This is a genomic window from Amycolatopsis sp. CA-126428, assembly GCF_002904335.1.
Classification (GTDB): Bacteria; Actinomycetota; Actinomycetes; order Mycobacteriales; family Pseudonocardiaceae; genus Amycolatopsis.
The window spans coordinates 1-55,294 of the sequence record NZ_PPHF01000180.1 but is presented as its reverse complement, the minus strand read 5'-3'; the positions used below and the strand labels follow the sequence as shown (position 1 = coordinate 55,294).

The window sequence follows — 55,294 nt, the reverse complement described above, 5'->3', positions numbered from 1 at the left end:
CCACCGCGTATCCTGACCTTGGAAGCGCTCCCAGTCTTCGACGCACGCAACCCAATGAAGGGACTGACGTGACCAGGAGACGAAGTACCATCCTCGCCGCCGTCACCGTGCTGCTGGCGAGCCTGACCGCGATCCTGCTGAACACCGGGACGGCCGAGGCGCACGGTGCCATGATGAAACCGGGCAGCCGGACCTTCCTGTGCTGGCAGGACGGGCTCAGCTCGACGGGCGAGATCAAGCCCCAGAACCCGGCCTGCGCGGCCGCGGTGGCGGTCAGCAGCGCCAATTCGCTGTACAACTGGTTCGGCGTGCTGCGCTCCGACGGCGCCGGGCGCACCCGCGGGTTCATCCCCGACGGGAAGCTGTGCTCGGGCGGGAACCCGAACTACGCGGGCTTCGACGGGGTCGGCAACTGGCCGCTGACCCACCTCACCGCCGGTGCGCAGTTCGACTTCTCCTACAACGCGTGGGCGGCCCACCCGGGCTGGTTCTACACCTACGTGACCAAGGACGGGTGGAACCCGAACCAGCCGCTCACCTGGGACTCGCTGGAGGACCAGCCGTTCCTGACGGTGGACCACCCGCCGGTGACCGGCCAGGTCGGCACGGTGGACGGCCAGTACAAGTGGAGCGGCGCGCTGCCGTCGAACAAGTCGGGCCGGCACATCATCTACTCGGTGTGGAAGCGCTCGGACAGCGCCGAGACCTTCTACGGCTGCTCGGACGTCACCTTCGACGGCGGGCACGGCGAGGTCACCGGTGTGAAGGACCCGGGCACCGGCACGACGACCACACCCACGACCCCGACGACCCCCACCACCCCGACCACACCCACCACCCCGACGACGCCCACCACGCCGACGACCCCGACCACCCCGACGACTCCGGCGAGCTCGTGCATGGCGATGTTCGAGGTCACCAACACCTGGAGCGGCGGCTACCAGGCCACGGTGACGGTGATGAACCACGGCACGCGGGCGTTCACGAGCTGGCAGGCCGGGTGGACCCTGCCGGCGGGCCAGACGGTCGCCAGCGTGTGGAACGGCACGCTGAGCCAGTCCGGTTCGGCGGTCACGGTCCGCAACGCCAACTGGAACGGCACCGTCGCGGCCGACGGCACGACCACCTTCGGGCTGGTCGTCAACACCACGGGAGGCAGCGCGGCACCGTCGCCGACGTGCCAGGGCACCTGAATCGTCCTGAGTGGACAGTCCGGGACGGCCACCTCGAGGGACTCCGGGTCCCCCGAGGTGGCCTTCACGGATTCGCCGGGCCGGTGCTGCCGCGGGTGATCAGCCGCGGCCGGGAGGCGCAGACGTCGCCGGGGCGCTCCCCCGCCAGCACGTCGTGCAGCACGGAGGCCGCGAGCGCGCCGAGTTCGGCCAGCGGCCGCCGGATCGCGGTGAGCGCGGGGCGGACCAGCCGGCAGAGCGGGGTGTCGTCCCACGACACCACCGAGAGGTCCTTCGGCACCGCCAGGCCGAGTTCGCGCGCGGCCGCGAGCGCGGCCACCGCCAGGTCGTCGGTGTCGCACAGCAGCGCCGTGGGCCGCGGGCGCGCGGCCAGCACCCGGCGGACCGCGTCGGCCGACGGTTCGGGGTGGACGGTGCCCGGGTACGGGAGGCCGGTCGCCGCCGTGGTGAACGCCCGCCGCCGCGCCGCGGGGTCGGCGAACACCGCCGCACCCGCGATGCGGACCACGTGCCGGTGCCCCAGTGCCGCCAGGTACGCCAGCGCTTCGGCGGCCCCGGTGACGTCGTCCACGAGCACCGAAGGCACCCCCGGCACGCCGCCCGGGCCGCCGAGCACGACCGCCGGCAGGCCGATCCGCACCAGCTCGGCCGCGCAGCCCGGCGTGGTGAGCAGCACGCCGTCGACCTTCCGCTCGGCCCGCCACCGGCGGTAGACGGCCAGCGCGGCGTCGCGCCCGGCGGCGACCTGCACCAGCAGCTCGCCCTCGAACCCGTCGAGCAGGGCCGGGACGAACACCTCCGGGGGCCGGTCGAGCACCAGGCCGAGCGCCCCGGACCGGCCGCCGGACAGCGCCCGGGCGGTGCTGCTGGGTGCCCACCCGAGCTCCCGGGCGATCTCGGTGATCCGCCGCCGGGTGGCCTCCGAGACGCCCGGGCGGCCGTTGAGGGCGTAGGAGACCGCGCCCTTGGAGACGCCGGCCTCCTTCGCGATGTCGGTGATCGTCGGACGCTTCATCGCAGCCTTCCTTCACACCACGAGTCCGGGCTCCACGAGCCTCGAAACCGCCGGGGCCGGAGCCCGCGGTCCGTGTCCGCGCGGACACCCGCTGTCGCGCACCTTGACACCCGCCGCACCGGGAAACAAGACTCGCCCCGGGAGCGCTCCCAGCCAATGGGGGCCGGGAGCGTGCCGCGGATGGGGAGTGCGCGCGCATGAGGCAGATCCGAAGACAACCGGCTTTCGCCGCCGTCGTCGTCCTGCTCTTCCTGATCGGGGGATGCGGACCGGGCACGCCGGAGCGGATCACGCTCACGGTGTCGACGTTCGGCCAGTTCGGCTACGAGGACCTCATCCCCGGTTACGAGTTCACCCACCCCGGCCTCACCATCCGCCAGGTCCGGACCGAGCAGGGCGGACCGTACCACCAGGACCTGCTGGACAAGCTGCAGAAGGGCCAGGAGCTCGCCGACATCCAGGCCGTCGAGGAGGGCCACCTCGCCGACGTGCTCGCGTTCGCGGACAAGTTCGCCAACCTGGCCCAGGTCGGCCCGCCCGACGTGAAACCCGGCCGGTGGCTGGAGTGGAAGTACGAGGCGGGCCGCAGCAAGGACGGCAAGCTCGTCGGCTACGGCACGGACATCGGCCCGCTGGCCATGTGCTACCGCAAGGACCTGCTCGAAGCGGCCAACCTGCCCACCGACCCGGGCTCGGTGAAGACGATGTTCGCGACCTGGGACAGCTTCTTCAAGGCCGGCGAGAAGTACGTCCAGCGCTCGCACGGCAAGCCGTGGTTCGACTCGTCGGCGCAGATCTTCAACGCCAAGGTCAACCAGCTCCCGGTCGGCTACCTCGACCGCGAAAACCATCCGACGCTGGAGACGAACACCGCGCTGAGGGACGCCTGGAACCAGGTCACCGCCGCGGTGAAGCAAGGGCAGTCGGCCGGGCTCACCGCCTTCGAGGACGACGGCAACAACGGCCTGCGCACCGGCGCCTTCGCGACGAAGGTCTGTCCGTCGTGGATGCTCGGCATCATCGAACAGCAGGCCGGGGTCGGCAACGCGGGCAAGTGGGCGATCACCGACGCCTTCCCGGACGGCGGCGGCAACTGGGGTGGTTCCTACCTCACCGTGCCGGCCTCGAGCCCGCACCAGAAGGAAGCCGCCGCGCTCGCCGCCTGGCTGACCGCGCCGGAGCAGCAGCTGCACGCGTTCCGGGTGAGCGGGAACTTCCCCAGCCAGGTCGACGCCTTCACCTCCCCGGACCTGCTCAGCGAGATGAACGCCTACTTCGGCGGGGCGCTGAGCGGCCAGGTCTTCGTCGCCCAGGCCCGCAAGGTCGGGAAGCCGCAGTACAAGGGGCCGGGCGACGGCAAGATCCAGGAGACGGTGATCGCGCCGGCGCTCAAGTCGGTCGAGCAGGGCGCCGATCCGGCCGCCGTCTGGCAGCAGGTGCTGATCGGGGTGCACCGGCTCGTCCCCTGACCGGAAACCCGCTCGTCGGCGCGGGCGGGACCGGGCAAGGTGCCGGGCATGGTCACTCCCCTGCCCGCCCCCTGGCGGCACCACGCGATCCGGCACCCCGGGCCCGGCGACCACCTCCCGGTGCTGGCCGTCCTCGACCGCTGGTGGGGCGGCCTGGGCGGCGAGGCGGGCTCCCGCCAGCGCGCGCTGCTGCTGCCGAAGCTGATGTTCCAGCACTTCGCCGGCAGCAGCTTCCTGGTCACCGCGGACGACCGGATCGTGGCGTTCCTGATCGGCTTCCTCTCGCCGTCGCGGCCGGCCGAGAGCTACATCCACTTCGTCGGCGTCGAGCCCGCCGAACGCGGCCGCGGGCTCGGCGCGGCGCTGTACGAGCGCTTCTTCGCCGACAGCGCCGCGCACGGGCGCTCGGTGGTCCGGGCGATCACGTCGCCGGAAAACAAGGGTTCGCACGCGTTCCACACCCGGATGGGGTTCGTCACCGAACCAGGGCCGAAGGACATCGATGGGGTGCCGGTCCAGCCCGACCACGACGGGCCGGGCCTGGACCGGCTGAGCTTCCGCAAGGACCTCGGCTGAAACCGCCGGAGGTGCGCGCCGCGGGATCCGGCCCGGGGTCACCCCCGGCCGGATCCCGCTGTCCCGCTCGGACGCCTCAGGCGTCCGGGCGGGACCACGGCGGCGGGCCCGGCGGGACGGGCCGCGGCCGCCGTGGTGGAGGCCGGGCCGGGCGGCGGCTGCGCGGCACCGCCCGGCCCGGGGTCTTTACCGCACTACTACTGCACCGCCGGGTAGGCGTTCTGGACCAGCTCTTCGAACTGGGCCTCGAACCACTTGCCGGACAGCGGGGCGTTCGGCAGGGCACCGGTCAGGTTGCCGCCGTTGGCCTGCTGCGTCCCGTGGAACGTCGGGTCGCACATCGGGTCCGCGCCCTTGCCTTCGTCGTTCGGGATCTGCTGGCTCGCGCCGTCGGACTCACCCGGCGGCTTGATCCAGACGTAGGCGTCGAAGTGCGCCGCCGGGGACGCCGTCGGCCGGACACCCAGGCCCGCGCCGCTCTGGTTGCACCAGTTGCCGCGGTGCAGCCGCCGGTCGATCCGGCCCGAGTTCACGTAGGCGTCCACAGTGGACCCCGACGCCCCGCTCGGCCGGGCCGCGCCGCCCCAGCCGTTGCGGGAGGTGTCGACCAGCATGCCGATGCCGCTGGGCAGGCCCGCCGACACGAACGCGTTGTACATCGCCGTGGCGAAGGGGATCTCGGCGAAGTACGGGTTCCACTGGTAGAACGTCGCCGACTTCAGCTGCTGCCCGCCGACGTTCAGGTTCGGGTCGGGCAGGTTCGGCTCGGTCAGCGGCGTGTAGTTGGCCGTGGAGCTGATGAAGCCGTCGACGCTGTTCACGCCGGCCGTGGTGCCCTGCAGCACCTGCTTGACCAGGTTGACGAACGGCTGGAAGTTGCTGTCCCAGCCGAGCCACGCCGAGTGCGCGATGTCCAGGTAGTTGTAGACGTTGGAGATCGCGTGCAGCTTGTTCAGCGCGTACTGGATGCCCTGCGTGTACACCCCGCTGGACTGCGCTTCCGCACAGGTCGCCATCGAGGTGTTCGTGATCAGGTTCGGCAGCGAGTCCGGCTCGACGACCGCCACGATCCGCAGGGACGAGTACTTCGGGTCGGACATGATCGACGCGATCGGGTCGATGTACTCGCTCTTGTACCGGGCCAGGCCGTTCTGGGCGGCCTTCAGCTCACCGTTGGACGCCAGCGCCGCGCAGTCGCGGTTCGGCAGGTCGTAGACGACGATCTGGATCGTCACCGGCGTCCCGCCGCTCGCCTGGGCCAGCGCCGCGTCGAGGTGCCCGCGCAGGCCGCGCGAGTCCGCCGTACCGGCGATCGCCGCGATCCGGTCCAGCCAGACCGCGGTCGAGGTGTTGGCCACCTTGGCCATCTGCGCGCCGAGCGTGCCGCCCTTGGCCGCGGCCGCCGCGCTCACCTCGCCGGACCAGTCCGGGTTCACGTACCCCTTGGCCCCGGCGTACGGGTTGTCCACGTGGGTCCCGGGCTGCGGCGTCGTGGTGACCGTCGTCGGGGTCGTGGGCGTCGTCGGCGTGGTGGGCGTGGTCGGGGTCGTCGGGGTGGTCGTCACGGTCGGCGTCGTCGGCGTGGTCGTCGTGGGCGTGCCGTCGCAGTGCGCGCCGTTGAGCGAGAACGACGTCGGGATCGCGTTCGTCCCCGAGTACGAGCCGTTGAAGCCGAAGCTCGCCGTGGCGTTCGAGCCCAGGTTCCCGCCCCACGACGGGTTCTTCGCGCTCACGTGCTTGCCGCTCTGGCTGAAGGTGGCGCTCCAGCCCTGCTGCACCTGCTGGTTGCCCCCGAAGTCCCATTCGACGTTCCAGGACGAGACGGCGTCACCCAGGTTGGTCACGGCGACGTTGGCGGTGAAGCCGGTGTCCCACTGGTTGACCGTGTAGGTGACCTTGCAGCCGGTGGCGGCGCCCGCCGGACTGCCCCCGGCCACCAGTAATCCGGCGGTGACGGCCGCCGCCGTCACCGAGGACGCCACGGCGAACCGTGACTTCCTCTTCGGGGACCAGAATTCACTCCTCATCGAGTGCGCTCCTTTGTCTTCTTCGGTGGGTGGGTCAGGTGGTGCAGGCGGTCGCGCCGACGGCGAAGCCGCCGGGCGTGCCGGTCGAGGCGCCGGTCGCCTGGATGCCGATCGAGACCGAGGCCCCGCCGGCCAGGTCGGGCGCCCAGGTGGGCGCCTTGGCGCTCGCCTGCTGCCCGGTCTGCGTGACGGTCGCGTTCCAGCCGCCGGTGATCTGCGTCCCGGACGGCACGGTCCAGCCGAGCGCCCAGTTCTTCAGCGCCGAGCTGCCGGTGTTCTTCAACGTCACCGTGGCGGTGAACCCGCCTTGCCAGGTGTTGTCGACGTGGTAGGTGACCGCGCAGCTCGCCGCGGGCGGCGGGTCGGTCGTGCCGCCGCCCGAGCCCACCGGCGGGATCAGGTACGGCTGCAGGATCGCCTGCTTGGTCTGGTTGACCGTGGTCCAGTCGTCGTTGAGGATGCCGCCGGTGTCGCCCGAATTCGGGTTCCACGACCAGTACGTGAAGCTCATCCCGGACGGGCCGGTGCCCGCGTACTTCATCAGCTCCTGCAGCCAGACCTTGTCGCGCGGGTCGGCGAGCGTGCTGCCGAACTCGCCGAGCAGCACCGGCGCGATGTTCTGCTTGTGCAGGTAGCCGAAGAAGTGGTCCCACAGCGCGGGCAGGTTCGCCGGGAACGCCGGGTCGGAGAACCAGGTCTGGGCGAACACCGAAGTCGCGTACTCGTGCGCCGAGTACACCAGCTTGTCCGGTTTGGACAGCCGCACCGGGAACTGCCTGGCCCCGGAGAGGTTGCCGCCCCACCAGCCGCACTGCGGGTCGCCGGTGCCGCTGACGCAGTCGACGCCTTCGACGACGATCAGCCAGTCCGGGTTCGCCGCGAGCACCGCGTTGCCGGCCCGTTCGGCGGCGAGCCGCCAGTCGGTCGCGGTGTCGCCGCAGCCCCAGCAGGCCCCGCCGCCGCCCTGGATCGAGTGCGGCTCGTTGTGCAGGTCCGCGCCGACCACCGTCGGGTTGCCCTTGTAGTGCTGGGCCAGCATCGTCCAGTCGGAGATCCACCGGCTTTCGGAGTACGCGCCGGTGTACCAGAGCGGGGACTGCGCACCGGAATCCGGGCGGTGCCGGTCCAGCAGCACGCGCATGCCCTTGACGCCGGCGTAGGCGACGATCTTGTCGAGCACCTGCAGGCCGGACAGGCCCTGCAGGTCCGGGTTCTGCACGGCGTCGATGCTGACCGGCTTGGATCCGGCGTCGAACAGCTGGTTCGAGTACGGCAGCCGGAGCGTATTGTACCCGAGCCCGGCCATCTGGTCGAGCATGTCCTTGTAGTTGCGGCTCCACAGCCCGTGCGGCGAGTAGTTGCCGGTCTCGGCGCCGAACCAGTTGATCCCGGTCATCCGCACCGGCGCGCCGGTCGCGTCGACCAGCTGGGAGCCGGCGGCGTGCCAGAACCCGGTGCCGGTGCCGGTTGCCGCCTGCGTGAGCGGCGGGGCCGCGGTGGCCGGGGACGCCGTGAGAACGGCGCCCCCGACCAGTGCGGCGACCACCAGCGAAAGCAGTCGCTTCATCAAGTGCCTCTCAGCCGAACAGGGCGACGTGCGCGGCGAACGCCGTGGCGATCTCCGACTGCGCCCAGAACCGGTGGTAGGTGAACGTCGGCGCGGCGCCGCCGTCCAGGTAGGCCTGGACCTTCGGCCACTGCGGGTCGCTCTTGTAGAACGAACGGATCGACAGGAACGTGGAGTTCGCGTTGATCGGGTCGCCGTTCGGCATCGTGCCCGTCCAGCCCGAGGGCACGTAGAGCCCCTGGTCCGTGGTGGCGTTGTACTTGTCGTCGAACCGGTCGTAGTCCGACCGGGTCTCCGGCACCGCGATGCCCTTGGTGTCCGTGTTCGCCGAAAGCGCGTTCAGCAGCTGCTCGCCGACCGTCTTCGCCTGGGCGTTGCTCGACCCGGACGCGTAGTAGAGCAGCGTCTTGGCCAGCGAAGCCGCGACACCCACGTCCTGGCTGTAGTTCTTCACCGAGACGTGCAGGCCGGTGTTCGAGCCCGGGCTGGTGGCGTTCCAGGTGTCCGGCGCGCCGCTCCAGGTCAGGTCGGACGGGATCTGGAAGCTCCCGCCGGCGCCGACCGTGGTGTTCGCGATCGCCCAGGGCACCCACTTGTCGAGGATCTTCTTCGCCCGGGCGTCGCCGGTCGCCTGGTAGTACTCGGCGATCCGTTCCATGCCCCAGGTCTGGAAGCCGAACCACTGGTTGCTCGGCGGGTCGTGCCAGACCGGCTGCTGGTCGTAGAACATCCCGTAGAACGTCGGCGTGCCGGACGGCGGGGTGCCGTACTGGCCTTCCCAGCTGTTGGTCGCACCGCCGGCGAGACCGCCTTCGGAGGACTGCAGCCACTGCAGGAACTCCATCTGCCGGCCGAGGCTGGTCGCCCAGTCGGTCGCGCCGGTCGCCGAAGTGACCTTCAGGCCCGGATCCGCCGACAACGCATACGCGGCCAGGGGGTTCTGGTAACCCTGGTGCGCCGCGCCGTCACCGATCCGCCACGCCCAGGCGCTGGACGAGTCCATCGACCCGCCCCAGGCGTAGTACCACGAGATCAGGTAGTGCTCGCTGTCCTTGGCGGTCCCGGCCGGGCAGCTCGACGGCCCGACGCAGTTGCCGATCTTCTTGAAGTACTTGTCGAACAGCGAGTACCGCAGGTAGTCGCCCATCTTCGAGGCCTTCTTCAGCACGGCCGCGACATCGGCGCTCTTGCCCTGCTCCTGGGCCCACTTCTCGGCCTGGAAGGCCACCTGCACCACGCGGGCGTCCGCGTCCGGTGCGTCGGTGTACTTCCACTGCTTGGCGTAGGAGGAGTCCCCGGTGAACAGGTCGAGGTAGCCGTTCTTGCCGCCGAACTTCAGGACGTCGCAGCTGGGCTGGGTGACCGTCTCCCAGACCGATTCCTGCGAGCCGCGCTGGAAGGTGTTGATGAACGCCGGCGCGGTGTTGGTGCCGTCCTCGCAGTGGCCGAACTTGTAGATGTTGTCCACGTCCAGCAGCCAGTGCATGCCGTAGACGTCCGGCGAGCCGTAGGCCGCCTTCAGCTCCGCCGCGATCGGGTCGCTGCCGACCGAAACGTTGCTCTGCAGCGGCGACGGGTAGGACTTCGGCGTCGGGTACTCCGCCGCGTACGTCGCCGGCTTGCTCGCGTTGTAGCCGGAGTTGCCCGGCTGGTCCGCCGCCGACGGGATCGCGTAAGTCTCGATCGAGGTCCACGCCTGGTTGAACGGGGCCCAGTCACCGGTCACCCGGCCGTAGGACGCTTCCAGCCACAGGTAGTAGCTGAACGCCTCCGACGTCGTCTCGTGCCCGTGGTCCGGCGCCTCGACGATCAGCGTCTCGATCGAGTGGTAGGGCACCAGGATGTTCCCGAACTTGCGGAAGTAGCCGTTGTTCGGGTCCTTGATCTTGTTGTACTGCGTCAGGAACGCGAGCTGGTAGTCCGAAGTGGACGACGAGATCTCGTTCACCGTCACCGTGGCCGCGGTGTAGCCGCTGCTGGTCGCGGTGAAGGTCGCGCTGCCCAGCGCTCCCCCGTTGTCGGCGCTGGTGACCGTGACGTTCTGCGGCGTGTTCCAGTTCGCCGTCGTGAACGTCAGGCTCGCCGGGCTCGCCGTGAGGTCCGTGCTCCCGGCCGTCCGCGCGACGGCGACGGTGACCGGTGCGGTCGGCGCGCCGGCGAGGCTGACGGCGAACGTTCCCGTGCCACCCTGCTTGACCTGCGCGGTCGCCGGGGTGGCGACGATCGTCGGCCCGGACAGGACCTTCACGCTCACCGGGCTCGAGGTCGTCGACGCGTTCTTGTTGTCGTACGCCTTCGCCGTGATCGAATACGTGCCGGCCGGGACGTTGCCCCAGCTGCCTTCGAACGGCGCCGCGGTGTCGGTGGCCAGCAACGTGTCACCGGCGTAGAACTCGACCTTGCTGACCGTGCCGTCGCTGTCGGCGGCCGTCGCCGCCAGCGGGATCGTCGCCGGGGCGTAGTACGTGCCGGTTGAACTCGGCGCGGTCAGGCTGACCGTCGGCGCCTTGTTGGCGCCGGTGCACGAGCTGCCGTTCACCGAGAAGTCCGTCGGCGGCCGGTTGGCCGAGCCCTTCGAGCCGTTGAACCCGAACGACGTGCTCGCCCCGGTGCCGAGGTGACCGTTGTAGGACAGGTTCGTCGCGGTGACCGCGGCGCCGGTCTGCGCGAACGTCGCGCTCCAGCCCTGCTGGACCTTCTGGCCGTCGAGGAACGTCCAGCCGACCTTCCAGCTGTCCAGCGGCGCCCCGTCGTTGCGCAGCGAGACGTTGGCGGTGAACCCGGTGTCCCAGTCGTTGGTGGTGTAGGTGACGGAACAGGCGATGTCGGCGCCGAGCGCCGGAGGTGGGGCGACCACCGCGCCCGTGACCGCCAGCACGGCCGAGGCCAGTGCCAGCGCACGCGCGCGCTTTCGGGGAGAGGAACGCATGGCTGCGGAACTCCTTTGTCCGTAGGGAGCCAGCGATCTGGGAGCGCTTCCAGGCGCAGACGGTAGCCAGCCGGAAACCTGGATGTAAAGAATCGAGTCAGAAGGACACCGCGGCGCCGGGTGTCACACCTGCGCGCCCGGCGAACGCCGGCTCACTGAACACTCCTGAACAGCCGTACCCGATAGTTGTAGGACCACCCGTTCGGCCTAATCAACCGGTCACGCCGAGTATCCGGGAAACGCCGTTTAGCGCCAAAGGCGTGCATCTCGGACCGGAACGTTCCCACCCATCGAGCCACGGACGCCAAGCCGGTTTTCACACCCCGCGTGTCGACCTCTGAAAACCGCGTCCCGACCCTCCAGGCACGCGAGCCGACCGTCCAGGTACGCGGGTCGGCGTTCCGGGTACGCCGACCGACCCATCGGGTACGCCGGTTCAGCCTCCGGCCCGGGCGGCGGGGGCGGGACGAGCGCGCAGGAATCGGACATGCGTGCTCGAAGGGGTCGGCGCACGTGCCCGGAGGGCCGGCCGGTGTTGCCGCAGGGTCGGCCGGCGTACCTGGAGGGTCGGTTCGCGTACCTGGAGGGTCGGCCGGCGTACCCGGAGGGTCGGGTCAGCTCGAGGCGCGGACCGCCAGGGAGACCGGGAGGATGTGCTGGCGCGGCTTGAGGTTCTGGTCGTCGAGCAGGCGCATCAGGGTCTCGACCATCGCGTGGACCTGCTCGCGGGGGTCCTGGTGGACCGACGTCAGGGGCGGGTCCATGGCCGGGGCCAGGGTCGCGTTGTCGTCGAAGCTGACCACCGCGACGTCGTCCGGGATGCGGCGGCCGGCCGCGTCGAGGGTGCGCAGCGCGCCCACCGCCATCATGTCGCTGGCGACGAACACCGCGTCGAGGTCCGCGTGCCTGGCCAGCAGGGCCGACATCGCGTTCGCGCCGCCCGAAAGCGTGAAGTCGGCCTCTTCGGCCAGGTCGGCGGGGTCGAGGCCGGCGTCGAGGAGGGTCTTGCGCCAGCCGGCGAGGCGGTCTATCGGGGCGCTCTGGTCCTGCGGCCCGGCGATCGTGGCGATCCGCCGCCGACCGGCCGCGACCAGGTGCTGGACCGCCAGCCGGGCGCCGCCCTCGTTGTCGAAGTCGACGACGTGCACGCCGCGGCGGATGCCGGCCGCCTGCCCGCCGAACACGACCGGGATGCGCAGCAGCCGCAGCGCCTTGGGCAGCGGGTCGGCCCGGTGCGGCGCGAACACCAGCGCGCCGTCGACGTGGCCGCCTTCGAGGAACCGGACCGTCCGGCTCAGGTCCTCGCGGATGTCGCTGAAGATCAGCACCATCTGCCGGCCGACGTCGGCGAGCTCCCGGTAGCCGGCCCGCATGACGGCCGCCCGGTACGGGTCGTCGAGCAGCCGCGACTCCGGCTCCGACAGCACCACCGCGATCGCGCCGGTGCGGCGCGTGACCAGCGACCGCGCCGCCTGGTTCGGGGAATAGCCCAGGTCACGGGCGGCGGCCAGCACCTTCTCCCGCGCCGCCGCACTGACGTACGCGTCGTCGTTCAACGCACGTGACGCCGTCGACCGCGACACGCCGGCGAACGCCGCGACGTCCTCCAGTGTCGGCCGTTCTTCATCCCCTGCTCGAGGCCCCACGGCACCGCCCTCGCTCACCACAACCACCCGGACCTGGACAGCTTAACGGTCACGCTGGGCAATGTCCGGGAGCGCTCCTCGCAGGAAACACTCCGGTTACGACCTCTTGACACCGGTGAAGGGCCCCAGCAGACTCTGCCACACCTGGGAGCGCTCCCAGATCGGCTCCCAGCAGTGAGAGCGCTCATTCCCGTCAACAAGGTGGTTGGACACGTGAGAACGATCCGGAACGGCCTGGTCCTGGCACTGGGCATCACGATGACGGCGCTCGGCGCCTCGGCCTGCAGCGGGGGCGGTGAACAGCAGCCTCCGGCCGCGGCGAACCCGAACGAGCACGTCGACCTGACGCTGGCGACGTTCACCGAGTTCGGCTACGAGGACCTCATCCCGGAATACGAGCGGCTGCACCCCAACATCAAGATCACCCACCGCAAGACCGGCCAGGGCGGCCCCTACCACGAGGACCTGGTCACCAAGCTGGCCGCGGGCTCGGGCCTCGCCGACGTGACGGCGCTCGAAGAGGGCCACCTCTCGGACTTCCTCGACAAGGGTTCGAAGTTCAACGACCTGACCAAGATCGGGCCGGCCGACGTCACCCCCGACCGCTGGCTCAGCTGGAAGTACGACGCCGCCAAGACCAAGGACGGCAAGCTCATCGGCTACGGCACCGACATCGGGCCGCTCGCCATGTGCTACCGCAAGGACCTGTTCAAGGACGCCGGCCTGCCGGACGACCCCGAAGCGGTCAAGCCGCTGTTCGCCACCTGGGACAGCTACTTCGCCGCCGGCGCGGACTTCGTGAAGAAGAGCAACGGCAAGGCGTGGTTCGACTCGGCCTCGCAGAACTTCAACGCCATGGTCAACCAGCTGCCCGAGGGCTACATCGGCACCGACGACAAGCTGGCCGTCGAGAAGAACCAGGGCCTCAAGGACGCGTGGACCAAGGTCACCGACGCGGTCGCCAAGGGCGAGTCGGCGAAGCTCACGGCGTTCAGCCCCGAGTGGGAAGCCAGCTTCAAGCAGAGCGCGTTCGCCACGAAGGTGTGCCCGGCCTGGATGCTCGGCGTGATCAAGGAACACGCCGGCCCGGAGCTCCAGGGCAAGTGGGCGGTCACCGCGGCGTTCCCCGGCGGCGGCGGCAACTGGGGCGGCTCGTACCTGACCGTCCCGACGCAGTCGAAGCACCCGAGGGAGGCCGCCGAACTCGCGGCCTGGCTGACCGCGCCCGAGCAGCAGATCAAGGCGTTCCAGGCCAAGGGCACGTTCCCCAGCCAGGTCAAGGCGCTCACGGACCCGGCGCTGCTGAGCTACACCAACCCCTACTTCGGCGACACGAAGGTCGGCCAGCTGTACGCCGAGCAGGCCAAGAAGGTCCAGAAGCCGCAGTACAAGGGCCCCGGCGACGGCCAGATCCAGGAAAACGCGTCCAGCCCGGCCCTGCAGGCGGTCGAACAGGGCAAGCCGGCGGCGGACGCGTGGAACCAGATGGTCGAAGCCGCGAAGAAGATCACGCGCTGAGCCGATGACCGTCCTCGACAAGGTCGCGCCAGAAGGGAGTAAGGCCGGGGAGCGCGTGTCTCCCCGGCCCACCTTCCGTCACCGGTTGAGCCGGTGGGACGTCAAGGTCTCGCCGTACCTCTACATCGCGCCGTTCTTCGTCCTCTTCGGGATCGTCGGCCTGTTCCCGCTGCTCTACACCGCGTACGTCTCGATGTTCAAGTGGGAGGCCGGCGCCGACCACCCCGACTTCCTCGGCATCGGCAACTACACGGAGCTGTTCGCCGACACGCAGTTCTGGAACGCGCTGGTCAACACGATCAGCATCTTCCTGCTCTCCAGCATCCCGCAGCTCGTCATCGCGATCCTGCTGGCGGCACTGCTCGGCGCCCGGCTGCGCGGCGCGACCGGCTGGCGCGTGGGCATCCTGCTCCCGTACGCGGCCAGTCTCGTCGCCATCGGCATCATCTTCGCCAACCTGTTCGGCCCGAAGTACGGGCTGATCAACGGTGTGCTGCAGACCTTCGGGCTGGACCCGATCCAATGGCAGGCCAACCGGTTCGCCAGCCACGTCGCGATCGCGATCATGGTGAACTGGCGCTGGACCGGCTACAACGCCCTCATCGTGCTGGCGGCCATGCAGGCCATTCCGAAGGAACTGCACGAGGCGGCGCTGATCGACGGGGCCGGCACGTGGCGCCGGTTCTGGAACGTCACCCTGCCGCTGCTCCGGCCGACGCTGATCTTCATCACCATCACCTCGACGATCGGCGGCCTGCAGATCTTCACCGAGCCGAAGCTGTTCGACGCCATGCCGGGGTCGAACAACGGCGGTTCCACCAACCAGTTCCAGACCGTGACGCTGTACCTCTACCAGACGGCGTTCCAGAACGCCGACCTCGGCTACGCTTCGGCGATCGCCTGGGTGCTGTTCCTGATCATCGTGCTCATCGCGCTGGCGAACTACTTCCTCACCAGCCGGATCGCCAGCACCCCGGCGGTGAAGGTGAAGAAGAAATGACGACACTCCAGAGTGCCCCTCCGAAGACGGGACTGCGCAAGAGCGTCGCCACGCTCGGCAAGCCGCGCAAGGCGACCTACATCGTGCTGGCGATCTTCGTGCTCGGTTCGCTGTTCCCGTTCTACTGGTCGTTCCTGGTGGCCAGCCGCGACAACGGGATGCTCACCGAGCGCATCCCGCCGTTCCTGCCCGGCGGCAACTTCTTCGCCAACGCCGCGCGGGTGTTCGACTCCGTGCCGTTCTGGAAGGCGCTGGCCAACAGCGTCATCGTGTCCGGCACGGTGACGCTGACGACGGTGCTGTTCTCCTCACTGGCCGGGTTCGCCTTCGCGAAACTGCGGTTCCGGGGGCGCAACAAGGCGTTCGTGTTCATCGTCGTCACGCTCGCGGTACCCACCCAGCTGGGCATCATCCCGCTGTTCATCGCGATGTCCGAACTGGGCTGGACGGGGAGCCTGGCGGCGGTGATCGTGCCCAACCTGGTCACCGCGTTCGGCGTGTTCTGGATGCGGCAGTACACGCTGGACGCGCTGCCGTACGAGCTCGTCGAGGCCGCGCGCGTCGACGGCTGCAGCATGATCCGGATCTTCTGGAACGTCTGCATGCCCGCGGTGCGCCCGGCCGCGGCGATCCTCGCGATGTTCACGTTCATGATGTCGTGGAACGACTTCCTGTGGCCGCTCGTCGTGCTGGACGCCGGCAACCCCACCGTCCAGGTGGCCCTGGAAAAGCTGCAGAGCGGCTACTACGTCGACTATTCGCTCGTCCTGGCCGGCACGACCCTGGCCACCATTCCCATCCTCATCGTCTTCGTCCTCCTCGGCCGCCAGATCGTGGCCGGGATCATGCAAGGTGCCGTGAAAGGGTGAACATGTCCGTACATCCCGACAGTGTTCGGGCCGAGAATGTCCGGGCGGAGACCGCGTTGATGTTCCCGCCTGGCTTCGTCTGGGGCGCCGCCACCGCGGCGTTCCAGGTGGAAGGAGCCACGACGGCCGACGGGCGCACCGACTCGGTCTGGGACGTCTTCGCCCGCCGCCCGGGTGCGGTCCGGGGCGGCGACAACGGCGAACCGGCGGCCGACCACTACCGGCGGTACTCCGAAGACGTCGGGCTGATGCGCCGGCTCAACCTCGGTGCCTACCGCTTCTCGCTGGCCTGGCCGCGGGTGCGGCCGGACGGCGGCAAGGCGAACACCGCCGGCCTCGGCTTCTACGACCGGCTGGTCGACTGCCTGCTCGAGTCCGGGATCCAGCCGTGGGCCACGCTGTACCACTGGGACCTGCCGCAGGCCCTGGAGGAGCAGGGCGGCTGGACCAACCGGGACACGGCGTACCGGTTCGCCGAGTACGCCGAGACCGTGCTGGAGCGGCTGGGCGACCGGGTCGCCAGCTGGTCGACGCTCAACGAGCCGTGGTGCGCGGCGATGCTCGGCTACGCGGGCGGCATCCACGCGCCCGGCCGCGCCGACCACCCGGCGGCCGTGGCGGCGACGCACCACCTGCTGCTGGGCCACGGCCTGGCGATGGACGTCATCCGGCGGCACGCCCCGGAGACCGCGGCCGGCATCACGCTGAACCTGTACCCGGTCGTCCCGCACGACCCGGCGAACGTCGCCGACGTCGCCGCGGCCCGGCGGATCGACGGCCTGCAGAACCGGTTGTTCCTCGACCCGGTGCTGCGCGGCGGCTACCCGGACGACCTGGTCGCCGACCTCGAGCCGTTCGGGCTCGGCTCGGTCGTGCGGGACGAAGACGCCGCGGTCATCGCCGCGCACGTCGACTGGCTGGGCGTGAACTACTACCGCGACTACCGCGTCGCGGGCCGTCCGGTGCCGGGCAGCGAGCCGGCGGGCCCCGAGTGGGTCGGCGCCGGCGACGTGCACTTCGTCCCGGACCCGGCGGCGCCCCGCACCGACTCCGGCTGGGAGGTCCAGCCGGCCGGGCTGACCGAGTCGCTGCTGCAGGTGCACCGCGGCTACCGGCCGGTGCCGCTGTACATCACGGAGAACGGCGCGGCCTACCCCGACGTCGTCTCCGACGGCGGTGACATCGTCGACACCGACCGCGTCGCGTTTCTCGACTCGCACCTGCGGGCCGCGCACGAGGCCATCGAGGCCGGTGTCGACCTGCGCGGGTACTTCTACTGGTCGCTGCTGGACAACTTCGAGTGGGCCGAGGGCTACGCGAAGCGGTTCGGCCTGGTCCACGTCGACTACGAGACGCAGCGGCGGACGCCGAAGCAGAGTGCCCACTGGTACTCCCGCGTGATCGGCCTGAACGGGCTCGGCTGAGCGAAGTCCGTGAAGGCCACCGGCGCGGGTGGCCTTCACGGACGCCGGGGCGTGCATTCGGCGGGGCGCGTTGCCAGACTGGCCGGTATGGGACTGCGCAGCGAAGCTTGGTTCGACAACCCCGCCGACCCCGGGATGACCGCCCTCTACCTCGAGCGGTACATGAACTGGGGCATCACCCGGGAGGAACTGCAGTCCGGCAAGCCGGTGATCGGCATCGCGCAGACCGGCTCCGACCTCACGCCCTGCAACCGCCACCACCTGCAGCTGGCCGACCGGACGCGGGAAGGCATCCGCGAGGCCGGCGGGATCGCGATCGAGTTCCCGGTGCACCCGATCCAGGAGACCGGCAAGCGCCCGACCGCCGCCCTCGACCGGAACCTCGCCTACCTCGGCCTGGTCGAGACGCTCTACGGCTACCCCATCGACGGTGTCGTGCTCACCACCGGCTGCGACAAGACCACCCCGGCGTGCCTGATGGCCGCCGCGACCGTCGACATCCCCGCGATCGTGCTCTCCGGCGGCCCGATGCTCAACGGCTGGTTCAACGGCGAGCGCACCGGGTCCGGCACCATCATCTGGAAGGCGCGTGAGCTGCTCGCCGCCGGCGAGATCGACGACGCCGGGTTCATGGAGCTCGTCGCGTCGTCCGCGCCGTCGCCGGGGCACTGCAACACGATGGGCACGGCGTCCACGATGAACGCGCTCGCCGAGACGCTCGGGATGAGCCTGCCCGGCTGCGCGGCCATCCCGGCCCCGCACCGCGACCGGGCGCGGATGGCCTACCGCACCGGGCTGCGGATCGTCGAACTGGTCCGCGAGGACCTCAGGCCGTCGGACATCCTGACGCGCGAGGCGTTCGAGAACGCCATCGTGGTGAGCTCCGCCATCGGCGGCTCGACCAACGCGCCCATCCACATCGGCGCGATCGCCCGCCACATCGGCGTCGACCTGCCCCTCGACGACTGGCAGCGGCTCGGCCACGGCGTCCCGCTGCTGGTCGACCTGCAGCCGGCGGGCAAGTACCTCGGCGAGGAGTTCCACCGCGCGGGCGGTGTCCCGGCCGTGGTGCACGAGCTGATGCGCCACGGGCTGATCCACGAGGACGCGCCCACCGTCAACGGCCGCACCCTGGGCGACAACTGCCGCGACGCCGAAGCCGGCGACCGGGACGTCATCCGCACCTTCGACACCGCCCTCACCCCCGACGCCGGGTTCCTGGTGCTGAAGGGCAACCTCTTCGACGCGGCGATCATGAAGTCCAGCGTCATCTCGCCGGAGTTCCGGCGCCGGTACCTGGCCGGGGGCGTCTACGAAGGCACCGCGGTCGTCTTCGACGGCCCCGAGGACTACCACGCCCGCATCGACGAACCGGACCTCGGCGTCGACGAGCACTCGCTGCTGGTGATGCGCGGCACCGGCCCGCTCGGCTACCCGGGGTCGGCGGAGGTGGTCAACATGCGCCCGCCGGCGGAGCTGATCAAGCGGGGCGTGCACGAGCTGCCGTGCCTCGGCGACGGCCGCCAGTCGGGGACGTCCGGGTCGCCGTCGATCCTCAACGCCTCCCCCGAAGCCGCGGCGGGCGGCGGTCTCGCCGTGCTGCGGACCGGGGACCGGGTCCGGATCGACCTGGGCGCCGGCACCGCGGACGTGCTGATCTCCGACGAGGAACTCGCGCGGCGCCACCGGGCGCTGGCCGAGGCCGGCGGCTACCCGGTTCCGGAGTCGCAGACGCCGTGGCAGGAGATCCAGCGGTCGATGGTCGACCAGCTGTGCGACGGCATGGTGCTGCGCCCCGCCGTGGCGTACCAGCGCATCGCGGCAACCAAGGGAATCCCCCGCGACAACCACTGATTCCGGTGCTTCGCCCGGGTGGAAAACGGGTATCCCCAGCGATAGCCGAGCGAGGAGGCCCCCATGCTCCCGGATCGAGAACGCCACGCCCTCCGCGAAATCGAGGCGGAGCTGCGCGCGAGTGATCCCGCGTTCGCCGCCGCCTTCAGCGGCCGCAAATTACGCTCGCCGAAGCGTTGGAGCCTGCTGCTGGTGCTCTGCGACGTCACCGCGCTGGTGATGCTGATCGTCGGGCTGTTCGCCCGCGACGCGGCGCTCGTGCTCTGGGGCACGGTGAGTGCGGGCGCGCTGGTGGCCTGGCACATCGCCCGCGCCGAGTCGATCCGCGAGTCCACTGAGGACGGTGCGACGGCCGGCTCGGCCTGATCTCACCCGACGCGGTACGGCCGCCCCCGGAACTCGCGCCGGGAGCGGCCGTACCGTGTCGGGAGCGTCGCTCAGTCGTAGGACAGCGCTTCGACCAGCTCGCCGGTACTCGGGTTGGAAAGCGCCCGGGCCACGTCGGCCTGGGCGACGATCCCGACCAGGTCGTGCCCGTCGATCACCGGCAGCCGGCGGACGCGGTGCTCGGACATCGTGCGCAGGATCTGCTGGGCGTCGTCGTCCGCGCCGATCGTCACGACCTCGCCCTGGGCGAGCTCGCCGACGTGGATCGCCCGGGGGTCCTTGCCCTCGGCCAGGACCTTCACCACGATGTCGCGGTCGGTGATCATGCCCTTCAGCCGGTTGTCCTCGCCGCAGATCGGCAGGGCACCGACGCCCTTGCGCGCCATGGTGACCGCGGCGTCGTGCACGGTTTCGGACTCCCGCGCGCAGGTCACGTCCGACGTCATGATGTCGCGTGCGGTGGTCATCGTGAACTCCTTTCTCCGGGTGGTGGCGTCCCGGCTACCCGCCCGGGGCAGGTTTACCCGTGCCCCGGGCGGGGAATTTCCGGGCACATGCCGGCTTCCCGCGGTGCCGAGCCGCCGGACACCACCGACCTCGACCGGTTGCGGTCGGCGGCGTCCGGCTGCCAGGCCTGCCACCTCCACCAGGACGCCACCCAGACCGTCTTCGGCGAGGGCTCGGCCGGGGCGAAGGTCCTCGTCGTCGGCGAGCAGCCGGGCGACAAGGAGGACCTCGCGGGCGAGCCGTTCGTGGGGCCCGCCGGGAAGCTCTTGGACCGCGCCTTCGAAGAAGCGGGCTTCGACCGGCGGTCGCTGTACGTCACCAACGCGGTCAAGCACTTCAAGTTCGAGCGCGACGAACGCGGGAAGCGGCGGATCCACCGGAAACCGGGCCGCACCGAGGTGGTCGCCTGCCGCCCGTGGCTGCTGGCGGAACTGCGTGCCGTGCGCCCGGAGCTGGTGCTGCTGCTGGGCGCGACGGCCGCTCAGTCGTTGCTGGGCCCTAAGTTCCGGCTGACCGCGCACCGGGGCGAGCCGCTCGAGCCGCCGGCGGAGCTGGCCGAGCTGATGCCGTCGGCCATGGCGACGGTCCACCCGTCGGCCGTGCTGCGCGCACCGGACCGGGACGACGCCTACGCCGGCTTCGTCGCCGATCTGCGGGCCGCGGCGAAGCTGCTCGGCTGAAGCCCGCTCAACTCAGCTGCTTCAGCGCCGCCTCGGCCGAACCCGCGTGCTCGTCCAGCTCGCGCCAGGGATCCTGCTTGCGGGCCAGCCGCTGCTTCTCCTTGCGCGGCCCCCAGCCGGCCGGGTCCGCCTTCCCCAGCTCGCGCCAGTCCAGCGGGGTCGCGGCCGCCGCACCCGGGCGGGCGCGCAGGGAGTACGGCGCCACGAACGTCTGCGCGTACCCGTTGCGGTTGGCGTCCAGGAAGATCCGGTCGCCGCGCTTGTCCTTGCGCTGGGCCGTGGTCAGCCGATCCGGGTCGTCGCCGGCGACCCGGTCGGCGAGGGCGCGCGACAGCTCCAGCACCACCTCCGTGTCCGATTTCGCGTCCAGCGGCGCGAGCACGTGGAAGCCGCGGCCGCCGGTGGCCTGGACGAACGCCGTCAAGCCCACCCGCTCGTAGTGGTCGCGGATGCGCCGGGCGACCGCCCGCAGCTCGGCGACCGGGGTGCCGTCCGGCGGATCGAGGTCGAGCACCAGCCGGTCCGGCCGCTCGGGGGCGTCCACGGTGGACAGCCAGACGTGGAACTCCACCGTTCCCTGGTTCGCCAGGTATTCGAGTGTCGCGGCGTCCTCGCACACGACGTAGTCGTCGGTGCCGCCGTCGCGGCGGGGAACGCGCTCGACGCGGATCGAGTCCGGGAAGTGCTCCCCCGGGTGCTTCTGGAACCAGCCCGGCTTCCCGATGCCGTCGGGGAAGCGCCGCAGCGTCAGCGGGCGGCCGCGCAGGTGCGGCAGCATGACGCCCGCGACGGCGCGGTAGTACTCGACGACGTCGCCCTTGGTGAGCCCGTCTTCGGGGTAGAACACCTTGTCGGGGTGGGAAGTCTTCACGCGCGCTCCCGTACGACGTCCGCGGCCTTCTTGTCCTCGCGCAGCCCGGCGAACCGCGGGTGCCGCAGCCGCCCGTCGCGCGTCCACTCGGAAAAGCCGATCTGGGCCACCAGCTCCGGCCGCACCCAGTGCGCGCCGGGTTCCCGCACCGGTCCGGCGAACGGCGACCGGGCCGTTTCCCGCTCCCGCAGCCGCGCGTGCAGCGACGCCAGCAGCTGCTCGCCGAAGCCGGTGCCCACCTTGCCGGCGTACTTCAGCACTCCGTCTTCGTGGTAACCGAGCAGGAGCGCGCCGAAGCCGTGGCGGGCGCCCTGGGGATCGGTGAAGCCGCCGATGACGAGCTCCTGGCCCTGCGCGCACTTGAACTTCAGCCAGTCGGGTGACCGGCCGTGGTGGTACGGCGCGTCCGCCCGCTTGGCGATGACGCCCTCCCAGCCGCGCCGGCACGCCTCCTCGAAGAACTTCTCCCCTTCGGCGTTGCGGTGCGACGACAGCCGGAGCGGGTCCGCGAAGCCGAACGCCTCCCGCAGCAACGCCTTCCGCCGCCGCAGCGGCAGCCCGGTCGTGTCCTGGTCATCGAGGTACAGCAGGTCGAACAGGTAGTAGTAGACGCGCACGCCGGTCGCGCGGGCCCGGTCCGGGTCGCTGACGTGGATCCGGGGCTGCAACGCGGCGAAGCTGGTTTGCGCGCCGTCGAACGCCACGATTTCGCCGTCCGCGACGAACCGCGGGCCGCCCTGGGCGGCGAGGGCCTCGACGATCTCCGGGTAGGCGTGGTCCATCACCTTGTGGTTGCGCGAGTACAGCGTCGGCGGGCCGGAGTCGCGTACGCAGATGGCGCGGACGCCGTCCAGCTTGCGCTCGAAGATCCAGTCCTCGTCGGAGAACCGGCGGCCGGTGAGCGTGGCCAGGGTCGGCTCGCGCCAGCCGGGGCCGGTCACGACGCCTTCAGGGCCTTCTCGAGTTCGGCGCGCGTCATCTTCGACCGGCCCTTCACGCCCTGCTCGCGGGCCAGCTTGTCGAGGTCCGCCTTCGGCAGCTCGGACAGGTCGGGCTTCTTGGCGGCCTTCTTCTTCGGCTGCTTGCCGCCGCTCTTGCGGCTCTTCACGCTGCGCGAGAGCGCCTCGAACAGGTCCACCACGTCGGCCGAGGGCGCCGGCTCCTCCTCGTGGGCGATCTCCTTACCGGCCTCCTTGGCCTTGATCAGCTCTTCGACGCGCTTCGAGTACTCGTCGCGGTAGTCCTCGGGCTTCCACGGCGCGGTCATCTCGTCGACCAGCGCGAGCGCCATGTCGAGTTCCTTGGGCCGCGGTTTCGGCAGGTCCGGCAGCTTGCCCATGACGTCCTTGGGCTTGCGCAGGTCCGCGACGAAGTGCAGCGTGTTGAGCACCATGACGTCCTCGCCGGCGCGAACGGCGGCGAGGTACTCCTTGCCGCGCAGCACGAACTTCGCGACGCCGGCCTTCTCGCTGCGGTCCATCGCCCGCAGCAGCAGCCCGTACGCCTTGGCGAAGTCCTCTTTGGCGGGCTTGAGCCAGTAGGTCTTGTCGAAGAACCACGGGTCGATCTCGTCGAGCTCCACGAACTGCTCGATGTCGATCCGGCGCGACCGCTCGGGCGCGATCTCGTCCAGTTCGTCCGGTTCCACCAGCACGTGGTCGCCGCCGCCGACGTCGTAGCCCTTGACGATCTCGTCCTGGGTGACCTCGTCACCGGTCCGCTCGTTGACGCGGCGGTTGCGGATCCGGTCCGACGTGCCGCGTTCGAACTGGTGGAAGTGGATCGTGTGGTCCGCCACCGCCGGGTACAGCTCCACCGGCACGGTGACCAGCCCCAGGCTCAGCGCGCCGCTCCACACCGGTCGGGCCATGTCGTCCTCCCCTGCCTTCAGGCGACGTCGGTGCTGCGCCGGCCGGCCCGGTGCAACCCCAGCATGTCCAGCAGCCGCGCGCAGTCCTCGGGGTCCTTCGCCCGCGCCGCCACGGCCAGTGCCGCCTTGTGCCGCGTGTGCTCCAGCTCCGCCGGGTCCCCGCCGTCGACGAGGAGGTCCGCCACCGGCCGCAGGTCGTTCCGCTTGTCTCGCATGTTCGCTCCCCTCCGGCAATCCCGTTCGCGGGCGGGTTACCCAGGATCACCGCACGCGACACAGCCGGCACCGAGAGAGCCACGGACAAGCCGCTCCGCTGCGCCGAACGAGTGAATTCAGCCGGCTTCGGCCGGGAACACGGCAAGGTGGTGAGACTCACGTCACAGCAGGAGGCCGGATGGGCACCCAGATCCGCATCAGCCGGGAGGACGGCTCACTGCCCTGCGAGGTCTGCGGCTTCCCGACGATGCACGTGGCCCAGGTCGTCGCCGACGACGGCACGGTGCTGGGCCGCACGCTGGTCTGCACGACGTGCCAGCGCAGCAAGCACCGCCCGGAACCGGCGCCCGTCGAATCCCAGGCGCCCCCGGACGAAGTCCCGGCCGGCTAGCACACGGCCGCGGGGACACGGCCACGGGGACACAGCCGGCTCACGCTTTCGTCGTCGCCACCGCCGCCACGAACTCCGCCGCCACCTCGTGGAGCTTCCGGTTGCCGTCCTGCGACCGCTTGACCAGGCGCTGGAACGCTTCCTCCGCGGTGATCCGGTGCGCCGCCATCAGGATGCCCTTGGCCTGGTCGATCACCGCGCGGGTCTCCAGCGCGCGGTTGAGCTGGTCGACCAGTTCGCGGGCCGCGAAGTACCGCCGCGCGCTGCGCAGGCCGATGACGACCGTCGCGGTGTACAGCTCGAGGATCTTGGTGCCCAGCTCGCTGAAGCCGTGCTCGCCGAACCCGAAGAGGTTCACCGCACCGGACATGTCGTCGTCCACCGTCAGCGGCGCGGCGAGGAAACTGGCCACGCCCAGCTGCTCGGCCGCCGTGACGAACTGCGGCCAGATGTCCCCGACCGCGCCGACGCCGACGCGGACCGGCTGGCCCGTCTCGGCGGCGCGCAGGCACGGGCCGTCCCCGATGCGGTACTGCTCGCGGTCGAAGTTCACCGCCCGCTGGTCGGTGCTGGCCACCGTTTCGGGCACCCCCTCGCGCACCAGGGTGATGCTGGCCATGTCGGCCCCCGGCACCACCTGCACGGCGTGGTCGCAGACCGCTTGGAGCATCTGCCCGAGGTCGAGTTCGCTGTCCAGCATCGCGGTCAGCGACTCCATCGCGAACGTGACTTCGTCCAGCCGCGCGGTCAGCTGCTCATGGCCGCCCGTCATCCTGGTGACGCCCCTCCTTCTTCCGACAGGGCGCTCTTATCCAGGGAGGACCCGGGCGCGCGCCACTAGTGGGCCGCTAGCGCTTTAACGGGTCCAGCGCGAGATTACTGCATCCCACCGGGGCCGGGCACGAGCGGTCACCGCCGCGGCGTGCCGCACGCCCGTTCGGAGCAACGACGGTTGCGAGCCGTGGACACGGGGTTAGGCTCGGTGCCACGGTTCAACCAGCAGCCGCTCGAATCCCCGGGCGCGGCGCTGCGGCCGCGCCGCACCAGGACGGCGGCGAACGGCATGAACCTTCCCCGGCCCCGGCACCCCAACCTCCGGCTGCGCACGGCGTGGCCCGCCCCGCACGCGGTCCTCGTCACCGTGCGCGGTGACCTCGACAGCGCGACGGCGGCCGACCTGGCCTCGCTGCTCTCCGACCGCCTGTGGGCGACGCCGGAACAGCTGGTCGTCGACCTGTCCGAAGTGGACTTCCTCGGCGTCGCCGGGGTCGGGGTGCTGCTGCACGCGGCCCTGCAGGCCGGGCAGGGCGGCACCGACCTGCTCGTGGTCACCGGGGCCAACGCGGGGGTGCGGCGGGCCCTGCGGGTGACCGGGGCGGACCGGAGCCTCGCGCTGGCCGAACGCCGGCCCGCCCCCGCACCGGCCTGACCGGCGTCGTGCCGTCAGCCGTGCAGCCCTTATCCGCGCAGGGCCGGGAGCAGTTCCTTCTCGGCGAAGTCGAGGAAGCCCTCCTGCTGGTCACCGCCGATCTGGACCAGCGCCACGTCGGTGAAGCCCGCCTTCTCGAACTCCCGCACCGCCTCGGCGATCGGCTCGGCGTCCGGGCCGCACGGGATCGAGCCGGCGACGTCGTCCTCGCGGACGAACTGCGTCGCCCCGGCGAACCCGGCCGGCCCCGGCAGCTCGGCGTTGACCTTCCAGCCGCCGGCGAACCACCGGAACTGCTTGTGCGCGCGCTTGACGGCGGCGTCGCGGTCGGTGCCCCACGACACGGGCAGCTGCCCGATCTTGCGGCTCGGCGCCCCGCCCAGCTTCGTCGCGTCCCACTCCTGGGACAGCTCCGCCTTCGGCTCGACGGCGATCATCGCGTCGGCGACCGGGGCGAACCGCCGGACCGACTGCGAGCCGGACACCGCGACGCCGATCGGCGTCCGCTTCTCCGGCAGGTCCCACAGCTTCGCCGAGTCGACGCGGAAGTGCTTGCCGTCGTAGTCGAAGTAGCCGCCGTCGAACAGGCCGCTGATGATCTGCACGGCCTCGGAGAGCATCTCGTGCCGGACGTTGGCCGGCGGCCAGCCGCGGCCGATGACGTGCTCGTTGAGGTTCTCCCCCGCACCGAGGCCGAGGGTGAACCGGCCGCCGGAGAGCGCCTGCACGGTCGCCGCCTTCTGCGCCACCACCGCCGGGTGGTAGCGCATGGTCGGGCAGGTCACGTAGGTCATCAGCTCGGCGCGCTCGGTCACCTGGGTGACCGCGCCCAGCACGGCCCAGGCGTAGGGCGCGTGGCCCTGTTCGTCCAGCCAGGGCGAGTAGTGGTCGCTCATGACCTCGAAGTCGAAGCCGGCCTGTTCCGCTCCGGCGGCGAACCGGACCAGGTCGTTCGGGCCGGCCTGCTCGGTCATCAGGGTGTAGCCGATCCGCATCGGCGTCTCCTTCCGGTCGGCCCTCCGCTTACCCCTGAGGGGCAGCGGGTAACCACCACGACCGGGACGTTTACCGCGTGATCAACCGGGTACCCGCCGCGCGAGACGAAGGGAGCGGGCATGCCTCAGTCGTGGAGCGGAAAGCGCGAACGCCAGTACGAGCACGTCAAGGACTCGGCCGAGGACCGCGGTGCGAGCACGAAACGGGCCAAGGAGATCGCGGCCCGGACGGTGAACAAGAACCGCGCCCAGGCGGGTGAGTCCCGGCAGGCGAGCAAGACGTCGCTGAAGGACAAGTCGCCGCAGCAGCGCGGTGGCGAGCGGTCCGGCAACCGCAAGGGCCCCGGAGGCCCGACGAAGGACCAGCTCTACAGCGAAGCGAAGAAGAAGAACATCGACGGCCGCTCGAAGATGACCAAGAAGGAACTCGAACGGGCGCTGGGCCGGTGACGAAACCCGAAATCCCTGATCACGAAGTGTCAGCATTACACCGGATGGGTAGTACCTCCCGCATGGAAGAAACTCGAAGCGACAGCTCGTTCGGCGGCAAGCCGACCGTCGACGAGCTGCTCGACGAACTCGTCGAGCTGCGGCTCCCCGCCATGGCGGAGCAGATCCCCCTGGTCCGGATGCTCACGCACGGCGTGGTCTCGCGCGCGGACTTCGGGCTGGACGCCATCGCCGACGCCAAGATGGCCGTCGACGAGGCGTGCGCGCAGCTCGTCCAGCTGGCCGAACTGGGCTCGCAGCTGCAGTGCCGCTTCCGGCTCGCCCCCGACGGCTTGCACGTCATCGTTTCGACCCGGTCGAGTGACCCACGGCCGCCGAGTGACCGCACGTTCGGGTGGCACGTCTTGACGACCCTGAGCAAGTCGGTGACCGCGCACTGCGACGCGCTTCCCGGTGGGGGTGCGGGCATCGTCACGATCGAGCTGGTGCTCAACCCGGGAACGAGCGCGTGAGCAGCGAGCGGAAAACCCTCCTCCACCGCCCGGACGAATATGCCCACTGCGAACCGCTGTTCAGGGAACTGGACGGCCTCGAAGCCGACGATCCGCGCCGGGAAGTCGTCCGGAGCAAGCTCGTCACCGAGCTGCTCCCGCTGGCCGAGCACATCGCGACCCGGTTCTCCGGCCGCGGGGAGCCCCGGGAGGACCTGGTCCAGGTGGCGCGGATCGGCCTGATCAACGCCGTCGACCGGTTCGACCCCGCCCGGGGGCACGACTTCCTGTCCTTCGCGGTGCCGACGATCATGGGCGAGGTCCGCCGGCACTTCCGCGACACCGGCTGGTCCGTCCGGGTCCCCCGGCGGCTCAAGGAGCTGCACCTTTCGCTGAGCCAGGGCTCGGCGGTGCTCTCCCAGCGCCTGGGCCGCGCCCCGACGCCGACCGAGCTGGCGGAGCACCTGAGCCTCGACATCGACGAGGTCCGCGAAGGTCTGCTCGCGGGCAACGCCTACCAGGCGCTCTCGGTCGACAAGCCGGTGCACGACGACGCCGAGGCGTTGTCGCTGGCGGACACCATGGGGGAACCGGACCACGAGATGGCCATGGTCGAGAACCACGAGGCCCTCCAGCCCCTGCTGCAGGAACTGCCGAAGCGCGAGCGCGCGATCCTGGTGATGCGGTTCTTCGGCGGGCTCACGCAGACCCAGATCGCCGACCGCGTCGGGATCTCCCAGATGCACGTCTCCCGGCTGCTGTCGCAGACCTTGGAGCAGCTGCGCGGGAAGCTGACCGGCGAAGGCTAGCCGCCCCGGCCCCTTGGAGCCGGGCGGATCGGGCCCCGCAGCCCCCGCGACCCGGCAGCTCCCGGAGGTGGGGCGGGGGCCGCCGCAGCAGCCATCCCGACCCGCCTCGCTTCCCCGCCGGCCCCCTGCTGCCGCCATCGCGGCACACGGGGAGACGGGGCGGGGCTCAGCCCAGCCAGCCGGGACGCCCGCCCTTCCACAGCCGCCGCCACTCCCGCGCGAACGTCTCGCGCAGCTTCGCCGCCCGCGCCGCGTCCTGGGCGTGGAGCAGCCCGAAGGTGAAGGTGTTCTGTCCCTCGCCGTGGCCGGCGATGGCGAGGTGGTGCAGGACGTCCCGGCCGACCACGGTGTCCTGGTGCTCGCCCAGCGTGCTCTGGACGGCCTTGACGTTCTTGCGCCACTCCCGCAGCTTCTTCCCGTACACCGGCTTCACGGTGTCGGCCGCGTAGCGCGCCCGCTTGGCCTTCTTGCGGACGTCGTGCAGGGCCGTCTCCAGCTCGCCGCCCGTCAGGCCGCGGGCCGCCGCTCGGGCACGGCTGAGCTTCTTCGCGGCCTTTCGCAGCGGCTCGCGCAGTCCGGCCTTCGCGGGCTTGCGCGCCTTCGCGGTCAGCGGCGGGTCGTCCAGCAGGGCGTCCAGTTCGCGCAGCAGCTGCAGGTAGCGCTTGCCGGTCAGCACCGCCAGCGCGCGAGTCCGCCCTTCCTCCGCCTCCCGGGCGAAATGGCGGGTGAGGAACTGGCGCAACGGTCCGAACACCAGCTCCGAAGGCACTTCGCCGAGCTGTTCGCGCAGCCGCTCCTCGGTGACCTCGGTGTCCCTGGCCGGCGACAACTGGCGGCCGAGCCACTGCAGCTCGACCACGAGGGCCGCCGTCTGCTTCTCGTCGATGAGCGAGCCGAACGTGCGAAACGTGCTTCGCAGCTTCCGGATCGCGACGCGCATCTGGTGCACCGAATCCTCGGCGTCCAGCCGCACCCCGACGTCCGCACGGCGCAACCGGCCGTAGTGCTCGCGCACGGCCGCCAGCACGACGTCGCCGGCGGACGGCTTCTTGCGGGGCCGGCGCGGGGCCGAGACGCGGTCACCGACGAGGCGGCGCAGTTTCGACGGCCACGGCGCCACCGAGGCACCGGCCTCGGTCAGCGCGCGGTCGAACTCCCCGAGCAGCGCCGGTTCGGCCGCGGGGTCCAGTTCGAGTTCCAGTTCGCGCCATTCGTCGAGCCGCGCGGTCGCGCCGCCGGCTTCCCCGGTCACGTGGTCGTCGGTGAGGGTCGCGATGGTGCGGCCGCCCGGGCCGGCGAGCCGGTGGGCGAAGCGGTCGGTGCGCAGGTGCGCGATCGGCACCAGCTTCTCCCCCAGCGTGTACGCCCGGACCAGGCGCCGCAGCCGGCCGGGCACCTTGTGCGGGTCGCCGCCCAGCGGCAGCTGCAGCTCCTGCCGCTCGTCGGCCGACACCGGGAGCTTGAGGTGCCAGCCGGCGTCGGGGCCGCCGACGCGCCGCCGCAGCGTGATGCCGCTGCGGGCCAGCCGGAACGTCTCGGTGTCGTAGTAGGACGCGTCCAGGACGTGCTCGACGGGGTCGTCCTGCGTTTCGACACCTCCGACGCCGACCAGGCGGGGCACCCCGCTGCCGGCGACGATTTCGTACTTGCGTTCGCGCTCGGTCACGCGCGACGGCGCTGTCATGGTTCGTCCTCCTCGGGGGCCGGTTTCCCGGTGAATACCCGGGAGGCGCCCGGCCGACACGGGATTCGGCGCCGGAGCAGCGGGTATCCCATGCTGCGAACCCGAGCCCGGACCAGGAGAGTGCATGAACGGCAAGCAGTCCGCAACCGACCTGACGACCGTCCTCGCCGGCGACCACCGCGAGCTCGACCGGCTCTGCACCGAGCTCGAGCTCGGCCAGGGCAGTCCGGAGAACCGCAAGGACCTCGCCGATCACCTGATCGCGGAGCTGGTCCGGCACGCCGTCGCCGAAGAGCCGTACCTCGACGGCGACGGCGACCTCGCCGAGGCGGACCGCCTGATGCGGGAGCTCGAAGGCGCCGGGCCGCAGGAGACGCGGTTCGAACGCCTGCTGGGCGGGCTGATCCGCGCCGTCCGGCGGCACGTCCGCGAGGAGGGGCCCGCGGCCGTGCGCGAGATCGGGCGCACCTGCTCCGCCGACCGGCAGGCCGAACTGGGCCGGGAGGTCCTCGAGACCCGGGAGGCCGCGCCGCGGCTCCCGCACCCCGACCTCGCCGACCGGATGCCCCAGGCCGACCAGCTGTGGCCGGGGCCGGGGTTCGTCGACCGGGCCCGTGCCGCCCTGCGCGCCCCGGCATCGGGTTGAATGGGAAGCCTGCACCTCGTTCCGGAAGACAGTGAGGACCCATGAGCGTCGGCGAAGAGGAGTGGGCCCGGGAACGGGCCTGGTTCGGGCAGGACGGTGTCCCGGAGCCGGGGCCGCTGGCCCGGCAGTTCGCCGACCTCACGCGGACCCTGCTCGACGTGACGCCGACCGTCGCCGGCGTGCTCAAGCTCGTCGTCGGGGCCGCGATCGCGCTCATCCCGGACGCCCACCTGGTCAGCGTCACCCTGCGGGACACCGACGGGACGTTCCACACCCCCATCGAGACGGACCCGGTCGCCGAGCGGCTGGACCAGGTGCAGTACGACCACGGCGAGGGCCCGTGCGTCGAGTCGGCGCGCCCGGACGGCCCGGCCATCGGCTGGTCGCGGAACCTGGGCAGCGACCCCCGCTGGCCGGCGTTCGGCCCGGCCGCCGCCCGGCACGGCTACCACTCGGTGCTGGCCACCGCCCTGCTCCCGGACGCCCGCCCGCCCCGGCTGTCGGGCGCGCTCAACATCTACTCGCGGACGCCGGGCGCGTTCGACACCGCGGCGATCGACACCGCGCTGCTGCTGGCGACGCACGCTTCCCTCGCGCTGGCCCACACCGAAGCCGTGGCTTCGGCCGAGCTGGAGTCGGCGCACCTGCGCCGGGCGTTGGACAGCCGCGACGTCATCGGCCAGGCGAAGGGCATCCTGATGCAGCGCCGCGGCATCACCGCCGACGAGGCGTTCGACGTGCTGCGCCGCGCGTCGCAGGACCTCAACGTCAAGCTCGCCGATCTGGCGACGGCGCTCGCCTCGCGGCACACCGAGGTGGATCTGCCGGCCTCCGAAGCCTGAGAACGCCGGAAAGCCCAACGCCGGAAAGCACACAGTGAGGGCGGCACCTTCCCGGGAAGGTGCCGCCCTCACTGTGGTGCCGCCGTTACTGAGCGGAGTACGGGGACCGGTTCTCCAGCGTCGGGCTCGCGGCCGGGTACCGGCCGTCCTGGCCCGGCACCGGGGTGACCGTCGTGCCCTGCTGCTCCATGTCCGCCCGCGGCCGGGGGCCGCGCTGGACGACCGCCTCGACCTCCTGCTCACCGCGGATGCGGGCCAGGACGCCGAGGGTGATCGCGTGGGCCAGCGCGAGGATCAGCAGCAGCACGCCGATCCGCCCGACCACGCCGGGCAGGTCGCTGCCGCCCATGTCGATGGTCGAGATCAGCGCCAGCACCCCCAGCGTCGCGAGGTGGAACAGCACCGTGACCAGGCGGGTCATCGAAGCGCCGGCCGCCGGGTCGCCGTAGGAGTTCTCCAGGTAGCGGCGGCCGCTGCGGTAGATGATCTGCCCGTCTATCAGGACCAGCGCAACGCCGATCGCGAGGAACGACAGGTACGCGTTCGTGGTCATGCCGGACGCTCCTTCCTGGGGGACCTTGCGGAAGGAATACCCGGCAGGTCGCGCAGGGAAACGCCCCCGTCACGCGGTGAAGGTGTCCGGGTCCGGCCCGGTGCGCCGGCCTTCGTCCAGCCGGCCGATTTCCGCCATGTCCTCGTCGTCGAGTGCGAAGCCGAACACGTCGATGTTCCGGCGCATCCGATCGGGTGAGGCCGACTTCGGGAAGACGATGTTCCCGAGCTGGACGTGCCAGCGCAGCACGACCTGCGCCGGCGTTCGCCCGTGCTTCTCCGCCAGGCCGGTGAGCACCGGGTCGCCGAGCACGCCGGCCTGCGCCAGCGGGCTCCACGCCTGGGTGGCGATGCCGTGCGCCCGGTGGTACTCGCGCAGCTCCGCCTGCTGCAGTGCCGGGTGCAGCTCGATCTGGTTGACCGCGGGCACCAGAGACGTTTCCCCGGCGAGGCGGTCGAGGTGGGCGGGCTGGAAGTTCGACACGCCGACGGCGCGGGCCTTGCCCGCCCGGAGGATGTCTTCGAAGCCGTGCCACGTCCGGACGAACATGTCCTTGGCCGGCAACGGCCAGTGGATCAGGTAAAGGTCGACGTAGTCGAAGCCGAGCCGGCGCAGGCTGCCTTCGAGCGCGGTGATCGCGTTGTCGTGCCCGTGCGCGTCGTTCGCCAGCTTCGTCGTGACGAACACGTCTTCGCGTGCCACCCCGGACTCCGCGATCCCGGCGGCGACACCGGCCTCGTTGCGGTACGCCTGTGCGGTGTCGATGTGGCGGTACCCCGTTTCCAGGGCCGTCCGCACGGCCTGGGCGGTTTCCTCGGGCGGGATCCGGAAAACGCCGAACCCGACCTGCGGGATCCGCACGCCGTTGTTCAATTCCAAGGTGGGAACGCCGGCTGTGGTGGTCGTCATGAGTCCGGCCTACCCGGCGGTCCCCGGACGTGAAACGCGGCGGGGCGGATGATCCCGCCCCGCCGCGACAACTCACCCCGAACGGGTGACTCGCGGGTCCTACCGGCCCGGGCGGTCCACGTCACCGCGCCAGCCGCCGGTCTCCCGGCCACGCTGCTCGATGAACTCCTTGAACCGCTTGAGATCGCCCTTCACGCGCCGGCCGAGCACGCCGAGCTTGTCGGCGACGTTCTCGGCGAAGCCCTCCGGGTCGATGTCCATCTGCGCGGTCACCCGCGTGTGCGAGTCGTCCAGCCGGTGGAAGGTGATGACACCGGCGTGATCCGGCCCGGAGTCCGACGTCCAGGCGACCCGTTCGTCGGGGTGCTGCTCGGTGATCGTCGCGTCGAATTCGCGCGTCACGCCACCGAACCGCGTCACCCAGTGGGTGTGGGTGGCGTCGACCTGGCGGATTTCTTCGACACCCTCCATGAACTGCGGGAATTCCTCGAACTGCGTCCACTGGTTGTACGCGGTCGAAACGGGGACTTCCACGTCCACGATTTCGGTGATCGTGCTCATGCACTCCTCCTCGTCGATGGTCGGTACCCGTCATTGAGGGCACACAGCGGCTACCCGGTGCACCGGAGGTCAAACGCGGCGCGATTGACGCACGGCCGAGCCGGGTACACGGCGACCAGGCAAGGAGGTGTTCGGTGATCGAAGAGGTGAACAAGAAGCCGGCTTCCGACCGCTCGGTCGGCGAACTGGTGACGGACCTGACCGACGAGGTCAAGCGGCTCGTCCGGGACGAGATGCGGCTCGCGGCTTTCGAGCTGCAGCGCAAGGGTAAGAAAATGGGCCTCGGCGCCGGCTTGTTCGGCGCGGCGGGCCTGTTCGCGTTCCTCGGCGCCGGCACGCTGGTCGCGGCGGCCGTGCTGGCGCTCGCGCTGGTCGTGCCCGGCTGGCTGGCGGCGGTGATCGTCGCGGTCGCGCTGTTCGTCGTGGCCGGGATCGCGGCGCTGGTCGGCAAGAAGGAAGTGGCGCAAGGGGTGCCGCCGGTGCCCGAGGAAGCGATCAGCGGCGTCCGCGAAGACGTGGACACCGTGAAGCAGGGAGTGCGGTCATGAGCGGGGACTTCCCGAAGAACGCCGAAGAGGCGCGCCTCGACCGGGACGCCACCCGGGAGGAGCTCACCGAAACCCTGGAGGCGCTCGGGCAGAAGCTCGACGTCAAGGCCAGGGTCAAGGAAAACGTCGACGAAAAGCTCGACCAGGCGACCGCGAAGGTCGCCGACGTCACGAACGAGCCGACCGCGGTCAAGTTCCGCCAGGGCGCCGACGCCGTCCGCGCCAACCCGCTGCCGGTCTTCGCCGGCGTGCTGGGCCTGCTGATCCTGATCCGCCTGATCCTGCGCCGGAGGAACTCGTGAACAAAGCGCTCTACAAGCCGCTGAGCTGGGTGGTGGGTGCCCTGGGCGGCATCCTCGCCGGCCAGGTGTTCAAGCAGGTCTGGAGCCGCGTGGTCGGGGAGGACGACGCCCCCGACGCCACCGACCGCGACTACACCTGGCGTCAGGTGGTCATCGCGGCGGCGGTGCAGGGGGCGATCTTCGGTGCCGTCAAGGCCGCCACCGAACGGGCCGGTGCCGTCGGTTACCGCAAGGCGACCGGCGACTGGCCCGGAGACGACTGAAGCAAACGTCGTCCAAGACCTGAAAGTACACAGTGGACGGCGGGAGGCGTGTCCGGCGAGCGGTCACGCCTCCCGGCCGGGCTCGAGGGCCAAGCCGGCGAGCGCGGCGCCGACGCGGGGGTGGATCTTCAGCAGCAAGTCGGCGCCGGTCGCTTCGAGCGAACGGGTGACCGCGTGGCCGCCGAGCACGACGGCGACTTCGGTGCGGGCGTTCGCCTGCAGGAGCGAGCGGACCCCCGCGCAGCTCAGGAAGGCGACCCGGGTCAGGTCGACGACCAGCCGCTCACCGGTGGCGAGGGCTTCGTCGAGGATGCCGACCGTGGCGGCGTCGATGTCGCCGACCAGGGTGAAGACGGTGATCCCACCCGGTCGTTCGGTCGTGGTGACGGTGAGGCCGGACGGTTCGTAAAGCGTGCGGAAACAGTCGTACATGGCGCTCCCTATTCTCAGCGGTGCAGGGGCGCTGACCGGAGCACGTGTCTGAACAACAGCCAACACCCTGACCGTACGCCCCTGGGGGGTGAGGTCAACCCCGCGGGTTTCCGGGCTCCGACCTCGGGTAATCCGTTCGGGACGGAAATCCGCCCCGGAAGGAGCTCCATGCGTGTCGTGATCGTCGGCGGCGGTTTCGCCGGATACCACGCGGCGAAGAGCCTGCGGAAGCAAGCCGGGGAAGACGTCGAAGTGGTCGTCCTGAACCCGACGGATTACTTCCTCTACCTGCCGTTGCTGCCCGAAGTGGCGGCCGGGATCCTCGACCCGCGGCGCGTCGCGGTGTCGATCCCCGAGACGCTGCGCGGAGTCCGCCTGGTCCTCGGGGTGGCCACCGGTGTCGACTTCGATGCCCGCCACGTCACCTACACCGATCCCGAAGACAACGAACACCGGATCGGGTACGACCGGCTGGTGCTGGCCGCGGGCAGCGTCAACAAGCTGTTGCCGATCCCGGGCGTCCCCGAGTACGCGCACGGCTTCCGCGGCGTGCCGGAGGCGCTGTACCTGCGCGACCACATCACCCGGCAGATCGAACTGGCGGCCGCGGCCGACGACCCGGCCGAACGCGACGCGCGCTGCACGTTCGTGGTGGTCGGGGCCGGGTACACCGGCACCGAGGTCGCCGCGCAGGGTCCCGCGTTCACGGCGGCGCTCGCCAAGCGTCACCCCGAGCTGGCCGGGCAGCGGATCCGCTGGCTGCTGCTCGACGTCGCCGAGCGGGTGCTGCCCGAGCTCGCCGGGCGGCTCGGCCGGACCGCCGACCAGGTGCTGCGCTCGCGCGGGGTCGAGGTGCTCATGAGGACCTCGGTCGAGCACGCCGACGCCAAGGGCGTCACGCTGACCAACGGCGACGCCGTGGCGGCCCGCACCCTCGTGTGGTGCGTCGGCGTGCGGCCGGACCCGCTGGTGGCCGGCCTCGGGCTCGAGACCGCGAAGGGCCGGCTGGTGGTCAGCGAGCAGCTGACCGTGCCGGGCCGCGACGACGTGTTCGCCTGCGGCGACGCGGCCGCGGTGCCCGACCTCACGCGTCCCGGCCAGTACACCGCGATGACCGCGCAGCACGCCGAGCGCCAAGGCCGGCTCGCCGGGCGCAACGTGGCGGCGTCGCTCGGGTACGGCCGCCGGGGTACCTACCGGCACCACGACCTCGGCTTCGTCGTCGACCTCGGGGCCGGCGCCGCCGCGGCGAACCCCCTGCACATCCCGCTGTCCGGGCGCCCGGCGAAGGTCGTGACGCGCGCCTACCACCTGATGGCGATGCCGGGCAACCGCGTGCGCACGGCCGCCGACTGGGTCCTGGAGGCGTTGACCGGCCGCCAGACCGTCCAATTGGGACTCGTCCGCTCCGGGGCCGTGCCGCTCGACACGGACAGCCCGGAACTCCCCCGTCGCTGAACGCCCTTTCGGTGAAAGGAACGCCCATGCCCGCCGAACCCGCACCCGTCCGCTCCGAAGGCCCCGCCGTGGTGACCGCCGGGGACCCGTCGGGGCCCAAGGTGATCGTCCTCGATCCGGCGGGCGCCGCGAAGCACGACGAGCTGCCCGCGACCTGGCGGCCGCTGGCCGAAGAGCGCGCCGTGTTCTGGTGCCGGATGCCCGCCGGCGGCGCGCTGACCGAAGCCGACGACCTCCTCGGCGACGCCGGCCCGCACGATCCCGAGATCGCCGTCGTGGCAAGCGGCCCGTTCGCGGCGGAGGCGCTGCAGCTCGTCGAGCGGCACCCGGGTGCGGCGACGCACCTGCTGCTGGTCGACCCGGCCTCGGACGCGTTCCTCGCCTCCGACGACGCCCTCCAGGCCAATGACGCCTGGCTGGCCGAACACGACGACGTGGTCGCCAAGCTGCTCGAGACGGGCACGGAGGTGCGGGTGGTCGCGTCGAGCGCCGTGAGCCCGGAAGACCGCGTGCCGCCGCCGCTGCCGCTCGGCCACCCCGACGTCGTCTCGGCGGTGCGCAGGGCGCTCGGCGCGCACTAGCCGGCGGAAGCGAGGGCGACGAAGGCCCGCACCACCGGGGACGCCGAGCCGGCCCGCCAGGCCAGGCCCAGGTCGATCCTCGGGGGCGGGTCTTCGAGCCGCCGCAGCACCACCCCGCGGCGCCGCAGCGCCCGGGCCCGGTGCTCCGGGACCGCCGCGAGGCCCGCGCCTTCGGCGACCGCGCGCATGAGCTGCTCGTCCTCCGGTTCTTCGCGGACGATCGGCGGCAGCCCGCCGGGCCAGACCTGGCCGCTGATCGCGTCGTACTGGCCGGGACCGTTCTCCCGCGGCCAGAACACCACCGGCTCGGCCGCGATCGCGGCGCGCCGCACCCGGCCGCGGCGGTGCGCGAGCGGGTGCCCCGACGGCAGCGCGAGCAGGACCTCTTCGGAGCCGACCACGGCGACCTCGATGCCCGGGACGGTGACCGGCGGCCGCACGAAGCCGACGTCGATCTCGCCCGCCGCCAGCCGGGCCACGTTCAGGCTGGTCCAGCCGGTTTCCAGGGCGAGTTCGACGGCCGGGTGCCGCTCGCGGTACGCCGCGACCAGGTCGCCGGCCAGCGGGCCGGGCGCCGAACGCGTGTAGGCGATCCGCAGCCGCCCGGCGTCACCCCGGCCGGCCGCGGTGATCGCGCCCCGGGCCCGGTCCAGCCGATCGAGCAGGTCGCGTGCCTCGGCGGCGGCCACCCGCCCGGCGTCGGTCAACGCGAAGCGCGGGCCCGTGCGGTCGAGCAGCGCGACCCCCAGCTCCGCCTCGAAGGCGCGGATCTGCTGGCTCAGCGACGGCTGCGACACGAACAGCCGGGCGGCCGCCTTCGTGAAGTGCATTTCCTCGGCGAGCACGGCGAAGTAGTGCCATCGGCGCAGGTCCACCCAGCGATTATAAGGTGCTCCTATGATTTGATCGGGACGAAGTCTTGGACGCCCCGCCGCGCCCGCTGCTGTCCTGGATGCCGTGACCACGACCAGCGCGCCCCTGACCCGCACCGACCGCAAGCTGCTCGCCCTGGCCGCCGCGGCGGACCGGCGGCTCGCCGCCCCGATGGCCGGGTTCGTCGACCTGGCCGCCGTCCGGGAAACCGCCGAAGACCTGACGAAGGCGTTCACGCCGCTCGGGCGGGTCCAGCACACGGTCGCCGCCAAGGCGTGCGGCCTGGCACCCCTCCTGCGGTTCCTCGGCGACCTCGGGATCGACGCCGAGGTCGCGAGCCCGGGCGAGACGGCGGTCGCGGAGGCGGCGGGCCTGCGCGGCCCGCGGCTGGTGCTCGACTCCCCCGCCAAGACGACCGCCGAGCTCGCCCACGCACTGGCCGAGGGCACGGCGGTCAACGCCGACAACTTCCAGGAGCTCGCCCGGCTCGACCGGCTGGTCGGCGCGACACCGCCGCGGTCGGTGCTGGGCCTGCGGATCAACCCGCAGGTCGGGGCCGGCCGGATCGGCGACACGAGCACCGCCACGGCGGCGTCCAAGTTCGGCATTCCGTTGCGGGACGCCGGAAACCGGGGGCTGCTGCTCGAGTCCTTCGCGCACCGGCCGTGGCTGACCCGGCTGCACGTCCACGTCGGCTCGCAGGGCTGCCCGCCGGAGCTGATGGCCGACGGCGTCGCGGCGGTGCACGAACTCGCCGAGGAGATCAACGCCGAAGCCGGGTACCGGCAGGTCACCAGCCTCGACCTCGGCGGCGGCCTGCCGGTGGACTTCACCTCCGAGGAGCCGGGTCCGACGTACGCCGGGTACGTCGCGACGCTGCTGGCCCGGGTCCCGGCCCTGGCCGGCGGGCGCTACGCGTTCATCACCGAGTTCGGCCGGTCCCTGCTGGCGAAGAGCGGCTTCCTCGTGAGCACGGTGGAGTACACGAAGGTCGCCGGCGGACGGCACATCGCCGTGACGCACGCGGGTGCCCAGGTGGCGGCGCGCACGGTGCTCCAGCCGGAGCACTGGCCGCTGCGGATCGGCGCGTTCGACCCGACCGGCACGCCGAAGACCGGACCCGAGGTACCGCAGGACATCGCCGGGCCCCTGTGCTTCGCCGGGGACCTCCTCGCCCGCGAGCGGCCGCTGCCGCTGCTCGAACCGGGCGACCTCGTCGTCGCCCACGACACCGGCGCCTACTACTTCGGCGCGCACTACGCGTACAACACGCTGCCGCGCCCGGCGGTGTACGGGTTCACCGTGTCGCCGCGCGGTGACGTCCGGTTCACGCCGCTGCGCCGCGCGCAGACCCTCGCCGAGCTGGTCGCCGACGCCGGCGGCGAATTCCTCGGAGTGGTCCCGGCGGCTTGATCCCCGGCGTACGATCCTCCGCACGCCGAGGGGAGACTGACATGGGGGCCGGTCGGGACTTGCCGCGGTTCGCTGCGCTACCAGTCGGAATTGTCGTGGCGGTCCAAGCCGTCGTGCTGACGGCGTTGTCCGGGCGCTACGGCTTCCACCGCGACGAGCTGTACTTCGTCGCCGCGGGCCGCCGGCCGGACTGGGGGTACGTCGACAACCCGCCGATCACCCCGTGGCTCGCCCGGGCGTCGACGGCGTTGTTCGGCGAGACACCCACGGGCCTGCGGGTGATCGCGACCCTGCTCGGGATGGCGACCGTGGTGGTGGTCGCGCTGATCGCCCGCGAGTTCGGCGGCGGCCGCGGTGTCCAGCTGTTCACCGCGATCGCGACGGCGCTGTCGTCCTACGTCCTGGTCGTGTCGCACATGCTGGCGACCAACTCCGCGGACGTGCTGCTGTGGTCGCTGATCGCGCTCTTCGGCCTGCGGTTGCTGCGCACCGGCGACGGCCGGTGGTGGCTCGCCGCCGGTGCCGCCGCGGGTCTCGGCCTGGCGAACAAGTGGCTCGTCCTGCTCCTGCTGTCCGGGCTCGGCATCGGCGTCGCCATCGCCGGGCCGCGCCGGGTGCTGCGGACGTGGTGGCTGGCCGCCGGCATCGGGATCGCCGCCGTCCTGGCGGCTCCGGTGGTGCTCTGGCAGGCGTCGCACGGCTGGCCGATGCTGACCGTCGCCGGCGGGATCAGCGAGGACGACGGCACCGAGAACCGCCTTCTGTTCGTGCCGATGCAGCTGCTCCTCCTTTCGCCGCTGCTGGTGCCGGTGTGGATCGCCGGGCTCGTGCGGCCGTGGCGTGACCCCGCCCTGCGCTGGGCCCGCCCGCTGGCCATCGCCTACCCGGTGGTCTGCGCCGAGCTCCTGGTCCTCGGCGGGAAGCCGTACTACTCGGTGCCGTTGCTGCTGCCGCTGGTCGCGCTGGGCGCGGAACCGGCGCTGCGGTGGCTGGGCCGGGGCGGGACCCTCCGGCGGGCGCTCGCCGGGGCGGCCGCCGCGGTGTGCGTGGCCGTGTCCGTCCTCGTCGGACTCCCGATCGTGCCGGCGTCGGCGCTGAACGGCCCGCTGCTGGCGATGAACAAGGAGCCGGGCGAGCAGGTCGGCTGGCCGGACTTCGCCGGCAGCGTCGCGGGTGCGTGGCGGCGGATCCCGGACGCCGAGCGCGACACCGCGGTCATCCTCGCCGGCAACTACGGCGAAGCCGGCGCGATCGAGCGCTACGGCCCCGAATTCGGGCTGCCGCAGCCGTATTCGCCGCACATGTCGTACGCGGACTGGGGGCCGCCGCCGGACCGGCTGGTCGGCCCGGTGCTGCTCGTCGGGCGGGTGCAGCCCGGCTCGCCCGCGGCCCGGCTGATCACCGGGTGCCGCGCGGTCGCCAAGCACCACAACGCCGAAGGCGTTGACAACGACGAGGAAGGTGTCGTGCTTTCGCTGTGCACGCTGACGCGGCCGTGGTCGCAGGCGTGGCCCGCGCTGCGGCACTACTACTGAGCGGTTCGTCCGGTTCGCGCTACCCTCGGGCGCATGGTGGCGAGGCGCACGGCGGTGGCCGTGGTGGGGGCGGGCCCGGCCGGACTCACGGTGGCGAACCTCCTGCGGCGCGCGGGAATCGGCTGCGTGCTGCTGGAGGCGCAGAGCCGGGCGTTCATCGAACAGCGGCCACGGGCCGGGTTCATCGAGGAGTGGGCGGTCCGCGGGCTCGAACGGCGGGGCCTCGGCGAGCAGCTCGTCGCGAAGGCGCCGCGGCACGAGGAGTTCGAGTTCCGGTTCGCCGGGCAGCGGCACGTCTTCCGCTACGGCGACGTCACGGGGCAGCGGCATTTCGTGTACCCGCAACAGCTTCTGGTCACCGATCTGGTCGCGCAGTACACCGGCTCCGGCGGTGACGCGGTCTTCGAGGTCTCGGACGTCGAGCTGCACGACCTGACGTCGGACTCCCCCGCCGTCACGTTCCGGACCGGCGGCGAGCACCGGATCGACTGCGACTTCGTGGCCGGCTGCGACGGCGCCCGCGGCGTCAGCCAGGGCTACCTGCCGGCGGAATCGACGGTGAAAGCCCACCACGACTACGGAATCGGCTGGCTGGCGCTGCTCGCGGAGGCCCCGCCGTCGGCCGGCGGCGTGCTGTTCGGCATCCACCCGCGCGGGTTCGCCGCGCACATGGCGCGCACGCCCACGGTGACGCGGTTCTACCTGCAGACCGCACCGGGTGAGACCGTGGCGGACTGGCCCGACGAGCGCGTGTGGCGGGAACTGCACGCGCGGCTGGCGGTGCCCGGCGGCGCGATCATCGAGGGAAAGCTGTTCGAGAAGCGCATCCTCGACATGCACAACTACGTCGTCGAGCCGATGTCGCACGGCCGGCTGCACCTCGCGGGCGAGGCGGCGCACCTGGTCGCCCCCATCGCGGCGAAGGGCATGAACCTCGCCCTGCACGACGCGTTCCTGCTCGCCGACGCGTTCGAGGCGTACTACGCGGGCGATCCGGCGCCGCTGGCCGGCTACTCCGCCGCGTGCCTGCCGCTGGTGTGGCAGTACCAGGAGTTTTCGCTGTGGCTGTCCGACGTCTTCCACCACACCGCGGCCGCGGGCGGGAACCCGTTCGCGGCGCGCATCGCGGAGGCCCGGATGCGCCGCCTGCTCGGTTCGCCCGCGGCCGCGGCGGCGTTCGCGGAGCTGTACATCGGCAAGAACGCGGACTTCTGAGGCGCGCTGACGCTGTCAAGAAGAACAAGACTGCACTTTCCGCGAGATCCCGGGCACGCTCTCCGGCATGCACGAAATCGCCGCTGAGCAGGACCACGTGAACGTTCTCTACGCCCGCCTCGACGCGTTGCGGGAGGAGGCGGCCGCCGCCCTCGCCCGCGGCCACGCTTCGGACGTGTGGCGGGCCGAGGTGGCGCGGCTCGCGGCGGTCGAGGACGGGCTGTGCTTCGGCCGGCTGGACCTGACCGGCGGCCGGCGTGTCCACATCGGGCGGCTCGGGCTGTTCGAGAAGGACCGGCCCCTGCTGGTGGACTGGCGTGCGCCCGCCGCCCGGCCCTTCTACACCGCGACCGCCGCCGAGCCGGGCGAGGTCGTGCGCCGGCGGCGGATCACCACCCGCGGCCGGACCGTGGTCGCCGTGGACGACGAACTGCTCGACCCGGCCGGGCCGCGCGACGGGCTGGTCGGCGAGGCCGCGTTGCTGGCCGCGGTCACGGCCGAGCGCACCGGGCGCATGCGCGACATCGTCACGACGCTCCAAGCCGAGCAGGACCGCATCATCCGGGACGACGCCCAGGGCGTGCTCGTCGTGGAGGGCGGCCCGGGCACGGGCAAGACGGCCGTCGCCCTGCACCGGGTCGCGTACCTGCTCTACACGCACGAGCACCTGCGCACCCGCGGCGTGCTCGTCATCGGCCCCAGCCGGGTGTTCCTCGACTACATCGGCCAGGTGCTGCCCGGGCTCGGCGAGAACCGGGTGGTGACGGCGACCGTGCCCGATCTTCGTCCCGGCGTCGCCGTCACCCGGGTGGACTCGGCGGCGGAAGCCGCCCGCAAGGGCCGGGCGGACATGGCGTCCCGGCTGGCCGAGGCGGTGCGGGCCACCGTCCGGGTGCCCGAGGAGCCGGTGGACGTCGAGTTCGAACAGCAGGTCCTGCGGCTGGACCCGGCGGTGGTGCGCCGGGCCGTCCGGCAGGCCAGGGAGACCGGGCTGCCGCACAACCAGGCCCGGGACGTGTTCCACCGGGCGGTCGTGGCCACGCTGACCGGGGAGCTGGTCGCCCGGATGGAGGCGGTCGCGTTCACCGACGCCGGCGAGGCGCTCGACGGCGGCAGTGCCGACGGCCGCCTCGGCGAAGCCGAGCTGCGCTCGCTGGCCGCCGCGGGCGTCGTGCTCGACCCGGCCGAAGACGACGGCCCGCGAGTCCTCCTGGACGAGCCGGACCGGGAAGCCTTGCGGACCGCCCTGCTCGGCGACGCCGGCGTCCGGGACGTGCTCGACGAGCTGTGGCCCTCCCTGACCCCCGCGGAGGTGGTCGAGGGACCGTGGAGCGCCGCGGACGTCCCGTTGCTCGACGAGGCCGCCGCACTGGTCGGCGAGAGCGTGCCGGTGTTCGGGCACGTGGTGGTCGACGAGGCCCAGGAACTGTCCGAAATGGACTGGCGCGTCCTGGTGCGCCGCTGCCCGTCCCGGTCGATGACCGTCGTGGGGGACCCGGCCCAGACCGGGAGCGCGGCGGGCGCGGCGTCGTGGGACCGGGTGCCGCGGCCGCACCGGCTCGCGCAGCTGACCGTCGGCTACCGCACGCCGGCGGAGATCATGGAGGTCGCGGCGGAGCTGCTCGCCGCGCACCACCCGGAGTTGCGGCCGCCGACGTCGGTCCGCGCGAGCGGAAATCCGCCGTGGCGCCAGGCGGCCACCGACCTGCCCGGTGTGCTCGCCGAACTCGTCGACGAGCACACCGAGGGGCAGCTGGCGATCATCGCGCCGGAGACCGGCGAGCTGGCGGCCGCGCTGTCGCTGAGCGTGCCGCCGGACCTGACCGCCGAAGTGGTGCTGGTGACCCCGGCCGAAGCGAAGGGCCTCGAGTTCGACTCGGTCGTGATCGCCGACCCCGCCGCCGTCCTCGCGGCCGGCCCGTGCGGACCCAACGACCTCTACGTGGCCATGACGCGCGCCACCCAGCGGCTGGGCGTGGTCCACCCCGGGCCGGTCCCGCGGGAACTGCGTTCGCTGACCGAACGGCGGGTCAGCTCCAGGCGATCTTGAACACCCACGTGTAGCGGCCCGCCTGCCGGGCCGCGGCCGGGACGTCGATCACCAGTGAGCCGTTCTCGACCGTCCAGTGCAGGTTCCCGCGGTAGCCCAGCATGGTCACCCGGTCGCCGGCGCGGATCGGCACCGGGGCGTCCACGACCACGCGGCTGCCCGGCGCGATCAGCGAGTGCACGTAGAACGCCTCGTTCTGCTTGACCGTGAACCGCAGGTCGCCGAGCTGGGCCATCCTCGACCAGTACGTCGTCCCGTAGATCGCCTCGCCGTTGACCTTCAGCCAGGCGCCCGCGTCCCGCAGGTGCGTCCGCATGACGGCCGGGATCGTGCCGTCGTAGTCCGGGCCGATGTCGAGCAGGAAGTTGCCGTTCTTCGAGACGATGTCGACGAGCGTCCGGACCACCTCCTCCGCCGTCATGTACCGGTCGTCGGGGGTCGCGCGGTTGTAGCCGTAGGAGAACGGGTCGAGGCCCCGGCTCGCCTCCCACTTCGCCACCACGGTGTTCGGGTAGGTCGTGTACTCCGGCGTCGTGAAGTCGTGGTCCGGGATGCCGCCGCGGTCGTTGTAGGTGACGTCCTTGGGGCGCTTGCGGTTCTTCGCGTGGTTGAAGTACTCCGAGATCACCGCGCGGGTGTCGTTGACCCCGCCGATGTCGAACCACAGCACGTCCGGGTCGAACTCGGAGATCAGCTCGAGCACCTGCGGCGCCTGGTAGTCGCGGACGAAGTCCTTCCCCGCGGTGTAGCCGGTGTAGGGCAGCGACGCGCCGGTGTAGGGGTTGCGCGGCGCGTGGCCCATCCACGGGTTGTCCGGGTTGAACCATTCCGGCAGCGAGAAGTACAGGCCGTTGCGCAGCTGCGGGGTGTACTTCCGCGACGCCGTGAAGAGCTCGTCGACGATGTTGCGCTTCGGGCCGAGCTTCACGGAGTTGCGGTCGCTGACCTTCGTGTCCCACAACGCGAAGCCGTCGTGGTGCTTGGACGTCAGGACGTAGTACTCCGCGCCCGCGTCCGCGATGAGGTTCAGCCAGCTGCGGGGGTCGAACTTCGCCGCGGTGAAGAGCGGGATGAAGCCGTCGTAGGTGAAGTTCTCGCCGTACTTCTGCCGGTGGTAGGCGTAGGTCGCGCCGTTCGGGTCCTGCTGGTTCTGCCAGTACCACTCCGCGTACTGCTGCCCCACCGGCGCCCACGCGGGCACGGCGTACACGCCCCAGTGGATGAAGATGCCGAACTTGCTGTCGTTGAACCAGTAGGGCGCGCGGTGCGTCGAGAGCGACGCGTCGGCCGGCCGGAAGTCCGGAATGCCGAGGGTGATCGGGACCTGCTGCGTGGCGAGCGTGCCGCGGCCGGCGGTGACCCGGATCTGGCCGTTCGTGGTGGTGCCGGGCGGCACGGACGCGTTGGGGGCGAGGCCGAGCCGGACCGTCGCCTGTTCCCCCGGCGCGAGCGCCCGGACGGTCGCGGGCACGACCGTCCGGCCGCCGGGGACGTCGACGGTGACGCCCACCCGGTCGCCCGCGCCGAGCCACACGGTCCCGGCGTTGACGATGGTCGCTTCGGCGGCCTGCGGCCCGCCGTCGGTCAGCAGGTTCGCCGACGAGCGGCCGTCGAGGATCAGCGCCGAGCGGCCCACCGCGACCGGCTGGAGGGTGAGCGCGAAGACGTGCAGGCTGGCGACGTTCGGCGCGGGGTTCGCCGTCGTGGGCAGGGTCAGCGCGACGGCTTCGCGGGCCGGGTCGAGCCAGACCTGGCCGGTGGCCACGGAAACCGGGTTGTTGTCGACGACACCGCCGGGCGCGTAGCGGAACGGCGAGACGAGCGCGCCGCTGCCGGTGTACCAGTCGGGGCCGGACAGGGAGCCGGTGCTCGTGCTGCCGTCGGCGTAGTGCACGGTCGCCGGGCCGCCCGCCGCGCCGTAGCTGCCGGCGACCAGGAAGTACGCGGCGAAGTAGCGGCCCTTCGGCAGGTCGATCCGCTGCCCGGTGGCGGCGATGTTGTTCTTCGCCCCGGCGGCCGCGGATCCGAGCCGGAACGGGACGCCGCCGGCCGTGACGGTCTGCCCGGCCGGCAGGTGCTCGGCGGGGAACGTGTAGCCGGACCCGTCGAAGTCGCCGCCGGTGGCCGATGCGCTGTCGATGCCGTCGTTGGTGAACCAGGGGTCGAGGGCCACCGGGACCGGCGGTGGGGGCGGGACGATCGGGGTGTCGGCGCGGTCCGGGGCGGCGTCCACGGGGCCGGCGGCGCCGGCGGGGGTACGGCCGGCCGCGCTGAGCGCGACGGCACCACCCAGGGCGATGCCCAGAGCTTGGCGGCGGGGGAAGGTCGGCACTGAGCCTCCAGGGATCGGATGACTACGGCGGAATTTCGACAGAGTTCGTCCTCAAGACGCACATCTGTCGCTGGCGGAACTGATTCATCCGATGAATGAGCCTGCTTGCTGGCCTGCGCCGTGTCAAGGGGCCAACTGGCCCGATCGTGGTGAACCGTGCTCGTGTTCACCGCGTATCCCTAGGTAACGAGCTGCAGCCCTCGCGCCAGAACCCAGCCGCACCGAAAGGCCAGACCGATGTCCACCGACCCGAACGCGCTGAGCCGCCGCGCGATCGCCATGCTCAAGGCGATCGCCGACGGACGCGCCGAGCTCCGCTGCAGCTGCGAACCCGACCTCCGCGTGGACGGCCTCTCGTGCTGCGACCAGAACACCGCCCACGACCTCGCCCGCGCCGGGCTGGTCAGAGCCACCCGGCTCGTCGCGCCCGGCCAGTGGGCCCCCGCCGAACTGACCGACGCGGGCCACCGCGCCCTCACCGGATTTCCCGCCGCCGCAGCTTGAGCCTCCCGCTCGACGCCGTGAAGGCCACCTCCAGGACACCGCGTCCCTCGAGGTGGCCTTCACGGCTTTTCGCGGCCGGGCGGAAGAGAAACCTTCGGCATGCGCTGAACCGGGCCGGGCCGGCGGCCGTGCTTGGGGTGAGGGCGTCTCGCACACGCCCTCCGGGGTCACCACGACGCAACGATCCGGGCCAGCCTCCGCCCGATCGGGACCGGGTAACCCCGGCGAGCGGCCGTCGCGGCAACGGCCACCTCGCGCGGGCCCGTCCGGCATCCCCAGAATCCCGGACGGGCCCGCCCCGGCCCGTATCTTGTCCACCGCGACTGTCCAATGTCACCTGATCAGCGGTCGCCGCTCCCGCGGATCACGGGCAACTGTGGGAACATGCGACGTTTCGTGGCCGTGAGCGCGGCCGTGCTGGCGGGAATCGGCCTCCTCACGACGCCCGGCAGCGCGAACCCCGAAAGCGCGGCCCCGGTGCTCGCCGAGCAGGCCGGCGGCTGGGTCGGTACCTGGGCCACGGCGCCCGCGGCCGGCGTGGCGAACACCCCGGACGGCTACCCCGGCTATTCGATCCGCAACGTCGTGCACACCAGCGCCGGCGGCGACCGCACCCGCGTCCACCTGTCGAACGCCTTCGGTACCACTCCCCTGACCTTCGGCCACGTCACCGTCGCGGTCCAGAGCACCGGGCCGGACGCCGTGCCGGGCACCCTGCGGTCCCTGGCCTTCGGCGGCGCCCCGAGCGTCGTCGTGCCGGCCGGCGCCGAGGCCGTGAGCGATCCGGCCGAGCTCCGGGTCCCGGCCGACGCCAACCTGCTCGTGACGACCTACGTGCCGGCGAAGTCCGGACCGGTGACCTATCACCCGCTCGCGATGCAGACGTCGTACTTCACGCGCAACGGCGACTTCGCGGCCAGCGAGTCCGGCGCTCCCTACACCGAGCAGACGTCGGTGTGGCACTACGTTTCCGGGGTCGACGTCCAGGGCGGGCACCCCGGCTCGAACGCGCGGGCTTCGATCGTGACACTGGGCGACTCGATCACCGACGGCGCCGGGTCACTCCCAGCGGCCAACCACCGCTGGCCGGACTACCTCGCCGACCGGCTGCACGACCGCTACGGCGTGCTCAACGCCGGCATCAGCGCCAACCGGCTGCTGCTCGACGTGCCCGGCTCCAGCGCCGGCCAGAACGCGCTCTCCCGCTTGGACCGGGACGTCCTGAGCGTCGGCGGCGTGCGGACGCTGATCGTGCTGGAGGGCATCAACGACATCCAGCAGGACCCGCACCAGACCGACCCGGCCGCGATCGCCTCGGCGTACCGCCAGCTGGTCACGCAGGCGCACGCCCGCGGTATCCGGGTGCTCGGCGGCACGCTCACGCCGTTCAAGGGCTGGCGGGTCTACGACGACACCCTCGAAGCGACCCGCCAGGCGGTGAACGCGCTCATCCGCACCGGCGGGATCTTCGACGCCGTCATCGACTTCGACGCGGCGCTCCGCGACCCGGCCGACCCGCTCCGGCTGCTCCCGGCCTACGACTCCGGCGACCACCTCCACCCGGGCGACGCGGGCTACGAGCGGATGGCCGCCGCCGTCCGGCTCGACCGGCTCTGATCCCGGGGGATGAACAGCACCGCGACCAGGCTCACCACCGCCACCGCCACCAGGTAGAGCGACACCGAAAACGAGGTGCCCGTGGCGGTCTGCAACGCCGTCGCGATCAACGGCGCGAAGCCACCGCCCAGCACCGCGCCCACGGCGTAGGAGAACGAAGCCCCGCTGTAGCGGTAGCGCGGCTCGAACAGCTCCGCGAACAACGCCGACTGCGGCCCGTAGGTGGCACCGAGGCCGATGTTGAGCACCACCACCGCCACGATCAGCCACGCCGTCGCCCGCGTGTCCACGAGCAGGAAGAACGGGATCGGCCAGACCACCAGGAGCACCGATCCGGCCAGGTACACCGGTTTGCGGCCCACGCGATCGGACCACGCGGCCGCGACGAGGATGCTGACCAGCCACGTCACGCTGCCGACGATGACGACGACGAGCAGGGTGGTGCGGTTGATCTTGAGCACCGAGGTGCCGTAGGACAGCAGGTACGCCAGGAAGATGTAGCCGATGGCGGTGTTGGCGATGAAGCTGCCGGACGCCACCAGCAGCGCCCGCGGACGCTCGCGCAGCACGTCGGCCATCGGCCGGCTGCTGCGCTGCTCCGCCTCCCGCAACCGCGAGAACACCGGGCTTTCCTCGATCCGCAGCCGGATCACCAGGCCGATGCCGACGAGCACGATGCTCGCCAGGAACGGCACCCGCCAGCCCCACGCGGCGAACTGCGCGTCGGTCAGCGCCTTGCCGAGCACGAAGAACATCAGCTGCGCCAGGATCAACCCGGCCGGGACGCCGATCTGGGAGAACGCGCCGTACCGGCCGCGGCGGTCCTCGGGCGCGTGCTCGACCGCCATCAGCGCCGCGCCGCCCCATTCGCCGCCCGCGCTCAGGCCCTGCAGCAGCCGCAGGACGAGCAGCAGGACGGGCGCCCAGACCCCGATCGCGGAGTACGTCGGCAGCAGCCCGACGCCGACGGTGGCCACGCCCATCAGCAGCAGCGACAGCACCAGCATCGCCTTGCGGCCCACGCGGTCGCCGAAGTGGCCCCAGAGGATCCCGCCGACCGGGCGGGCCAGGAATCCGACCCCGAGCGTCGCGAACGCGGCCAGGGTCCCGGAAGCCGGCGACAGCGACGTGAAGAAGAGCTTGCCGAACACGAGCGCCGTCGCCGTGCTGTAGATGAAGTAGTCGTACCACTCGATGGTGGTCCCCACCGCGCTCGCCACGGCGACCCGCCGCAAGGGCCGGGCCGCGACCGCGCGGCCGCTCACGAGCCGGCTAGCGCGGCGGCCGGGACCAGGTCGTCCACGAGCAGGTCCATCAGCAACCCGTCGTGCCAGTTGCCGTCCGGACCGCGTTCGTAGGACCGCATCGTGCCGACCGGCCGGAAGCCGAGCGACCGGTAGAGCCGGATCGCCGCCTCGTTGCCGGCCGCGGGGTCGATCACCAGCCGGTGGTGCCCCCGCTGGGTGAACAGGTACCCGGCCAGCGTGCGGATGGCGTCCGCGCCGAGGCCGCGGCCCTGGAAGTCCGGGTGCACCGCGATGTCGATCCCGGCGTGGCGGTACTGCGGATCGGCCTCCTCGAAGGCCAGTTCGATGCCGATTACGTCGTCATCGTGTTCGATGGCGTAGGTCGTGGTGCCTTCGTCGGGGTCCAGCAGATAGGACACCTGGGCGGCCACCGGCTCCTCGGCGTCGGCCCACCAGCGGGCGACTTCGGGGTGCGACAGGATCTCCTCGAACCGGGCGGCGTCCGGGGCGGCAGCTGGCCGCAGCCGGACACGGCTTCCGGTGATCAGGCCGGTCATCGGCTCAGTGTCGCCCGCGCGGGCGCCCGCTGTCGACCCCCCGAACGGACCGCTCAGGTGTACACCGTGATGACGTCCTGCCCGGCGTCGGCCACCTTGCGCAGGGCGGTGAGCACGGCGTCGACCACCTCGGCGGCGTCCTCGTCCAGGTCCTCGGGCCGGTCGCCGCCCGCCTTCGCCAAGGCTTCGGCGAGCTCGTCGGCGAGCACGAACCCGACCATCGGGTAGTCGGTCCAGACGATCCCTTCGAGGTTGCGCGAGAGCAGGTGGTCGGCCACGTCGGCGCCCAGCAGCCCGGCGAGCACGCCGTCGAACAGCTCCTCGCGGAACCAGTCACCGCCCGCGGAGGTGTGCCCGGTGCGGCCGACCTCCTCGCCCATCGCCAGCGCCGTGCGCACGACGGCCTCCGCCACCTCGGGCGTGGGTTCGCCGCCGCCCGCTTCGCGGAACGCCGCCACCACCGGGTCGGCGGCCACCCGCGCCCGGAACTCGGCCGCCGACGCGGCGCGGAAGACCAGCTCGTAACTCATGCCCTACTCCCCGTACCCCGGCGTCACCTTGACGACCGCCTTGCCGTCCGGGCCGACCGTCGTGTTGACGGGAACGTACTTCACCGGCGGGTGGCCGTTGTGGATGGCGTTCCAGATCGAGGTTCCGACCTCGCCCCGGCCGTCGTAGGTCGCGTTCTCCGGCTTGCTGTTCTTCATGTTCGCGGCGACGTCCTTGAGGTATTCCGTGCTGCCCTGGTCCATCCGGTGTTCGTTGGGCCGGTTCGCGGGCGGCACCGGGGCGCCGGTGTCCGGGTCGAACTTCTGCACGCGGCCGTGCATCGGGCCGCCGGTCAGCGTCGACCCGTTGCCCTTCGCCTCGACGACGTGCATGGTCTTGCCGTCCCAGTAGGCGACGTCGGCGACGTTGTTGCCGTTGAAGGCGACCGCGTTCGGCCACGGCTCGCCCGGCTTGGTGCCGTACTTCCCCGCCGGCAGCGGGTTGGTCTTCGTCGGCGTGATCATGTCGAGGTCGTCCTTGCCGGTGACCTTCTTCAGGTAGTCGTGGGCACCGGCTTCGCCGACGTCCTCCGACCGCTTGACCTTCGTCTTGCCCTCGGAGTCCTTCAGGCGCCGGCCGAGCGGGTTGTCCGGGTCGTCCTTCGGGAAGTTCTTGTACTTGTCGATCGCCGGGTCCTTGAGGTCGTCGTTGACGATGTCCCCGGGCTTGAAGTCCTGGCCGGTCTTCGGCTTCTTGTTCGAGCCGGAGCCGGACGCGTTCGTCGAGTCGTCCTCGGACCGCTGGCGCTTCGGGGGCGCCTTGTCGCTGACCTTCCCGCACGGGGAAACCGTCGCCGTGAGCCCCAGCGGGTCCGCCGCGAGGAGCGGGTTCGCCACGTAGGCGACCGGGTTCGGGGCGGGCTCGAGACCCAGCGGGTCCGGGCTCAGGTACCGCCCGGTCGCCGGGTCGTAGTAGCGGTAGACGTTGTAGTGCAGCCCGGTTTCCGCGTCGCGGTACTGGCCGGGGAACCGCAGCGGCGTGCCGGCCGGGTCCGCCGGCTCTTGCGGCGTCACCGGCGCGCCCCACAGGTCCGCCTGGCCGCGCCACAGCAGCGTGCCGGCCGCGTCGACCAGCTCGATCGGCGTGCCCACCTGGTCGGTGACGACCGTGGCCAGCCGGCCGGAAGCCAGCTGCGCCAGGGGCTTCCCGTCGTCCGGGTGGTATTCCCAGGTGGTGACCCGGGTGCCGGCCTGCTCCTCGACGAGGGTGGTGCCGTCCCAGGCGAACAGCACCTGCTCGGCGACCACCGGGGCGCCGCCCGGGCCCGCGACGATCCGCTGCTTCGCGGTCCGCCGGCCGAGCGGGTCGTAGCGGTAGCGCCACTGGCTGCCGTCCGGCGTGACGACACCGGTGAGCCGGCCGAGGGCGCTCCACGTGTAGTGCCAGACCGCGCCCGAGGCGTCGCGGCGGGACACGAGCCTGCCGTGGGCGTCGTACTCGTACGCGGTGGTGTCGGACGCCGTCAGCCGGGTGCCGGTGTAGAAGCGGCGTTCCCGCGCGGTGCCGGTGATGTTGCCCGCGCCGTCGTAGCGGTAGTGCTCGGCGCGGTTCGGGCCGGTGACCGCGGTGACCCGGCCGGCGGCGTCGAGCTGGTAGCGCACCGGGCCGGTCACGTCGTCGTCGACGCCGGTGAGCTCGCCGTCGGGCCGGTAGTCGTAGCCGCGGGAATGCACGCGCCGCCCGGCGACCGTCACGGCCTGGCCGGTGAGGCGCTCCCCCGCGTAGGCCTGTTCGAGCACGACGTCACCGAAGACGCGCCGGGTTTCGGCGCCGCCCTCGTGCCCGAAGCGGATCGACTGGCCGGCCGTCTCCAGCGCGACCGGGACGCCGTCCGGGTCGAACCGCCACAGACTGTCCACTCCGGACGGTGTGCGGCGGTGCACGAGGTGGTTTTCGTCGTCGTAGCCGAAGGAGACGGTCCGGCCGTCGACGGTGTGGGCGAGCACGCGGCCCTGGTCGTCGCGCTCGATGTCCACCCGGGACTCGGCGTTCGCCGCGCCGGCGAGCCGGCCGACCGGATCGTGCGCGAACGTCGTGAGCTCGTCGGCCGTGCGGCGCGAGACGACGTTGCCGAGCAGGTCGTAGGCGTACTCGACGACCAGGCCGCCGGACTCCGACCGCACGAGCCGGCCCGCGGCGTCGTGGGTGTAGCGGGTCACCCGGCCGTCGAAGTCGGACTCGGCGGCGAGGCGCCCGGCCGGGTCGTAGGTGTAGTGCCAGGTCAGCCCGGCCGGGTTGGTCACCGCGATCGGCCGCAGCTCGGTGTCGTAGGTGTACACCGTGCGCGCGCCGGTCGGGTCGGTCACCGCGGTCAGCAGGTCGAACGGGCCGTACTCGCGGGCTTCGGCTTGGCCGAGCAGGCCGGTGTGGCCGAGTTCGTTGCCCTGCCGGTCGTAGCGCCAGGCCTCCTGGGCACCGGACGGCGTGGTCCGGGCCAGCAGCTTGCCTTCGACGCTCCAGCGCAGCGCGGACCGGCCGCCGGCGGCGTCGACGACGACCTTCGGGCGGCCGAACAGGTCGGTGCCGTCCCCGCGCTCGCGCAGCTCGGCGGCGGTGGCCGCCGCGGTGCCGGGCTCGTCCGCGCTCGGTGCTTCTTCGGCGGGACCGTCGGCGATGCCGGGCAGCGTGGTGTACGGATCGGGCGCGCCGCCGGCCGGGTAGTGGCGCCGCCAGACGCGGCCGACGGCCTCGACCGCGATGTCGAGGGCGCCGTCGAGGTGCCGGGTGACGGCGACGCGGCTGCCGTCGGGCCGCACGACCGCCCGCAGCTCGCCGGCTTCGCCGTGCTCGAACAGCGTCGTGTGGCCGAGCGGGTCGGTCCGGCTCAACATGCGGTCGTAGCGGTCCCAGGTGTACGCGGTGACCGCGCCGAGCGGGTCGACATCGCGCACGAGCTGGCCCAGCTCGTTGAAGTGGTGTTCGCTGGTGTGGCCGAGCGAGTCGGTGAACCTCGTGACGCGCTGCGCCGGGTCGTAGGCGAACCGGCCGTCGAGGAAACCGCCGTCCCCGACGGTGACCACGCAGCGCCCGGCGGCGTCGTAGACGTAGCGGTACCAGACGCCGTTGCGGTCGTGCCAGCCGGTGATCCGGCCGGCGTCGTCGTATTCGAACCGGACCGGGGTGTCCGAGGAGTCGACCACGGCGACCAGCCGCCCGCGCGCGTCGTAGTCGTAGCGCACGGCGCGGACGCGGTAGCCGGTGCCGCCGTCGACGACGTCCACCGCCACCACGCGGCCGCGGTCGGTGGTCAGCGCCACCTCGTAGCCCGCCGAGTGCGTCAGGCGCGACGGCTCGCCGGAAGGCGTGTAGGCACACGAAATCACGGCGCCGCCCGCGTCTTCGACCTGCTGCAGCGGCTGCAGCGCGCCGCCGCGGCCGGGCAGCGGCGCGAAGGTGAGCGTGCGCCGGGCCAGGGGGTCGTGCAGCGTGTAGCCGGTCGCCGTCCGGGTCAGCGGCCGCCGCGGTCCTTCCAGCGGCAGCACCGGCACGCCGGGCTCGGCGTGCGGGTACACCAGGATCAGGCCGTCGGCGGAGAAGTAGCAGACGTGCTCGTCGTCGAGCTCGAGCCGCTGGTCCACAGTGGACGTCCACGTCGGACCGAACCACAGCCCGGCCCGGTAGGACGACACGTGCGTGCGGTCGAGCACGAGCGGGAGGAGATCCGGCAGCTCGAGATCGCGCTGCTCCAGCACGACGTCGCCGTTCGCGACGTCGACCGGGTCGGACTTGCAGACGCGGTCGTCCGGGCCGACGCCGCGGTCGCGCGGGTTGTCCGGCTTGTTCGACGAGCCCGCGCCCTTGCCGCCGTCGCCCTTGCCCGCGCCCGAGGGCGTGGTCGAGCCGCCGCCGGGGGCCGGGTTGTCGTCGGGGCCCTTCGACGCCGGCGGCGGATCGGTCTTCGGCGGTGGGTCGGTCTTGGGCGGCGGGTCGCCCTTCGCGCCCGCCGCGCTGGTGCTGTCGCCGCCCTTCGGCGGCGGGTCGGTCTTCGGGGGAGGTCCGTCCGGGCCGCCCTTGCCGTTGGGGCCGCCGATGTCCTTCGGCCCGCCCTTGATGTCGGCGTGCTTCGGCGGCGGCGCCGCCTTGCCCGGCTTGATCTTCCGCAACGCCTTCGCCGCATCCGCGAACAAATCACCCGCCCGCTTCAACAGCGGAATCAGCGCCTTCAACGCCGTCACCAACCGCTTCACCAGGTCCGCGATCTTCGACGCCGTCTTCGCCACCGCGCCGATCACCTGCGGGACAACCCACGTCATCCCGATGCCGAGGGTGAACAGCACCTGCAACGCCCAGCTGATCAGGTGGCCGACCAGCTCCGCGATGATGTCCCGCACCAGCGCCCGCACCGCGGCGACGACCTCACCCGCGGTTTTCACCCCGCTGGACGCGCCTTCGCAGCCCTTCTGCGCGGTTTCCAGGAGCGTCACGGTGTCCTGGGCGCGC

At 71.8% G+C, this 55,294-nt stretch carries 51 protein-coding genes; 28 read left to right on the top strand and 23 right to left on the bottom strand.

Annotation, left to right across the window (positions count from 1 at the left end; all coding sequences use genetic code 11):
* Positions 1-68: 68 nt before the first annotated feature.
* Complete coding sequence (locus tag C2L58_RS46155) at positions 69-1,193, top strand: lytic polysaccharide monooxygenase (protein WP_103343952.1); 1,125 nt, start codon at positions 69-71, stop codon at positions 1,191-1,193.
* 64 nt (positions 1,194-1,257) lie between these two features.
* Here C2L58_RS46155 and C2L58_RS46150 read toward each other — a convergent pair whose 3' ends face one another.
* Positions 1,258-2,208, bottom strand: a complete 951-nt coding sequence (locus C2L58_RS46150; protein ID WP_103343951.1) for a LacI family DNA-binding transcriptional regulator — start codon at positions 2,206-2,208, stop codon at positions 1,258-1,260.
* 197 nt (positions 2,209-2,405) lie between these two features.
* On the opposite strand from C2L58_RS46150, the gene C2L58_RS46145 reads away from it, so the two are divergent.
* On the top strand, positions 2,406-3,677 hold the full coding sequence (locus C2L58_RS46145) for an ABC transporter substrate-binding protein (protein ID WP_103343950.1): 1,272 nt from the start codon (positions 2,406-2,408) through the stop codon (positions 3,675-3,677).
* A gap of 48 nt (positions 3,678-3,725) precedes the next feature.
* Complete coding sequence (locus C2L58_RS46140) at positions 3,726-4,253, top strand: GNAT family N-acetyltransferase (RefSeq protein ID WP_103343949.1); 528 nt, start codon at positions 3,726-3,728, stop codon at positions 4,251-4,253.
* Between the two features lie 197 nt (positions 4,254-4,450).
* Here C2L58_RS46140 and C2L58_RS46135 read toward each other — a convergent pair whose 3' ends face one another.
* The 4 genes from C2L58_RS46135 to C2L58_RS46120 all read right to left on the bottom strand — a co-directional run bounded on the left by C2L58_RS46135 (position 4,451) and on the right by C2L58_RS46120 (position 12,386).
* Positions 4,451-6,280, bottom strand: a complete 1,830-nt coding sequence (locus tag C2L58_RS46135; RefSeq protein ID WP_199191754.1) for a glycoside hydrolase family 6 protein — start codon at positions 6,278-6,280, stop codon at positions 4,451-4,453.
* A gap of 34 nt (positions 6,281-6,314) precedes the next feature.
* Positions 6,315-7,847, bottom strand: a complete 1,533-nt coding sequence (locus C2L58_RS46130) for a cellulase family glycosylhydrolase (RefSeq protein WP_103343947.1) — start codon at positions 7,845-7,847, stop codon at positions 6,315-6,317.
* A 10-nt stretch (positions 7,848-7,857) separates the two neighbouring features.
* Entirely contained in the window at positions 7,858-10,776 is a 2,919-nt protein-coding gene (locus C2L58_RS46125; protein WP_103343946.1) for a glycoside hydrolase family 48 protein, read from the bottom strand.
* Positions 10,777-11,390: 614 nt separating this feature from the next.
* On the bottom strand, positions 11,391-12,386 hold the full coding sequence (locus tag C2L58_RS46120) for a LacI family DNA-binding transcriptional regulator (RefSeq protein WP_103343973.1): 996 nt from the start codon (positions 12,384-12,386) through the stop codon (positions 11,391-11,393).
* A gap of 249 nt (positions 12,387-12,635) precedes the next feature.
* On the opposite strand from C2L58_RS46120, the gene C2L58_RS46115 reads away from it, so the two are divergent.
* The 6 genes from C2L58_RS46115 to C2L58_RS46090 all read left to right on the top strand — a co-directional run bounded on the left by C2L58_RS46115 (position 12,636) and on the right by C2L58_RS46090 (position 19,453).
* Entirely contained in the window at positions 12,636-13,940 is a 1,305-nt protein-coding gene (locus C2L58_RS46115) for an ABC transporter substrate-binding protein (RefSeq protein WP_103343945.1), read from the top strand.
* 4 nt (positions 13,941-13,944) lie between these two features.
* The gene (locus C2L58_RS46110; protein ID WP_103343944.1) at positions 13,945-14,940 is read left to right on the top strand and encodes a carbohydrate ABC transporter permease; all 996 of its coding nucleotides are present in this window, start codon (positions 13,945-13,947) and stop codon (positions 14,938-14,940) included.
* Complete coding sequence (locus C2L58_RS46105; protein ID WP_103343943.1) at positions 14,937-15,809, top strand: carbohydrate ABC transporter permease; 873 nt, start codon at positions 14,937-14,939, stop codon at positions 15,807-15,809. The genes C2L58_RS46110 and C2L58_RS46105 overlap by 4 nt, the downstream gene beginning before the upstream one ends.
* Before the next feature lie 2 nt (positions 15,810-15,811).
* Positions 15,812-17,233, top strand: coding sequence for a GH1 family beta-glucosidase (locus C2L58_RS46100; RefSeq protein ID WP_199191753.1), 1,422 nt, complete (start codon positions 15,812-15,814; stop codon positions 17,231-17,233).
* Between the two features lie 87 nt (positions 17,234-17,320).
* A complete protein-coding gene (locus C2L58_RS46095) occupies positions 17,321-19,087 on the top strand; it encodes an IlvD/Edd family dehydratase (RefSeq protein ID WP_103343941.1) in 1,767 nt (588 codons plus the stop codon).
* A gap of 63 nt (positions 19,088-19,150) precedes the next feature.
* Positions 19,151-19,453: a DUF3040 domain-containing protein gene (locus C2L58_RS46090; protein WP_103343940.1), complete on the top strand. Its 303-nt coding sequence runs from the start codon at positions 19,151-19,153 to the stop codon at positions 19,451-19,453.
* Between the two features lie 71 nt (positions 19,454-19,524).
* On the opposite strand, the gene C2L58_RS46085 is transcribed toward C2L58_RS46090, so the two are convergent.
* The gene (locus C2L58_RS46085; protein WP_103343939.1) at positions 19,525-19,941 is read right to left on the bottom strand and encodes a CBS domain-containing protein; all 417 of its coding nucleotides are present in this window, start codon (positions 19,939-19,941) and stop codon (positions 19,525-19,527) included.
* An 87-nt stretch (positions 19,942-20,028) separates the two neighbouring features.
* Here C2L58_RS46085 and C2L58_RS46080 point away from each other — a divergent pair, with 87 nt between their 5' ends.
* Positions 20,029-20,661, top strand: coding sequence for a UdgX family uracil-DNA binding protein (locus C2L58_RS46080; RefSeq protein WP_103343938.1), 633 nt, complete (start codon positions 20,029-20,031; stop codon positions 20,659-20,661).
* A 7-nt stretch (positions 20,662-20,668) separates the two neighbouring features.
* On the opposite strand, the gene ligD (C2L58_RS46075) is transcribed toward C2L58_RS46080, so the two are convergent.
* The 4 genes from ligD (C2L58_RS46075) to C2L58_RS46060 are packed head-to-tail and all read right to left on the bottom strand — an operon-like array spanning position 20,669 to position 23,617.
* Positions 20,669-21,532, bottom strand: a complete 864-nt coding sequence (ligD, locus tag C2L58_RS46075; RefSeq protein ID WP_103343937.1) for a non-homologous end-joining DNA ligase — start codon at positions 21,530-21,532, stop codon at positions 20,669-20,671.
* The gene (ligD, locus tag C2L58_RS46070) at positions 21,529-22,473 is read right to left on the bottom strand and encodes a non-homologous end-joining DNA ligase (protein WP_103343936.1); all 945 of its coding nucleotides are present in this window, start codon (positions 22,471-22,473) and stop codon (positions 21,529-21,531) included. The genes ligD (C2L58_RS46075) and ligD (C2L58_RS46070) overlap by 4 nt, the downstream gene beginning before the upstream one ends.
* On the bottom strand, positions 22,470-23,402 hold the full coding sequence (gene ku / locus C2L58_RS46065; RefSeq protein WP_103343935.1) for a non-homologous end joining protein Ku: 933 nt from the start codon (positions 23,400-23,402) through the stop codon (positions 22,470-22,472). Before ku ends, ligD (C2L58_RS46070) begins: the two co-directional genes overlap by 4 nt.
* Positions 23,403-23,419: 17 nt before the next feature.
* On the bottom strand, positions 23,420-23,617 hold the full coding sequence (locus C2L58_RS46060; protein ID WP_103343934.1) for a hypothetical protein: 198 nt from the start codon (positions 23,615-23,617) through the stop codon (positions 23,420-23,422).
* A gap of 179 nt (positions 23,618-23,796) precedes the next feature.
* Between C2L58_RS46060 and C2L58_RS46055 the strand changes: the two genes are divergently transcribed.
* On the top strand, positions 23,797-24,009 hold the full coding sequence (locus tag C2L58_RS46055) for a hypothetical protein (protein WP_103343933.1): 213 nt from the start codon (positions 23,797-23,799) through the stop codon (positions 24,007-24,009).
* 40 nt (positions 24,010-24,049) lie between these two features.
* Here the strand turns inward: C2L58_RS46055 and C2L58_RS46050 are convergent, their stop codons facing one another.
* Complete coding sequence (locus tag C2L58_RS46050) at positions 24,050-24,781, bottom strand: GAF and ANTAR domain-containing protein (protein WP_103343932.1); 732 nt, start codon at positions 24,779-24,781, stop codon at positions 24,050-24,052.
* A gap of 189 nt (positions 24,782-24,970) precedes the next feature.
* On the opposite strand from C2L58_RS46050, the gene C2L58_RS46045 reads away from it, so the two are divergent.
* Positions 24,971-25,438, top strand: a complete 468-nt coding sequence (locus C2L58_RS46045) for an STAS domain-containing protein (protein ID WP_233226311.1) — start codon at positions 24,971-24,973, stop codon at positions 25,436-25,438.
* A gap of 29 nt (positions 25,439-25,467) precedes the next feature.
* Here the strand turns inward: C2L58_RS46045 and C2L58_RS46040 are convergent, their stop codons facing one another.
* Complete coding sequence (locus C2L58_RS46040; protein ID WP_103343931.1) at positions 25,468-26,433, bottom strand: LLM class F420-dependent oxidoreductase; 966 nt, start codon at positions 26,431-26,433, stop codon at positions 25,468-25,470.
* Between the two features lie 120 nt (positions 26,434-26,553).
* Here C2L58_RS46040 and C2L58_RS46035 point away from each other — a divergent pair, with 120 nt between their 5' ends.
* The 3 genes from C2L58_RS46035 (at position 26,554) to C2L58_RS46025 (ending at position 28,183) form a co-directional block, all read left to right on the top strand.
* Entirely contained in the window at positions 26,554-26,883 is a 330-nt protein-coding gene (locus tag C2L58_RS46035; RefSeq protein WP_103343930.1) for a plasmid stabilization protein, read from the top strand.
* 62 nt (positions 26,884-26,945) lie between these two features.
* Positions 26,946-27,395, top strand: a complete 450-nt coding sequence (locus tag C2L58_RS46030; protein WP_103343929.1) for an ATP-binding protein — start codon at positions 26,946-26,948, stop codon at positions 27,393-27,395.
* Positions 27,392-28,183, top strand: a complete 792-nt coding sequence (locus C2L58_RS46025) for a SigB/SigF/SigG family RNA polymerase sigma factor (RefSeq protein WP_103343928.1) — start codon at positions 27,392-27,394, stop codon at positions 28,181-28,183. The genes C2L58_RS46030 and C2L58_RS46025 overlap by 4 nt, the downstream gene beginning before the upstream one ends.
* A gap of 166 nt (positions 28,184-28,349) precedes the next feature.
* Here the strand turns inward: C2L58_RS46025 and C2L58_RS46020 are convergent, their stop codons facing one another.
* Entirely contained in the window at positions 28,350-29,867 is a 1,518-nt protein-coding gene (locus tag C2L58_RS46020; protein ID WP_103343927.1) for a CYTH and CHAD domain-containing protein, read from the bottom strand.
* Positions 29,868-29,991: 124 nt separating this feature from the next.
* On the opposite strand from C2L58_RS46020, the gene C2L58_RS46015 reads away from it, so the two are divergent.
* A complete protein-coding gene (locus C2L58_RS46015; protein ID WP_103343926.1) occupies positions 29,992-30,513 on the top strand; it encodes a hemerythrin domain-containing protein in 522 nt (173 codons plus the stop codon).
* 41 nt (positions 30,514-30,554) lie between these two features.
* Positions 30,555-31,355 (top strand): GAF and ANTAR domain-containing protein, encoded by an 801-nt coding sequence (locus tag C2L58_RS46010; protein WP_103343925.1) that lies wholly within the window; start codon positions 30,555-30,557, stop codon positions 31,353-31,355.
* Positions 31,356-31,440: 85 nt separating this feature from the next.
* Here C2L58_RS46010 and C2L58_RS46005 read toward each other — a convergent pair whose 3' ends face one another.
* The 3 genes from C2L58_RS46005 to C2L58_RS45995 form a co-directional block, all read right to left on the bottom strand.
* Complete coding sequence (locus tag C2L58_RS46005) at positions 31,441-31,908, bottom strand: hypothetical protein (RefSeq protein ID WP_103343924.1); 468 nt, start codon at positions 31,906-31,908, stop codon at positions 31,441-31,443.
* 69 nt (positions 31,909-31,977) lie between these two features.
* Positions 31,978-32,817 carry an aldo/keto reductase gene (locus tag C2L58_RS46000; protein ID WP_103343923.1) on the bottom strand — a complete coding sequence of 280 codons (840 nt, stop codon included), beginning with the start codon at positions 32,815-32,817 and terminating at the stop codon, positions 31,978-31,980.
* A 99-nt stretch (positions 32,818-32,916) separates the two neighbouring features.
* A complete protein-coding gene (locus C2L58_RS45995; protein WP_103343922.1) occupies positions 32,917-33,378 on the bottom strand; it encodes an SRPBCC family protein in 462 nt (153 codons plus the stop codon).
* 134 nt (positions 33,379-33,512) lie between these two features.
* Between C2L58_RS45995 and C2L58_RS45990 the strand changes: the two genes are divergently transcribed.
* The 3 genes from C2L58_RS45990 to C2L58_RS45980 are packed head-to-tail and all read left to right on the top strand — an operon-like array spanning position 33,513 to position 34,491.
* Positions 33,513-33,926: a phage holin family protein gene (locus tag C2L58_RS45990; RefSeq protein WP_103343921.1), complete on the top strand. Its 414-nt coding sequence runs from the start codon at positions 33,513-33,515 to the stop codon at positions 33,924-33,926.
* Positions 33,923-34,228, top strand: a complete 306-nt coding sequence (locus C2L58_RS45985) for a DUF3618 domain-containing protein (protein WP_013227044.1) — start codon at positions 33,923-33,925, stop codon at positions 34,226-34,228. The genes C2L58_RS45990 and C2L58_RS45985 overlap by 4 nt, the downstream gene beginning before the upstream one ends.
* A complete protein-coding gene (locus C2L58_RS45980; protein WP_103343920.1) occupies positions 34,225-34,491 on the top strand; it encodes a DUF4235 domain-containing protein in 267 nt (88 codons plus the stop codon). The genes C2L58_RS45985 and C2L58_RS45980 overlap by 4 nt, the downstream gene beginning before the upstream one ends.
* A 63-nt stretch (positions 34,492-34,554) precedes the next feature.
* Here the strand turns inward: C2L58_RS45980 and C2L58_RS45975 are convergent, their stop codons facing one another.
* A complete protein-coding gene (locus C2L58_RS45975) occupies positions 34,555-34,923 on the bottom strand; it encodes an STAS domain-containing protein (protein WP_103343919.1) in 369 nt (122 codons plus the stop codon).
* 168 nt (positions 34,924-35,091) lie between these two features.
* Here C2L58_RS45975 and C2L58_RS45970 point away from each other — a divergent pair, with 168 nt between their 5' ends.
* On the top strand, positions 35,092-36,381 hold the full coding sequence (locus C2L58_RS45970) for an NAD(P)/FAD-dependent oxidoreductase (RefSeq protein ID WP_103343918.1): 1,290 nt from the start codon (positions 35,092-35,094) through the stop codon (positions 36,379-36,381).
* A 26-nt stretch (positions 36,382-36,407) separates the two neighbouring features.
* A complete protein-coding gene (locus C2L58_RS45965; protein WP_103343917.1) occupies positions 36,408-36,962 on the top strand; it encodes a hypothetical protein in 555 nt (184 codons plus the stop codon).
* Here C2L58_RS45965 and C2L58_RS45960 read toward each other — a convergent pair.
* Positions 36,959-37,837, bottom strand: coding sequence for a LysR family transcriptional regulator (locus tag C2L58_RS45960; RefSeq protein ID WP_103343916.1), 879 nt, complete (start codon positions 37,835-37,837; stop codon positions 36,959-36,961). The genes C2L58_RS45965 and C2L58_RS45960 overlap by 4 nt on opposite strands.
* 82 nt (positions 37,838-37,919) lie before the next feature.
* Between C2L58_RS45960 and C2L58_RS45955 the strand changes: the two genes are divergently transcribed.
* The 4 genes from C2L58_RS45955 (at position 37,920) to C2L58_RS45940 (ending at position 44,048) form a co-directional block, all read left to right on the top strand.
* Positions 37,920-39,248: a diaminopimelate decarboxylase gene (locus C2L58_RS45955; protein ID WP_103343915.1), complete on the top strand. Its 1,329-nt coding sequence runs from the start codon at positions 37,920-37,922 to the stop codon at positions 39,246-39,248.
* Between the two features lie 95 nt (positions 39,249-39,343).
* The gene (locus C2L58_RS45950) at positions 39,344-40,783 is read left to right on the top strand and encodes a glycosyltransferase family 39 protein (protein WP_233226310.1); all 1,440 of its coding nucleotides are present in this window, start codon (positions 39,344-39,346) and stop codon (positions 40,781-40,783) included.
* Positions 40,784-40,816: 33 nt separating this feature from the next.
* On the top strand, positions 40,817-41,998 hold the full coding sequence (locus C2L58_RS45945; RefSeq protein ID WP_103343913.1) for a 4-hydroxybenzoate 3-monooxygenase: 1,182 nt from the start codon (positions 40,817-40,819) through the stop codon (positions 41,996-41,998).
* A gap of 67 nt (positions 41,999-42,065) precedes the next feature.
* Positions 42,066-44,048, top strand: coding sequence for a HelD family protein (locus tag C2L58_RS45940; protein ID WP_103343912.1), 1,983 nt, complete (start codon positions 42,066-42,068; stop codon positions 44,046-44,048).
* Here the strand turns inward: C2L58_RS45940 and C2L58_RS45935 are convergent.
* Positions 44,029-46,380: an alpha-L-fucosidase gene (locus tag C2L58_RS45935; protein ID WP_103343911.1), complete on the bottom strand. Its 2,352-nt coding sequence runs from the start codon at positions 46,378-46,380 to the stop codon at positions 44,029-44,031. The two genes, C2L58_RS45940 and C2L58_RS45935, sit on opposite strands and share 20 nt — an antisense overlap.
* Positions 46,381-46,617: 237 nt before the next feature.
* Here C2L58_RS45935 and C2L58_RS45930 point away from each other — a divergent pair, with 237 nt between their 5' ends.
* Both C2L58_RS45930 and C2L58_RS45925 read left to right on the top strand, forming a co-directional pair.
* Positions 46,618-46,884 carry a hypothetical protein gene (locus tag C2L58_RS45930; RefSeq protein ID WP_013227053.1) on the top strand — a complete coding sequence of 89 codons (267 nt, stop codon included), beginning with the start codon at positions 46,618-46,620 and terminating at the stop codon, positions 46,882-46,884.
* Between the two features lie 384 nt (positions 46,885-47,268).
* On the top strand, positions 47,269-48,501 hold the full coding sequence (locus C2L58_RS45925) for an SGNH/GDSL hydrolase family protein (RefSeq protein ID WP_103343910.1): 1,233 nt from the start codon (positions 47,269-47,271) through the stop codon (positions 48,499-48,501).
* Here the strand turns inward: C2L58_RS45925 and C2L58_RS45920 are convergent.
* The 4 genes from C2L58_RS45920 to C2L58_RS45905 are packed head-to-tail and all read right to left on the bottom strand — an operon-like array spanning position 48,459 to position 55,278.
* Positions 48,459-49,766 carry an MFS transporter gene (locus tag C2L58_RS45920; RefSeq protein ID WP_103343909.1) on the bottom strand — a complete coding sequence of 436 codons (1,308 nt, stop codon included), beginning with the start codon at positions 49,764-49,766 and terminating at the stop codon, positions 48,459-48,461. The genes C2L58_RS45925 and C2L58_RS45920 overlap by 43 nt on opposite strands.
* Positions 49,763-50,305 carry a GNAT family N-acetyltransferase gene (locus C2L58_RS45915; protein ID WP_103343908.1) on the bottom strand — a complete coding sequence of 181 codons (543 nt, stop codon included), beginning with the start codon at positions 50,303-50,305 and terminating at the stop codon, positions 49,763-49,765. The genes C2L58_RS45920 and C2L58_RS45915 overlap by 4 nt, the downstream gene beginning before the upstream one ends.
* Positions 50,306-50,358: 53 nt before the next feature.
* On the bottom strand, positions 50,359-50,835 hold the full coding sequence (locus tag C2L58_RS45910; protein WP_103343907.1) for a hypothetical protein: 477 nt from the start codon (positions 50,833-50,835) through the stop codon (positions 50,359-50,361).
* A gap of 3 nt (positions 50,836-50,838) precedes the next feature.
* Entirely contained in the window at positions 50,839-55,278 is a 4,440-nt protein-coding gene (locus C2L58_RS45905; RefSeq protein WP_233226309.1) for an RHS repeat-associated core domain-containing protein, read from the bottom strand.
* Between the last annotated feature and the right edge of the window lie 16 nt (positions 55,279-55,294).

What these genes read in the sequence shown, in the direction of transcription:
- C2L58_RS46150 (WP_103343951.1), bottom strand. Translation starts at nt 2,208, where the DNA reads ATGAAGCGTCCGACGATCACCGACATCGCGAAGGAGGCCGGCGTCTCC.
- C2L58_RS46145 (WP_103343950.1), top strand. Translation starts at nt 2,406, where the DNA reads ATGAGGCAGATCCGAAGACAACCGGCTTTCGCCGCCGTCGTCGTCCTG.
- C2L58_RS46090 (WP_103343940.1), top strand. Translation starts at nt 19,151, where the DNA reads ATGCTCCCGGATCGAGAACGCCACGCCCTCCGCGAAATCGAGGCGGAG.
- C2L58_RS46020 (WP_103343927.1), bottom strand. Translation starts at nt 29,867, where the DNA reads ATGACAGCGCCGTCGCGCGTGACCGAGCGCGAACGCAAGTACGAAATC.
- C2L58_RS45995 (WP_103343922.1), bottom strand. Translation starts at nt 33,378, where the DNA reads ATGAGCACGATCACCGAAATCGTGGACGTGGAAGTCCCCGTTTCGACC.
- C2L58_RS45975 (WP_103343919.1), bottom strand. Translation starts at nt 34,923, where the DNA reads ATGTACGACTGTTTCCGCACGCTTTACGAACCGTCCGGCCTCACCGTC.
- C2L58_RS46010 (WP_103343925.1), top strand. Translation starts at nt 30,555, where the DNA reads ATGAGCGTCGGCGAAGAGGAGTGGGCCCGGGAACGGGCCTGGTTCGGG.
- C2L58_RS46085 (WP_103343939.1), bottom strand. Translation starts at nt 19,941, where the DNA reads ATGACCACCGCACGCGACATCATGACGTCGGACGTGACCTGCGCGCGG.
- C2L58_RS46060 (WP_103343934.1), bottom strand. Translation starts at nt 23,617, where the DNA reads ATGCGAGACAAGCGGAACGACCTGCGGCCGGTGGCGGACCTCCTCGTC.
- ku (WP_103343935.1), bottom strand. Translation starts at nt 23,402, where the DNA reads ATGGCCCGACCGGTGTGGAGCGGCGCGCTGAGCCTGGGGCTGGTCACC.
- C2L58_RS46050 (WP_103343932.1), bottom strand. Translation starts at nt 24,781, where the DNA reads ATGACGGGCGGCCATGAGCAGCTGACCGCGCGGCTGGACGAAGTCACG.
- C2L58_RS46105 (WP_103343943.1), top strand. Translation starts at nt 14,937, where the DNA reads ATGACGACACTCCAGAGTGCCCCTCCGAAGACGGGACTGCGCAAGAGC.
- C2L58_RS46095 (WP_103343941.1), top strand. Translation starts at nt 17,321, where the DNA reads ATGGGACTGCGCAGCGAAGCTTGGTTCGACAACCCCGCCGACCCCGGG.
- C2L58_RS46110 (WP_103343944.1), top strand. Translation starts at nt 13,945, where the DNA reads ATGACCGTCCTCGACAAGGTCGCGCCAGAAGGGAGTAAGGCCGGGGAG.
- C2L58_RS46125 (WP_103343946.1), bottom strand. Translation starts at nt 10,776, where the DNA reads ATGCGTTCCTCTCCCCGAAAGCGCGCGCGTGCGCTGGCACTGGCCTCG.
- C2L58_RS46040 (WP_103343931.1), bottom strand. Translation starts at nt 26,433, where the DNA reads ATGCGGATCGGCTACACCCTGATGACCGAGCAGGCCGGCCCGAACGAC.
- C2L58_RS45965 (WP_103343917.1), top strand. Translation starts at nt 36,408, where the DNA reads ATGCCCGCCGAACCCGCACCCGTCCGCTCCGAAGGCCCCGCCGTGGTG.
- C2L58_RS46130 (WP_103343947.1), bottom strand. Translation starts at nt 7,847, where the DNA reads ATGAAGCGACTGCTTTCGCTGGTGGTCGCCGCACTGGTCGGGGGCGCC.
- C2L58_RS45970 (WP_103343918.1), top strand. Translation starts at nt 35,092, where the DNA reads ATGCGTGTCGTGATCGTCGGCGGCGGTTTCGCCGGATACCACGCGGCG.
- C2L58_RS46030 (WP_103343929.1), top strand. Translation starts at nt 26,946, where the DNA reads ATGGAAGAAACTCGAAGCGACAGCTCGTTCGGCGGCAAGCCGACCGTC.
- C2L58_RS46000 (WP_103343923.1), bottom strand. Translation starts at nt 32,817, where the DNA reads ATGACGACCACCACAGCCGGCGTTCCCACCTTGGAATTGAACAACGGC.
- C2L58_RS45915 (WP_103343908.1), bottom strand. Translation starts at nt 50,305, where the DNA reads ATGACCGGCCTGATCACCGGAAGCCGTGTCCGGCTGCGGCCAGCTGCC.
- C2L58_RS46140 (WP_103343949.1), top strand. Translation starts at nt 3,726, where the DNA reads ATGGTCACTCCCCTGCCCGCCCCCTGGCGGCACCACGCGATCCGGCAC.
- C2L58_RS45930 (WP_013227053.1), top strand. Translation starts at nt 46,618, where the DNA reads ATGTCCACCGACCCGAACGCGCTGAGCCGCCGCGCGATCGCCATGCTC.
- C2L58_RS46135 (WP_199191754.1), bottom strand. Translation starts at nt 6,280, where the DNA reads ATGAGGAGTGAATTCTGGTCCCCGAAGAGGAAGTCACGGTTCGCCGTG.
- C2L58_RS46080 (WP_103343938.1), top strand. Translation starts at nt 20,029, where the DNA reads ATGCCGGCTTCCCGCGGTGCCGAGCCGCCGGACACCACCGACCTCGAC.
- C2L58_RS45985 (WP_013227044.1), top strand. Translation starts at nt 33,923, where the DNA reads ATGAGCGGGGACTTCCCGAAGAACGCCGAAGAGGCGCGCCTCGACCGG.
- C2L58_RS46005 (WP_103343924.1), bottom strand. Translation starts at nt 31,908, where the DNA reads ATGACCACGAACGCGTACCTGTCGTTCCTCGCGATCGGCGTTGCGCTG.
- C2L58_RS45910 (WP_103343907.1), bottom strand. Translation starts at nt 50,835, where the DNA reads ATGAGTTACGAGCTGGTCTTCCGCGCCGCGTCGGCGGCCGAGTTCCGG.
- C2L58_RS46015 (WP_103343926.1), top strand. Translation starts at nt 29,992, where the DNA reads ATGAACGGCAAGCAGTCCGCAACCGACCTGACGACCGTCCTCGCCGGC.
- C2L58_RS45940 (WP_103343912.1), top strand. Translation starts at nt 42,066, where the DNA reads ATGCACGAAATCGCCGCTGAGCAGGACCACGTGAACGTTCTCTACGCC.
- C2L58_RS45925 (WP_103343910.1), top strand. Translation starts at nt 47,269, where the DNA reads ATGCGACGTTTCGTGGCCGTGAGCGCGGCCGTGCTGGCGGGAATCGGC.
- C2L58_RS46055 (WP_103343933.1), top strand. Translation starts at nt 23,797, where the DNA reads ATGGGCACCCAGATCCGCATCAGCCGGGAGGACGGCTCACTGCCCTGC.
- C2L58_RS46100 (WP_199191753.1), top strand. Translation starts at nt 15,812, where the DNA reads ATGTCCGTACATCCCGACAGTGTTCGGGCCGAGAATGTCCGGGCGGAG.
- C2L58_RS45945 (WP_103343913.1), top strand. Translation starts at nt 40,817, where the DNA reads ATGGTGGCGAGGCGCACGGCGGTGGCCGTGGTGGGGGCGGGCCCGGCC.
- C2L58_RS46035 (WP_103343930.1), top strand. Translation starts at nt 26,554, where the DNA reads ATGCCTCAGTCGTGGAGCGGAAAGCGCGAACGCCAGTACGAGCACGTC.